This window comes from Massilia sp. KIM (assembly GCF_002007115.1).
Classification (GTDB): domain Bacteria; phylum Pseudomonadota; class Gammaproteobacteria; order Burkholderiales; family Burkholderiaceae_D; genus Telluria.
Genome location: NZ_MVAD01000002.1, coordinates 796,075 through 852,218, shown reverse-complemented (window position 1 = coordinate 852,218; position 56,144 = coordinate 796,075). Strand labels below are relative to the sequence as shown.

The following is a 56,144-nucleotide window of genomic DNA, read 5'->3' as shown; positions in this document are numbered from 1 at the left end:
CAGGCGCGGGAACACCGCATACCACTTCTCGATGTCGGCGGCGATCCCGGCCTGGTCGTCGCGCGTGTAGGCGCCCATCAGGAGGTTCTCGTGGATCGTCATGCGCGTGAACACGCCCCGCCCTTCCGGCACCATGGCCAGCCTGCGCTGGACCAGCTTGAAAGACGGCGTGCCCTTGAGCGATTCGCCCAGGTAGAAAATCGTGCCCTCGACCTTGCACGGCGGGAGGGTGCCGGTGATGGCCTTGAGGGTGGTGGTCTTGCCGGCGCCGTTGGCGCCGATCAGGGTCACCAGTTCGCCGCGATTGACCTCCAGGTCCACGCCCTTGACGGCCTTGATGCCGCCGTAGGCGACCTGCAGGCCGGCCACTTTCAGGATGTTCTCGCTCATGCGTGCGCGCCTCCCAGGTAGGCCTTGATGACGGCCTCATTCTTCTGGATCTCGGCCGGGAGTCCCTCCGCGATCTGCTTGCCGTATTCGAGCACCGTAATGCGGTCGCACAGGCCCATCATCAGCTTGACGTCGTGCTCGATCAGGAGCACGGTGCGGCCCTCCGCCTTGATTTTCACCAGCAGCTCGCGCAGGGCCAGCTTCTCGGTCGCGTTCATGCCGGCGGCCGGCTCGTCCAGCGCGAGCAGTTGCGGATCGGTGGCGAGCGCACGCGCGATCTCCAGGCGGCGCTGGTCGCCGTAGGACAGGTACTTGGCGGTGCGCTGCGCGTACTCGCCGATGCCGACGAAGTCGAGCAGCTCCTGCGCGCGCCGGCGGATCGCCGCCTCTTCCTCGCGCGCCGCCTTGTGGCGGAAGATCGCGCCGAACACGCCCTGGCGGGTGCGCACGTGGCGGCCCACCATCACGTTCTCGAGCGCGCTCATCTCGCCGAACAGGCGGATGTTCTGGAAAGTGCGGGCGATGCCGGCCTTAGCCACCTCGTGCGGCGCCGAGGGCGAATACGGCTTGCCGCCCAGCTCGAAGCTGCCGGAGTCCGGCTGGTACAGGCCGGTGATGACGTTGAAGAAGGTGGTCTTGCCGGCCCCGTTGGGGCCGATCAGGCCGTAGATCTGGCCCTGCATGATCCGGATGCCGACATCGGTCAGGGCCTGCAGGCCGCCGAAACGCTTGTTCACGCCGGCGATGTTCAGGAGTACGCGTTCGCTCATGCTCGATCCTCGTGCTTCATGCCTTGGCGGCTTCCTCGTCCTCGCGCGCCAGCGCCGCGTTGGGACGGTCTTCGCGGTTCGGCGAGGGCCACAGGCCGCTCGGCCGCACCAGCATGATCAGGACCAGGGCCAGGCCGTAGAGCAGCTGGCGCAGCACCTCGGCCTCGATCAGCACCTTGCCGAACAGCGCATGCTGGGCCGGCTCGACCACGTGGCGCAGCACTTCCGGCAGCGCCGCCAGCAACACGCCGCCCAGCACCACGCCCGGGATGTGGCCGATCCCGCCCAGCACCACCATGGCCAGCACCGCGATCGACTCGGTCAGCGAGAAGGATTCCGGCGACACGAAGCCCTGGAAGGCGCCGAACATGGCGCCGGCCACGCCGCCGAAGGAGGCGCCCATGGCGAAAGCCAGCAGCTTGACGTTGCGGGTGTTGATGCCCATCGCCTTGGCCGCGATCTCGTCCTCGCGAATCGCCACCCAGGCGCGGCCCAGGCGTGAATGCTGGAGGCGGGTGGTGACGAAAATGGTGGCGATGGTCAGCGCAAGGAACAGGAAATAGTAGGCGTTCACCGAGGGCATCGTGAAGCCGAACACCTGCACCGTCGCGTTCGACCCTGCCTCGCCCGCCAGCGAGACGCCGAAGATGCGGATCGGATCGATCATGTTGATTCCCTGGGGCCCGTTGGTGAAGTTGATCGGGTCGTTCAGGTTGTTCATGAAGATGCGGATGATCTCGCCGAAGCCCAGGGTCACGATGGCCAGGTAGTCGCCGCGCAGCTTGAGGGTGGGGGCGCCCAGCAGCGCGCCGAACAGGGCCGCGACGATGGCCGCCAGCGGCACGATCGCCCACACCGACAGGTGGATGCCGTTCTGCTGGATCTCGGGGCCGAACCAGGTCACCAGGGCCTCGCCCAGCGCCGGCGAATAGTAGACGACGGACTCCAGCAGGGCCGCGAACTGCGGCGAGGAGAACAGGCCGACCAGGTAGGCGCCGACCGCGAAGAAGGCGATGTAGCCGAGGTCCAGCAGGCCGGCGAAGCCGACCACGATGTTCAGGCCCAGCGCCAGCATGATGTAGAGCAGCGCGATGTCGATGATGCGCACCCAGGAGTTGCCAAACTGGGCGGCGACGAAGGGGAAGGCCAGCATCAGGGCCAGCACCACGGCCATCGAGACGTAAGCCTGCTTGGGCTTGTGCTGCGCGTCGAAGCTCAGGAATGCCATGTCGCTCTCCCTCTTACGCGCGGTCGGCCACGCGCTCGCCCATGATGCCGGACGGGCGCAGGGTGAGCACCAGGATCAGCACCACGAAGGCGAAGATGTCCTGGTAGTGGCTGCCGAGGAAGCCGCCGGTCAGGTCGCCGATGTAGCCGGCGCCCAGGGCTTCGATGATGCCCAGCAGGATGCCGCCGATCATGGCGCCGTAGATATTGCCGATCCCGCCCAGCACAGCGGCGCAGAAGGCCTTCATGCCCGGCAGCACGCCCATGGTGAAGGTGATCGAGGCATAGTTGGCGCCCCACATCACGCCGGCCACGGCGGCCAGGGCGGCGCCGATGGCGAAGGTGGCGACGATCACGCGGTTCGAGTCCACGCCCATCAGGCCGGCCACGCGCGGGTTCTCGGCCACGGCGCGCATCGCGCGGCCCATGCGGGTGCGCTCGACCAGCAGCACCAGGCCGACCATGGCCACGGCCGCCAGCACCAGCAGCAGCACCTGGGTGTGGGTGATCAGGGCGCCGCCAATCTCGATCGGCTCCGACGAGAGCAGCTGGGGGAAGGGAATCGGGCTGCGGCCCCAGATCATCATGGCGAAGGTCTGGAGCAGGATCGAGACGCCGATCGCGGTGATCAGGGGCGCCAGGCGCGGCGCGTTGCGCAGGCGGCGGTAGGCCACGCGCTCGATCAGCACGTTGACCAGCATGGTGACGGGAATGGCGCCGAGGATGGCGGCGGCCAGTTGCACGTAGCCCGGCAGTCCGGGCGCATAGGCTTCCAGCAGCTTGAGGATGGACAGGCCGACCATGGCGCCGATCATCAGGACGTCGCCGTGGGCGAAGTTGATCAGGTTGAGCACCCCATAGACCATGGTGTAGCCCAGCGCCACGAGCGCATACATGCTGCCCAGCACCAGGCCGTTGAGTAACTGTTGGACAAAAGTCTCCATCGTTCCGCTGTCTCTCCAATCTAACAAAAACGGCACTTCGGGTTTCCTCGAAGTGCCGCTCATGGTCTGCCGTCGGGTCGTTGACCTTGTGGCGCAATCCGCCTTTTTAGCTAAACGCAAAACCGTCGTTCCGGCGTAGGCCTCGGCGGCCCCGCCGGAACGACGTGCTGGCGCTAGCTGACCCAAACTGACCTTACCAGCCGCCGATTCCGTACATTCCGAGCGCCGCCATCATAGCTTGGCTGTTGGAAAACTTACACCGGAAAATGGTAACGATGACCGTAGATTGTTGTCCAGATGAAAAATAAAGATCAGGCGGCGTCGCCGCGCACGCCGTCCAGGCCTTTGGGCAACGGGAAGGTCACGTTCTCTTCCACGCCTTCCAGGGCGCGCACGCTGGCCGCGCCGAGCGCCTTCAGGCGGTCGATCACGGCCTGCACCAGCACCTCGGGCGCCGAGGCGCCGGCGGTCACGCCGATGCGCTTCTTGCCTTCGATCCAGGCCGGGTCGATCCTGCTGGCGTTGTCGACCATGTAGGCCGGCGTGCCCTTCTTCTCGGCCACTTCGCGCAGGCGGTTGGAGTTCGAGCTGTTCGGGCTGCCGACCACGATCACCACGTCGACCTGGGGCGCCAGGAACTTGACCGCTTCCTGGCGGTTGGTGGTGGCGTAGCAGATGTCGCCCTTCTTCGGCTCGATGATGTTGGGGAAGCGCGCCTTGATCGCCGCAATGATCTCGGCGGTATCGTCGACCGACAGGGTGGTCTGCGACACGTAGGCGAGCTGGTCGGGATTGCGCACCTGGAGCCTGGCCACGTCTTCGACGGTCTCGACCAGGTGCATGCCCTCTTCTGCCTGGCCCATGGTGCCTTCGACTTCCGGATGGCCGTCGTGGCCGATCATGATGATCTCGCAGCCCTGCTTGCGCATCTTCGCCACTTCCACGTGCACCTTGGTTACCAGCGGGCAGGTGGCGTCGAAGATCGACAGGCCACGCGCTTCGGCTTCGGCGCGCACGGCTTTCGACACGCCGTGGGCCGAGAACACCAGGGTGTTGCCGGCCGGGACGTCGTCCAGCTCCTCGATGAAGATCGCACCCTTGCTGCGCAGGTCTTCGACCACGTAGGCGTTGTGCACGATCTCGTGGCGCACGTAGATCGGCGCGCCGAACTGTTTCAGGGCGCGCTCGACGATCTCGATCGCGCGGTCGACGCCGGCGCAAAAACCGCGCGGCTGGGCAAGCAGGATTTCATTTTCCATGGCTGTTTAGAGAACCGAAATCAGTTGTACTTCGAATTGCAGCGGCTGGCCGGCCAGCGGATGGTTGAAGTCGAACACGGCCGAGGTCTCGCGCAGCTCCAGCAGCACGCCGGCGAAGCGGCCGCCGCTGGGCGCATTGAATTCCACCACTTCGCCCACCGCGTAGTCGGTGCCCGGCACCGAATTCTCGTCCAGCGTGGCCTTGGACACGGCCTGGATCAGCTCCGGGTTGCGGTCGCCGAAAGCCTCCGCCGCGCTCAGCTCGAAGGTCTGGTGCGTACCCTCCGGCAGGCCGATCAGGCGCTGCTCGAGGAAAGGCGCCAGCTGGCCCTGGCCCAGCATCAGCGTTGCCGGAGTGCCATTGAAGGTGGTGACGATATCGGCACCACCGGCGACGGCCAGGCGGTAATGCAGGGTCAGGTAGGACGATTCGTTGACGACGGGGGAAGCGTTGGACATGTTCGTTTGTTGTAACAGGCAACCCGGTGCGGGCAAACCGCTATTGTAAGCCAGCCGCGTGGCTTGCGCCGTTGCGGCCTCACTATTTGGCGAGGATCACACATGGGAATCTGCAACTGGCCGGAAGTCGACCGGCCGCGCGAACGCCTGATGCGCCTGGGCGCCGACAGGCTGAGCGACATCGAATTGCTGGCCATTTTCCTGCGCGTGGGCGTGGCGGGGAAAAGCGCGGTGGCGCTGGCCCAGGACATGCTGGCGCATTTCGGCTCGCTCCACCGCCTGCTGCACGCGGACGCCGACGAGTTCGGCCAGTTGCACGGGCTGGGGCCGGCCAAGTACGCCCAGCTGCAGGCCGCACTGGAGCTGGCGCGCCGCGCCGTGGCCGAGCGCTTCGAGCGCGAGGCGCTATGCTCGCCCGCCGCCGTGCGCGACTACCTGCGCACCCAGTTCGCGCTGCGCACCCACGAATCCTTCGTAGTGCTGTTCCTGGACGTGAAGAACCGTCTTATTAATAGCGAAGAAATGTTTCGCGGGACCCTGACCCATACAAGCGTCTACCCGCGCGAGGTGGTGAAGGCAGCGCTCAGGCGCAATGCCGCCGCCGTGATCCTGGCGCACAACCATCCATCGGGCGTCGCCGAACCGAGCGAAGCCGACCTGCGGCTCACCGCCGCCCTGGTGCAGGCCCTGGCCCTGGTCGACATCCGGGTGCTCGATCACTTCGTGGTGGCGGGCACGCAGGTTCACTCCTTCGCGGAAAACGGACAGTTGTGAGGCCGCCCTCGGGCTGCGCTTTCCCTCGCGTAAACAAGACCTTACATCACTCATCGGCAATTGTTAAATTTTACGACTGATTTAAGAAACAATTTTTTTTCGCAAGTGATTGATTCAGCGTCGTTTTTTGGGCTATACTCTCGTTTTTCCAGATCTGGATATTTTATTAGGAGTGCACTATGGCACGTGTCTGCCAAGTTACTGGCAAGGGAGTGATGGTTGGCAACAACGTCTCCCACGCTAACAACAAAACCAAGCGCCGCTTCCTGCCGAACCTGCAGAACCGTCGCATTTTCGTCGAATCCGAAAACCGCTGGGTCTCCCTGCGCGTCTCGAACGCTGGTCTGCGCGTGATCGACAAGCTCGGCATCGACGCCGTGCTGGCCGACATGCGTGCTCGCGGCGAAAAAGTTTAATTAGGGAGCTATCATGGCAAAAACTGGCCGCGACAAAATCAAGCTGGAATCGACCGCAGGCACTGGTCACTTCTACACCACCACCAAGAACAAGCGCACCATGCCGGCGAAGATGGAAATCACCAAATTCGACCCGAAAGCACGTAAGCACGTTCTGTACAAGGAAACCAAGATCAAGTAATGTGATCTTGCCTTCCAAAGGAGCCGCCCGTTCACACTGGCGGCTCTTTTGTTTTTGGGGGTCCTGGCTTTACCATGCGGGACGATGAGCCCTCCCCTCTCCCCCACCGCCGCCACCGAACGGCTGGCCACCCTCGACGTGCTGCGAGGCTTCGCCCTGATCGGCATCTGCGTCGCCAACGTGGAATTCTTCAACCGCCCCGTGGCCGAAGCGGGCGACGGCATCCCCGCCGGACTGCACGGACTCGACTGGCTCACCGCCTTCCTCGTTCACTACCTCGTAGCCGGCAAGTTCTGGATCATCTTCTCGCTGCTGTTCGGCATGGGCTTCACAATGATGCTGGAACGCGCCGAAGCGGCCGGGCGGCGCTTCCTGCCGCTCTATCTGCGCCGCGTCGCCGCGCTCGGCGTCTTCGGATTGCTCCACCATTGCCTGCTGTGGGAAGGCGATATCCTGATCAGCTATGCGGTGGCCGCGCTGATGCTGGTGCTGACCCTGTTCGCTTCCGCGCGCCTGCTGGGCGCAGCGATTCTGTCGAGCCTGATGTTGGCGGCACTGAGCGCCCTGCCTGCTGCGGGCTTGCTGGCAACCTCGCTGGCGCTGGCCGGGATGCTCGCGCTCTACCTGCGTCCAGTGGCCGGCCGCGCCCTCTTCCCGCTTCTCACGATCCCGACCGGCGCACTGCTGATGCTGGCGGCCCTGGTCCTGGGTGACGACGCCGCACTCGAAGGCGCGGCGACCGGCGCGACGCTCGTGGTGCTGGGCCTGCTGGCATGGCGCTTCGCCGAACCGCTGTCGGCCCGGCCGCTGCGCGCCGGCATCGCCATCTTCGTCGCCGTGTACACCTTGCTCGCCGTGAGCTCGACGCTGGGTGAGCAGGTTCAGGCAACGGTCCCGGTAACGGTCCCGGTAACGACCCCGGTAACGGTCCCGGTAAGGGCCACGCAAACGGTGTCCGCCGACGAGGACTCGGAACGCCGGCAGCGACAGCTCGAGCGCCAACGCCGCGCCGCCGAAGAACGCAGCGTCCTGACGAGCGGCACTTATGCCGACGCCGTCGCAATGCGGGTCGGCCACCTCGGCCAGCGCATGCAGGACGAGCTCGGCTTTTCCGTGCTGGTGGTGGCCGTCTTCCTGATCGGCGTCTGGTTCGTGCGGGCGGGCGTAGTGCGGGAGCCGGCGGCGCACCTGGGCATGCTGCGCCGCCTCGCGCTGCTCGGGATCACGGGTGGGGTGCTGCTGGGACTGGCTAGCGGCCTGATCGCCACCGGGCACGGTCAGGGGCCGGTCGACGACCGCTACGAGTTCGCCCATGCGCTACTGATGCTGGGCAGCCTGCCGGCTTCCCTCGGCTACGTGGCGGCAGTGCTGCTCAGCCTGCATGCCGGCGGCGCCGGGACACCCCTGCGCCTGCTGGCGCCCTTCGGCCGCATGGCGCTGACGCATTACCTGTGCCAGTCGCTGGTGCTGTCGCTGCTGTTCTATGGCTATGGCGCGGGCCTCTGGGGCATGGACCGGACGGCCCAGGTCGGCGTGGCGCTGGCGCTGTGCGCGCTGCAGATCGGGATCAGCCACTGGTGGCTGGCGCGCTTCAGCCAGGGGCCGGCAGAACGGCTTTGGCGAGCACTCACTTACCTCACGCTGCCGGCCTGGCGCCGAGGCGGCACATTCCAGGCCTGAAAAAAATCGCCCCCGCAGAAGCGGGGGCGACGGGTCTTGCTCGAGAAGGCGCTCAGCGCTCAGGCATAGCTGCGCAGGCGCAGAGAGAATTCCTGCAGCGACTTGATGCCCGAGGCTTCGGCGCGTGCGCACCAGTCCTGCAGCTGGTGCAGCAGCTGGTCGCGGGTTGCGCTCGAACGCTCCCAGATCGCACCCAGTTCCACGCGCATCTGGTGCATGGTCTCCAGCGCCTTGCTGTGCTGGAAGAGCTCAACCAGTTGCTGCTTCTGCGAGACTTCCAGCTTGGCCGGCTCGCGCTGCAACAGCTTGCGCGAGCTCTTCAGGAAGCGGTTTTCCAGCTCGGCCTTGTGCTTCAGGTGCTCCAGTTCTTCATGGAAGGCGCGGCGCACCGACTTGGCGTACTTGGCCATCACGTCGTAGCGGTTGGCGATCACCGACTGCAGGGTGTCGAGGTCGGCTTCCTTCTTGTCCTTGGCGAACTTGGGCTCCGGCGCGACCTTCTTCACCTTGGCCAGGCCCACCATCTCCAGCATGCGGATATAGCCCCAGCCCAGGTCGATCTCGTACCACTTGCTCGACAGCTTGGCCGAGGTGGCGAAGGTGTGGTGGTTGTTATGCAGCTCCTCACCGCCGATGATGATGCCGAAGGGGATGATATTGGTCGCCGCGTCGTTGCAGTCGTAGTTACGGTAACCCCACCAGTGGCCCAGGCCGTTGATGATGCCGGCCGCGGTGATCGGGATCCACAGCATCTGGACGGCCCACACGGTCAGGCCCAGCACGCCGAACAGGGCGACGTTCAGCACCAGCAGCAGCGACACGCCGAGCGCGCTGTGACGGGTGTAGAGCTTGCGTTCGATCCAGTCGTCCGGGGTGCCGTGGCCGTACTTCTCCAGGGTTTCCTTGTTCTTGCTTTCCGCGCGATACAGCTCGGCGCCTTCCAGCAGCACCTTGCGGATGCCGCGGGTCTGCGGGCTGTGCGGATCTTCCTCGGTATCGCACTTGGCGTGGTGCTTGCGGTGGATCGAGGCCCACTCCTTGGTCACCTGGCCCGTGGTCAGCCACAGCCAGAAGCGGAAGAAATGGCTGGGGATGGCGTGCAGGTCCAGGGCGCGGTGCGCCTGGTGACGGTGCAGGTAGATCGTCACGCTTGCGATCGTGATGTGGGTGACGACCAGCGTGTACAGCACAATCTGCCAGGCGGTAAGGTCCAGCAGGCCGGTGTCCAGGAAGGACAAGACATTTTGCAGGATATCGCTGCTAAAGAAATTCATTCAGTCTCCAAAGGAATCGTGTCCACTTTGCAATTAACTATGCGTCCACGTAACCCGTTCATTTTACGCGGTTCCAGTGATACACGGCACGCTTAATGCCCTGAATTTGCGCCAGGCTGAGGACCACGCGCGACAACCGAGGCAATATGGGCGTCCAGCAGGCGTGTATCCATGGACGGATGGCCAAGTTTGATCTCGCCCGACTGGACCAGCGCGTAGATCTTTTTGTTCACGTCCGAGATCGGGCCGCCGGCGCCGTTCTCCGGATCGGCGATCCAGAAACCCAGTTCCAGCTCATAGCCGTCGGCGACGAAGGCGTTCAGCAGCACGTTCGGCGCCGGCTCGTCGAGCACCCGCGCCACGCCCTTGGGCTGGGCTTCGAGCAAGGGCATGAGCTGGGACAGATTTGATTCGTAGGACACCACCAGCTTGGTCACCAGGCGCTGGTTGCGGTTGGTGGCCGACTGGTTCAGCACCACACCCGTGATCAGCATCTCGTTCGGCAGCAGGGTCTGGGTGCCGTCGGCGCCGCGCAACACGGTGTAGCGCGTATTGATGCGCGCCACCTTGCCGGAGTATTTATCCAGCGTGATCGGATCGCCGATGGTCAGGCTGCGTTCGAGCAGGATGATGAAGCCCGACACGTAGTTGCTGGCGATGCGCTGCATGCCGAGACCGAGGCCGACGCCGAGCGCGCCGCCGAACACCGACAGCACGGTCAGGTCCAGGCCCGCCAGCGACAGGCTGAACAGCACCGCGACCAGGATCAGCACGGCGCGGCTGACGCGCGCCATCGCCACCCGCAGCGAGCTGTGCACGCGCTCCAGGCCCATCAGGCGCTCTTCCAGCGCGGCGCCGGCCCACAGCGCCAGCATCATCAGCACCACGATCGAGACCGCGCCTTGCAGCAGGTCGGCCAGCGACACCTTGTTTTTGCCGACCGGGAGCACGGTGCGCTCGAGGAAGGCGAGCACGTCCGGCAGCACGCCGGTCAGGTGCATGGCCACGCCCAGCCAGACCACCAGGGCGAACACGCGCTCGAAGGTCTGCAGGGCCGCGCCCAGCGGGCCGCGGCGCGCGAACACGCGGCGCAGCAGGTAGAAGAAGCTGCGGATCACCGCCAGCGAAGTGAACAGCGGCAGCGCCACGCGCAGCAGGTGCACGCTCTGGTAGCGCTCCATCACCAGCTTGGTGACGGCCAGCAGGGCCACGATCAGGAGCGGCGCCAGCACGCGGCCGAAGCCGCTGATGCCCGCGCCCAGCAGGCCGCCCTGCTCCGCCCGCTCGCGCAGGAAGGAGCGGTACATCAGCCGCGCCAGGCCCCAGCCGGCCAGGACGCAGACCACGATGGCCAGCGCCTGCCAGACGATGTCGGGTTTGTGGAGGTCGCCGAGGAGGTCGGCCAGCAAATCCGGAAGCGGCATCCAGGCTCCTTTACGCGTCCTCGCCCGCCTCGGCGGCGGCGCCTTTCACGGGCGCCTTACGTTCCAGCACGGCGGCGAAGAAGCCGTCGGTCTGGTGCTTGTGCGGCAGCAGCTTGAGGTAGTCGTCCATCTCGAGCGGGATCTTCTGCTCGGCCAGCACCTCGCGCATCGGCACCAGGGCGAAGTCGGGATGGGTGGACAGGAAGTGCTCGACCACCATGTCGTTCTCTTCGTTCAGCAGGCTGCAGGTGGCGTACACCAGGCGGCCGCCGTTCTTGACCAGGCGCGCGGCGCCGTCCAGGATCGCCTTCTGCTTTTCCTGCATCTCGGCCACGGCTTCCGGCTTCTGGCGCCATTTCACGTCCGGGTTGCGGCGCAGGGTGCCCAGGCCCGAGCACGGCGCGTCGACCAGCACGCGGTCGATCTTGCCGGCCAGGCGCTTGACCTTGGCGTCGCGCTCGTGCGCGATCAGGACCGGATGCACGTTCGACAGGCCGCTGCGCGCCATGCGCGGCTTGAGCTTGGCCAGGCGCTTCTCGGACACGTCGAAGGCGTACAGGCGGCCGGTGTTGCGCATGATCGCGCCCAGCGCCAGGGTCTTGCCGCCGGCGCCGGCGCAGAAGTCGACCACCATCTCGCCGCGGCGCGCGCCCAGGATCTGGGCCAGCACCTGGCTGCCCTCGTCCTGGACCTCGATCGCGCCCTGCTTGAACAGCTCCAGGTTCTGCAGCGCGGGCTTCTTGTGCACGCGCAGGCCGAGCGGCGCGTAGGTCATCGGCTCGGCCAGGATCGGCGCCTCGGCCAGCTTGGCGATCACGTCCTCGCGGTTGGCCTTGAGCGAGTTCACGCGCAGGTCGAGCGGGGCCGGGGTGTTGAGCACGGCGGCCAGGCGCAGCGCCTCTTCCTCGCCGAACTGGGCCACCAGCTTGTCGTACAGCCACTGCGGCAGGTTGGCGCGCATCTGGGCCGGCAGCAGGTTGCGGTCGACTTCCTTGACGCGGGTCAGGAAGTGGACCTCGTCCTCGGTAAGGCCGCCGAGGGCGTCGAAGCCCACGGTGTCCAGCAGGCCCAGCAGGGCCAGGCGGCGCATCGAAGGCTGGTTGCCGGCGCCGGCGAAGTCGGTATAGAAGGTCTTGTTGCGCAGCACCGCGTACACGGCTTCGGCGATGACGCCGCGCTCGCGGCCGCCGAAGCGTGGGTTGTCCTTGAAGAAGCGCGACAGGGCGACGTCGGCGGGCGAAGTAAAGCGCAGAACCTCGCGCAAGATCTCTTCGGTCTTGGCGAGGATTGCTGGTGGCAATCTCATGGGGTTTTCCTGGTTAGATTCTGGGGGAGCGGCCGCCTCAGGCCGCAGTGCGATCGAGCACGCGCACGTTGTCGCGGTCGACCACCACGCGGTCCTCGACGAACAGGCGCACGGCATGGGGATAAAGCTTGTGTTCCTCGACCAGCACGCGGGCGGCCAGCGTGTCCTCGGTATCGCCCGGCAGCACCGGCACGCGCGCCTGGGCCACGGCCGGACCGTGGTCGAGTTCGGCGGTCACGAAGTGCACGGTGGCGCCGTGTTCCGTCACGCCGGCCTCGAGCGCCTGGCGGTGGGTATGCAGGCCCGGGAACAGCGGCAGCAGCGAGGGATGGATGTTCAGCATGCGGCCGGCGTAATGCTCGACGAAGGGCGCGGTCAGGATGCGCATGAAACCGGCCAGCACGACCAGGTCGGGCGCGTAGCGGTCGATGGTGTCCTGCAGCGCCGCGTCGAACTCGGCGCGGCTGACGAATTCCTTGCTCGGCACGACGGCGGTCGGAATGCCGCGCGCCTGCGCGAACTCCAGGCCCTTGGCGTCCGGTTTGTTGCTGATCACCGCGGCGATGCGGGCCGGCCACTGCTCGGCTTCACAAGCGCGCACGACCGCTTCCATATTGCTTCCGCGGCCGGAAATGAGGATCACGATGTTTTTCATAGCCGGCATTGTACCGTATCGCCATGCGGCAACCGGCATTCCGGCTCGGCCTTAAGGCATGGACTCGCCCAGAGAGAAGGAATAGAAGACGCGGAAAGGGACTTTTTTCTCGGCCCAGAACTCGGCGGCGTCGCGGAACACGTCGAGCAGGTTCTCGCGCGCTTCCTTGTCGAATTTCTGGGCCTGGGGCAGCTGCTCCAGCACGACGAGGAAGCCCGGCTGGGGACCGGCCTCGCTGATGGTCTCGGTCAGGCACTTGCGCAGTGCGTCGAAATTCTTGCTCCAAGGCTTGGGAAAATGGAAACTTTCGCCGATGCGGGCGCAGACCTGCTGTTTGGTCAGGGTGTTGGCACAATGCGCGTACAGAAAATGATGGCCCAATCGAGCCGCTTCCTGCTGCAGCTCGACGACGCGGAAGGCGCGGATCGCCTGCACTACATTGGGCGGCACTCTCATCAACAAACTCATATTTTCCTCAAGTCGACCTGGTGTCATATGGTTTCGCCAAGCGCCATTCGTTGCGGTCTCATACTGCGCCGCGGATTCGTCCCTCGCTATCGTTTCCATGAGCCAATAAACCCCTGATTTGTGTAAGGGTAACGTTTTGTGGTATTGGAAGCAACCCAAAAGTGAGCACGCCCTCTCCGTTTGTAAAAAACGGTATGTCTGCATGTCATCAAAACGGGTGATGGAGCGCCCGGTTTTCATTCTGGCGCGAGGTGGCTTACCGACGAGCTGCTGTTACAATTTGTTGCCACGCGGATTCAGCCGTTTTGGTGCATTAGGATTACCATGAAGCCTGGCGATCCACATTCCGACGATCGCTCACCATAACGAGGTAGAACATGAACTTCCAAGCCAAACTGATCATTTCGGCCCTGGGGATGGCCACCCTGCCGCTGGCCCAGGCGGCGGATTTCGAGGACTTCGGCCGCGTGGTGCGCGTGCAGCCGCGCGTAGAGCAGATCCGCACCCCGCGCCAGGAATGCCGTACCGAATACGTGCAGGTGCCGGTCCAGCAGGAACGCAGCGCGGGCGGTTCGGTCGTGGGCGGCATCGCCGGCGCCCTGCTCGGCAGCCAGATCGGCAGCGGCAACGGCAAGGTCGCCGCAGCGGCGGCCGGCGCCATCGCCGGCGCGGTGGTCGGCGATCGGGTCGACAACAACAACCGCAACCTGGCTGGCGGCGTGCAGGAACAGGCTGTGCGCCAGTGCCGCACCGTCGAGGCCATCGAATCGCGCACCAACGGCTACGACGTGACCTACGAATACCGCGGCCAGACCTATACCGCGCTGATGAACCGCGATCCGGGCAACCGCGTGCGCCTGCGCGTTTCGGTCGAGCCGCTCGACAGCATCGGCCCGAACCAGAGCTACAGCCAGTACTGATACCAGGGGCGGCAAACTTGTCGCCCTGTCCACACCGGGTTCCCGAGCTTGCGCTGCGGGAACCCGTCCATTGATAATAGGGCGATTCCACCAGGCTGCCCTATGCTCATCAAACGCAAATCCATCGAACAGGCCGAATCCTCGCGCCGTCCCGCGCGCAAGCCCAAGTTCGCGCCCGTCACGCTGTCCGAACAGGACGGTGTCCGCTACCTTCATTTCGGCACCGAATGGGTGCAGGGCGCCATGCGCATCCGCAAGCCCGATTGGCCCGAGCTCGAATACGCGCAGCAGATGATGGCCTGGATGCTCTTCATCGACGCGCCCCAGTCCATCGTCCAGCTCGGCCTGGGCGCGGGCACTCTCACCAAGTTCTGCTATCGCCAGTTCCCGGAGGCGAGCGTCACCGCGGTCGAGCTGAACGAAGCGGTGATCGCGATCTGCGCCTCGATGTTCAAGCTGCCGGAGAACGACGAGCGCCTGGAGGTGCTGCAGATGGACGCGCTCGACTTCGTCGGCGACCCGGCGAACCATGGCGCCTTCGACGTGCTGCAATGCGACCTCTACGACGCCACCGCGCGCGGACCGGTGCTCGACACGCCCGAGTTCTACCAGGCTTGCTCCGCCTGCCTGGCCCCGCACGGAATCATGACCGTCAACCTGTTCGGCGACCATCCGAGCTTCGCCAAGAACATCAAGGCAATGAAGTTCGCCTTCGAGCACGTGATCTGCCTGCCCGAGGTGCACGACGGGAACGTGGTCGCACTGTGCTTCAACACCCGGCCCACGATCGACAAGGACGCGCTCAAGGCGCGCGCCGCCGAGATCAAGGCAGCCACCAGACTGCCGGCCGCCTCCTGGGTGAAGGGCATCCTCGCCGCCACCTCCTGACACCTTGACCGCCATGAACGCTGCCCACAAGCCCGTCAGCCTGCGCAAGCTCGACCTGCAATCGATCTTTTCCTGGATGCTGGCGGACGGCATCGTCGGCAAGGACAAGGTCAAGGAGTATTTCGCCCAGGCCCAGGCGATCCTCAAGAACGCCGCCGGCTCGATGCATCCGCTGACCGCGGTGGCCCAGTGCAAGCTGGTGTCGAACCAGCCGCCGCACCGCCTGCTCACCCTCGACGTGCTGACCGAATGGTGCGCGGCCAAGGTGGGCCTGCCCTTCATCCGCATCGACCCGCTCAAGATCGATTTCACCAAGGTGGCGGACGTGATGTCGGCCAGCTATGCGGCGCGCTTCAACATCCTGCCGGTGGAGATGAGCGCCAGCACCCTGGTGGTGGCGACGGCCGACCCGGGCCAGACGGAGTGGGAAGCGGAGATCGCCAAGGTATCGCGGCGCAAGATCGAACTGGTGCTGGCCAACCCGCTCGACATCGCGCAATACATTTCGCAGTTCTTCAGCCTGGCCAAGTCGATCCGCGACGCCAACCGCAGCAATGGCCAGGACCTGGCCATGCGCAACAACTTCGAACAGCTGGTCGAACTGGGCAAGGCCAACAAGCAGGTCGACGCCAACGACCAGCACATCGTCAACATCGTTGACTGGCTGTGGAGCTACGCCTTCGAGCAGCGCGCCTCCGACATCCACCTGGAACCGAAGCGCGAGTTCGGGGTGATCCGTTTCCGCATCGACGGCGTGCTACACCAGGTGTACCAGGTGCCGGCGGTGGTGATGATCGCCATGACGGCGCGCATCAAGCTGCTGGGTCGGATGGACGTGATCGAGAAGCGCCGTCCGCAGGACGGACGCATCAAGACGCGCACCAACGGCGGGCAGGAGGTCGAGCTGCGCCTGTCGACCTTGCCGACGGCCTTCGGCGAAAAGCTGGTGATGCGTATCTTCGACCCGGAGGTGGTGGTCAAAACCTTGCCGGAGCTGGGCTTCCCGCCGGACGACGCGCGGCGCTGGGATGCGCTGACCTCGCGCGCCCACGGGATTATCCTCGTGACCGGGCCGACCGGATCGGGCAAGACGACCACGCTGTACACGACCTTGAAGGCGCTGGCGACCAACGAGGTGAACGTCTGCACGGTGGAAGACCCGATCGAGATGGTGGAGGCTTCGTTCAACCAGATGCAGGTGCAGCCGGGGATCGATCTCTCCTTCGCGGACGGCGTGCGGGCGCTGATGCGCCAGGATCCGGACATCATCATGGTGGGCGAGATTCGCGACCTGGAGACGGCCGAGATGGCGATACAGGCGGCGCTGACCGGCCACCTGGTGTTCTCGACCCTGCATACGAACGACGCGCCGTCGGCGGTGGTGCGCCTGCTGGAGCTGGGGGTGCCGGATTACCTGCTCGAAGCCACCCTGATCGGGGTGATGGCGCAGCGCCTGGTGCGGACCTTGTGCCCGGAATGCAAGGCGCTGGGTGGGGAACTCAGCGACGAGGTATGGCAGAGCATCGTGGGGAGCTGGGATATTCCGAAGCCCTCTAAGGTCTATCGGCCGATCGGGTGTCCGGAATGCCGGCAGACGGGGTATCGGGGCAGGACCGGTATTTATGAACTGCTGACCGTGAGCGACGGCTTCGGGCGACTGGTGCGCGATTCGGGGGATATGCAGGCCTTGCGCAAGCAAAGCATCGCGGATGGCATGAAGCCGCTGCGTATCGCCGGGGCCATGAAAGTGGTCGAAGGGGTCAGTACGGCGGACGAGGTGTTGAAGGTAACCTCGGCTTTGTCTTGATCCGATGTTCAGTTAACTCTGGCGCAATCGGGAAACACCGGCTATAATGCTGCCTCTTTCGGGTCGTTAGCTCAGTTGGTAGAGCAGCGGACTTTTAATCCGTTGGTCGCTGGTTCGAGCCCAGCACGGCCTACCAGAATCAGCGAAGAAGGCGTTGCGAGTGATCGTGACGCCTTTTTTGTTTTGCGCTCCGAAGCGATCCTTGCGCGTACTTGTTCGGTGCGCCCCTCCTCGCTCCTCTTGCGGCTGATCAATTTTCGCTGCCGGCACTCTCGGTAACGCACTACTCTACGTCGAGCGGCAATGGTCCCGAACGAACTGCTATCGCAATTTATTCAAAACGATAGACGAGGCCATCTTGCGTGGAGGAACTAATATGAAGACTGTCCAGCATCCCCGCTCCCTGTCGTCACGGATTCTCAAGAAGCATTGACGGCTCACCACCTCCGTTATCGTCCGAAGAACGTTTGCGCAAGCGGCACTTATCAATCCGGGGTGCTCCGCGTCTGCACCAGCCAGCTGCGTGCACGCGGCCGACCGTCGATCGGTTCAGGAACAAGCAGTTTGCAACTGCGTCGGAAAATGGGTATCGAACGCGTGCAGGAAGACGATTTGACTTCGGGATCATGGCTCAACGAGGTGGGTGCGAGGTACACCGAAAGGAACAATCCGTCGACCAATTTACGCTCGAGCTGATTGTTCTCGATTGCGTCACATCATCGGTATTGCCTCAATTCGTGCAGTAAGAACGGCAACACTCAGCAATACCTGGTTACGGCAAGTCCGCGACTGAGCTGCCTCAGCACACACGCGCTTCATGCGCCCAGAATGGTCCCAGCCACCGCCCCGCCGCGGAGCCGACCATGCGCATCGACCTGGACAAATTCACCTGCCACCTCCGCCAGCACGCCCTGCCCCGCTGGGGCAACGGCCGCTGCGGCGAATTCGTACGCCGGGCCCTGCAGGCGGCCGGAGCCGAGCTGCGGCCGCCCTACCCGCCCTCCGGCAAGCTGTACGGCCCCACCCTGCAGGCCCTCGGCTTCCAGCTGCTCGACGTCCCGAACCCCGACTGCTTCCCCTTCCTCAAGGGCGACATCATGGTCATGGAACCCACCAAACCCCGCGGCCACGGCCATGTGGCCGGCTACGACGGGCGCGACTGGATCTCGGACTTCATCCAGCGCGACTTCTGGGCCGGTCCCGGCTACCGCCGCAAACGCCCGCCCTTTGCGGTCTACCGCTACGTCCCGCCGGCCTGATCCCTTACCTCAGCCGTACACAGTCAAACCCTGGAAAGTGCTAGAGTGCTTGCATATATATCAAGACGAATGCGGCCCGTGAAATTCATCGAAAAATTGTTCACGCTCGGCTACCTGCTCATCGTGGCCCTGTTCTTCATCTCCGGCGTCGGCCTGATCGTGCTCGCCGGAATAGAAACCTGGGGCGCCCTCAGCCCAGGCGCCGAACTGAACGTGCGCCAACGCTTCGAGCTGGTGCTGGAATGCATCGGCCTGCTGACCATCGCCGTGGCTTCCCTCGAACTCGGCCAGACCGTGCTCGAAGAAGAAGTGCAGCGCTCGGTGAACATCAGCGCCCCTACCCGGGTGCGCCGCTTCCTGTCGCGCTTCCTGATCGTGGTCGTGGTCTCGCTGTCGATCGAATGCCTGATCGGCGTGTTCCAGTTCGTGCACGGCAAACCACAATACCTGCCGCACGCCGCCGCCATCGGGCTGGCCGCCGCCGCAATCCTGGCCACCTGGGGCATGTTCATCCGCATGAACGTCGATGCCGAGAAGCTCGAGCCGCACGCCATGCACCGTACCCAGGCCGAAGACGCCCAGGTCGAAGAGAACGACAGCTAGTTTTTGCAAAAATTCCGGTAAGCACTTGGACTTTTCGCTAAGTGCCGCTATAATCTCGGCTTCTTCGGGTCGTTAGCTCAGTTGGTAGAGCAGCGGACTTTTAATCCGTTGGTCGCTGGTTCGAGCCCAGCACGGCCTACCAAAGATTCAGCGACAACGCCAGCCTCCGGGCTGGCGTTGTCGTTTCTACGCCCGCCACCATGGCACAGACCATCGCCAGCGCCGTTCATCACGAACTGATCATCAAGAAAAGCCGCTTTATCGCCTGCGTCCAGCCCATGCCGGACCGCGCCGGCGCCCAGAAGGTGGTGGCCGAGCTGCGTGCCCGGCATCCGGGCGCGGCCCACGTGTGCTGGGCCCTGCTGGCCGGCGGCCAGTCGGCGGCCGTGGACGACGGCGAACCGAGCGGCACCGCCGGCCGCCCGATGCTCGACGTGCTGCGCCACCAGGACCTGGAAGGCGTGCTGGCCACCGTGGTGCGCTATTTCGGCGGCGTCAAGCTGGGCGCCGGCGGCCTGGTGCGGGCCTATACCGACAGCGTGGCCCAGGCCCTCCTTCAAGCGCAGAAAGTGCCGATCATCAAGCTCGCCACCCTGTGCTGCACCGCCCCCTACGCCCTCGAAGGCCTGGTGCGGCGCGAACTCGAGGCCGCCGGCGCCAGCCTGGACGAGGTGCTCCATGCCGACGAGGTCGCCTTCGTATTCAGCCTGCCGGCCGACGCCGCGACGGCCTTGCGCGCCCGCCTCGACGAAGCCGGCCACGGCCGCATCGCCTGGCCGCGCGCGGCCGAAGACGAGGAACACGGCGGATAAGTCAGCGCTATACCCGTCATCACGACTCGAAAGCGGACGCCTTTCCCCCAAGCCGGTATAGTGGCCGGTCCCGCAGCCGGCGCCAGCCGTCCGGCCGCCGTATTGACACCTTCAAAGACCACCCGTGATCAAGAAAAGCCTCGTCCCGCTCGCCCTCGGCGGCTTCGGCATCGGCATGACCGAATTCGTCATGATGGGCATCCTGCCCGACATCGCCACCGGCCTGCAGATCAGCATTCCCGAAGCCGGCTACCTCATCACCGCCTACGCCCTGGGCGTGGTGGTCGGCGCCCCGACCCTGGTCAGCCTGTTCGCCCACCGCCCGCCGCGCAGCGTGCTGGTGCTGTTCATGCTGATGTTCACGGTGTTTAACGCCATGTCGGCCTTCGCGCCCAACTTCCACGTGATGATGCTGTCGCGCTTCCTGGCCGGCCTGCCGCACGGCGCCTTCTTCGGCGTCGGCGCCGTGGTCGCCAGCCGCCTGGCCGATCCCGGCAAGGTGGCGGCAGCGATGGCCACCATGTTCGCCGGCCTGACGGTGGCCAACGTGATCGGGGTGCCGATCGGCACCTGGCTCGGCCACAGCGTCAACTGGCGCCTGGTGTTCCTGATCGTGGCCGCGATCGGCGCCGCCACCGTCTTCACCCTGCGCCAGCTGGTCCCCCACATCGAAGCGAAGCAGCCGACCGGCCTGCTGCAAGACCTGCGCATCTTCAAGAGCGCCGGCCTGTGGCTGGCCCTGGCCATCACCTCGATCGGCACCGGCGGCTTCTTCGCCTGGTTCAGCTACATCACCCCCCTGCTCACCGACGTCACCCAGTTCAAGTCGACCACCATCCCGATGATCATGACTGTGGTCGGCGTCGGCATGACGGTCGGGGTGCTGGTGGGCGGACGCCTGGCCGACCGCTTCCATCCGCTGCCGGCCATCCTGATCCTGCTCGCCTCCATGACCGCCCTGTTGCTCTGCAATGGCCTGCTGGCCACCTCGCAGCCGGTCATGCTGGTGCTGGCCTTCGCCACCGGCGCCAATGCGCTGGCCCTGGGCCCGCCGATCCAGATGCTGCTGATCGACCATTCGCGCGAAGCCGAGATGCTGGGTTCCTCGCTCGGCCAGTCGGGTTTCAACATCGGCAACGCCACCGGCGCCTTCCTGGGCGGGATTCCGCTGACCCTGGGCTATTCCTATGCCTCGCCGCAATGGGTGGCGGCAGCCCTCGCCCTGAGCGGCGTGGGACTGGCGATGTGGATGCTGGCGCGGCACCGCGCGCAGCTGCGCGCGGCCTGAAGAGGGTCAGACGAGGACGGCGTCGCCCATGGCCAAGGCCATCTCGGCGGCTTCGTCCTTGATCTGGGCCAGGGTGTCTTCGTCGAGCACGAGGTCGATCGCGCTTTCGCCATGGGGTGGGAGCGCCGGCTTGTTGCCCAGCGGCGAAGCCACGGGCGCGTACTGGTTGGCGAGCAGCAGGGTATCGAGCAAATTACCGGGCGGCATGTTGAGCCAGCCGCCACGCATGTCCCCGATGGCCTCGGCCACCACCGGCGGGATGGCGAGCTTCTTCATGACTTCGAGGCTGACCACGTCTTCGCACAGCGTGCCCCAGTTCTCGGCGTCGTCTTCGAGCAGGCCGGGGAAATCGTCGGCGCGTGAGAGCAGATAGAAGCCGCCGACTTCATGCACGATGCCGGCGAACATGGCGGTGTCCGGATTGACGTAGGTGACGTGACGCGCCAGCGCATAGGCGAGCGCGGCGACGTGGGTCGAGTGGTCCCACAACTGTTCAGCCTTGGCGCGCAGCACCGGGTCCTTGATGCGGCTGCCGAACTGGCGCACCACCAGGCTGGCGACGAGGGCCTGCAGGCGGCGATAGCCGATGCGGGTCACGGCCGAGCGCACATTGGTGACCGGCACGCCGCTGTTGCCGCCGAAGGCGACCGTATTGGCCATGGCGACAGTGCGCGCGGCCAGTTGCGGCTCGGCCAGCACGAGGCGGATCGCCTCTTCGACATGGCAATCCGGATCGTCGAGGGCAAGCTGCAGGCGCAGCACGGCGTTGACGCTGGTGGGGAAGGTGATTTCACCGCGAACGGCCTGCGCCGCGATGTATCCGAAGGCTTCGAGTTTGTTCACGCGCAGAATTATACCTTGCTGCAGGGCCAACATTTGCAGCCTGCATAGCGAGGGAGCCTACTAATCATCCGGTGTGGCGAGCGCTCCACACCCGCTGGCGGCGCCCGCAACGGAGCAGGCGCCGCCCACCATGCAGCCCGAGGGCGATTACTTGACCTTCAGGTTGTTCTTCACGCTGGTCACGCCCTCGACACCCTTGGCAACCTTCTCGGCCTTGGCAGCCTCGGCCTTGGACGGAACGAAGCCGTTCAGCATCACCACGCCCTTCTCGGTGTCGACATTGATGTCCATGGCGCTCAGGTCCTTGTCGGCCACCAGGCTGGCCTTGACCTTGCCGGTCAGGGCGGCGTCCGAGCCGGCCTTGGCGACGCGCTCGCCGGTGCGCTCGGTCGCGTTCTCGGCGCCGGCGGCGCTGTCCTTGGTGCGTTCGACCATGTTCGAGGTCTTTTCCTTCACCTTGGCCACGGCTTCGCGGGTGCGCTCGCCGACGGTGGCGGCAGCAGCGCCGGTGGCGCCGGCCGTCATCCGGCCGTTCTCGTCCATGACGCAGGCGGTCTTGCGGTCGCCGGTCAGCTTCTCGCACTTGGCGAGCGCGGCTTCCTTCGACATCTCGCGGTCGCCGGCGGCCGCCTGGCTGCCGGCGGCGCTGGCGCCGACCGCGGTGTCGGCCTTGCGGTCACCGTCGAGCTTGGCGAGGGCGGCGCGACGGGTGTCACGCGCGCTGTTCTCGCACTTGTCCTGGGCGTCGCCCTGGAGCGATTCGCACTTCTCTTCCGCCACTTCGTACTCGGCGTCGACCAGGTTGCGCCGGGCCTGGCGCAGTTCGTTCTTGTTGTGGCTCTCGGCCGCGCTCACATGGGCGCGGGCACGCACCAGGTCGGCCTGGGCCTCACACACGTCCTGCTCGTTGCCGGTCAGTTTTTCGCACTTGTCTTCCGCAGCCTCGTGCTGGGCGGCGGCCTTGTCCATGGCCTGGCGGTAAGCGTCCGTGCTCTGGGCGGCCGCCGGGGCCATCGCGAAGCTAGCTCCGACAGCGGTCGCGATCAGGGAAGCGATCAGGGTTTTCATGGTGGTCCCCTTCCATTCGGTTGTTGTGATGGCGTTCATTAAACGCCCCAGCCGGGGGACCATCTGTGCGACAGCGAACGCTGCCATGCGCAAGGATCAAGTTGGCGCTTGCGGATGCGCCTGCGCAACGGAAAACGCTCAGTCGTCCTGCAGTAGGCCGTCGCGCCACAGGCCGGCGGCCGCCTCGAAGGGCGTGCCCGCGCCGCCCAGGGCGCTGCCGTCGCCGGCAAGGCGCACCCAGACGCGGGTGTCGTGGCTGCTGCGCGCCACCGCGACGTGGCCGCGCACCCGGCTCAGCCAGCCGTGCACGCGGGCGTAGTCCTGGGGCTGGCTGCGCTGGATCCAGGCCAGCGCCACCAGGTCGGCGAAACCCTCCTCGCGGCGCGTCTCGCGCATGGCTTTCGAGGCCGCCAGCAGGGCCGGATCCTGGGCCGTTTCCTCGCCGACTTCGACGAAGCCGGCCGGCAAGGCGTGCCAGGCCCCTTCGGCGTAGCGCCAGCAGTGCGCCAGCTCGTGCGCCGTCATGGCTTCGATCAGGCGGTCGCGCTCGGCCTCGGGCACGCCGGCCAGCACGTCCTCGGCCGCCGGGTTGCCGCGCATCGAGAGCACCAGCTTGCAGCGGCCCTGGCCCTTGTCGAAGCCCATGGCGAGCGGCACATCGCCGGCGCGCGCCTGGGGCTGGACGACGATGTCGACCGGAAGCTTGATCGCGCGCGCATAGTTCAGCACCGGCGCGGCGGCCTGCAGCCAGCGCTGTTCCTGGGCGGTGAGGTTGGCGGCCTGGGCGCCGGCGCAATAAGCGGCCAGCGCGGCCGTGAGCAGGAGGGGCTTGAACATGGGATGCTCCCGGGATGGATGAAATGCCTAACGGCAATTTTATCCACGGTTCGAGCCCTGTTTTCAGGAAAATTTTTGTGGCTGGCCAAAACAACAAGGGCTGCCGAGGCAGCCCTTGCATCATCAGCGCGCGGTGAGCGCGGGGCGCGCTGCGCCCGGCGGCGCGGCATGCGCCAACGCCTCGTCAAGGCGGAACACGGCGACCAGGCTGGCCAAGCGCTCCGCTTCTTGCTCCAGCGACATGGCGGCCGCGCCGGCCTGCTGGACCAGGGCCGCGTTCTGGCGGGTTGCCTCGTCCATCTGGCCGATCGCACCGTTCACCTGGCTGATTCCGGCGCTCTGTTCCACGCTGGCGTGGGTGATCTCGGCCATGATGTCGGTCACGCGCTTGACGCTGGTGACGATGTCTTCCATCGTGCTGCCGGCTTCGTCCACCAGGCGGGCGCCGGCGTCGACGCGTTCGACCGAGCTGCCGATCAGTTCCTTGATCTCCCTGGCCGCCGCGGCGGAACGCTGGGCCAGGTTGCGCACCTCGGCGGCGACCACGGCGAAGCCCCTGCCCTGCTCGCCCGCACGGGCGGCCTCGACCGCCGCATTCAGCGCCAGGATATTGGTCTGGAAGGCAATGCCGTCGATCACGCCGATGATGTCCACGATCTTCTTCGAGGACTCATTGATCGAGGCCATGGTCTCGACCACCTGGGACACCACCGCGCCGCCGCGCAGCGCCACTTCCGAGGCCGACTCGGCCAGGGCATTGGCCTGGCGCGCATTGTCGGCGTTCTGGCGCACCGTGCCGGTCAGCTGCTCGACCGAGCTGGCGGTCGCTTCCAGGGTGCCGGCCTGGCGCTCGGTGCGGCCCGAGAGGTCGCGGTTGCCCTGGGCGATCTCGGTCGAGACGTTGGCGATGCTCATGGTGCCGTTGCGCACCTGGGCCACGATGCGCACCAGGCTGTCGCGCATGCCTTTCATCGCGTACAGCAGGCTGGAATGGTCGTTCGGCGCGGTGCGGATCTGCACGCTCAGGTCGCCGGCCGCGATGGCGGCAACGATCGAGGCGGCATAGTCCGGCTGGCCGCCGAGCTGGCGCAGCAGGCCGCGCGAGATGTACCAGGCGCCGGCCGAGCCGGCCGCCACCGCGCAGGCGCACAGCACGGCCATCCAGGCGAAGAAGCCGGTCGCCATGCCGCGCGCGTTCGTCGCGCCTTCGTTGTTGAGCTTTTCCTCGAGGTCGATCAGGCGGTTGATCGCGGCCAGCCAGTCGCTGAAGGCGGGCCCGGCCTGCTGGGCCAGCAAGGCGGTCGCTTCCGCCACCTGGCCGCCGGCGTGCAGGGCGATCACGCGCTCGATCAGGGGCTTGGTGCGCTGCTCCTGGGCCTTGATCGCCGCCAGCGCCTCGCGCTCCTCGGGCAGAATGTCCTTGCGCTGGCCGAACAGGGCGTCGAGCGGCTCGGCCGAGCGCGCATAGTTGTCGTCCAGGGTCTTGATCAGCTTGGCCGGGGTCGCGGCGCCGGAGGCGTCCGCGGCCAGCACCACGTCGCGCAAGGCGATCGCGCGGTCGTGCACGCTGCCGCGGAAATTGATGGCATAGCGCAGCTTGACGTTGTTGACCTCGTTGATGTGGTTGAGGACGCTCTCGATGCGGCCGACGCGGCTCACCGCCAGCGCGGTCAGCAGGATCATCAGCAGGAACACGGCGCCGAAGCCGATGGCCAGCCGGGCGCCGATGGTGAAGTTCTTGGTCATGTGGATGCTCGCTAGGCGACTGCATCCCACTGTTGCGTGAAATGTCAGTCAGTTTCTGGAATGCAACAGAAAATGACTATAGCATAGCTACCGGGTTTATTCCGGGGCCCTCGGCTTTTTAAGGTGTTAATACGGCCCGGCGTTGTATATACGGCATACGCCGGGCGTGTCGTGCGTCCGACTGCTTATTTCTTGGTCAGCGCGTTGGCGGTGACGAAGGACGGACGGATGTCGTTCGGCACCGCCTTGAGCTTGTCCAGCGCCTTGCGCACTTCCGGTCGGATCACGACATACTTGTCCATCATGGCCTTGGCGCGCGCATAGTCGCCGGTGGCCTCGATGGTCAGGAACTCGCGGTCTAGGTCGGCGACGGCTCCCTTGATCTTGCCGAAATCGACCGAGAAGGTCCCGTCCGGATGGGCCACGAAGGCGCCCTTGTCCAGCAGGTAGTTCATCTGGATCGCCATGCCGCGCGCGTGCGAGGAGGTCAGGCCGAAGTGCAGGGTACGGAAGGCGGAGGCCAGGAAGGTGTTGTACAGCTTGCGCTCGGCCGCCTCGCCCTGCCCCAGCGTATCCTTGAGCAGGCCCTTGTCCATCATGTAGCCCAGCGCCCACAGGCCGGTGATGTCGGCCTTGGCTTCCTCGATGGTCGAGTAGGTCTCCTTCAGGTCCTGGCGCGGGGTCGAGCTGCTTCCATCCTTCTTCTTGGTGTGATGCGGACCGAGGCCGTGCATGATCTCGTGCGCCAGGATGTGGGTGAAGAAGGAATCGAAGTCGAGGTCCTTCTGGTCGCGGGCGCGCAGCACCTGCTTGCTGATCGGGGTCAGGGTGGACTGGAACTTGGCCTGCTGTACGTTCTTCAGCATCACGCGCTTGGAACCGCGCTCGCGGATCACGCGCTCGTCGTTGGGCAGGTTGTAGGCGGCGGTCTGCACGCCCATGTTGCCGTCGCCGGCGCCGAACACCTCGTTCACCACCACCATCGGCGCGATCGCGCCCACCTTGGGGTTGCGGTACTGCGGATCGACCGGCAGGTTGTCTTCCAGTTCCTGCAGGTGCTTGCCGAAGAAGGCCAGCTTGGCGGTCTCCTGCGGGTCGCGGATGCTGACATAGGCTTCGAAGGCGGCCTTGTAGCCGAACAGCTCGTCGTTATAGGTCTCGTAGGGGCCGATGGTGACGTCGACCGGCGAGTCGAGGTCCATCCAGGCGAAATCCGAGGCCAGGTAATCGTTCGACAGGAAGGCGTCGGCGCGCAGGTTCAAAAACTTCTTGAGCGAGGCATTGTCGGTGGCGGCCGCGGCGTCGCGCAGCAGCTTGGCCAGTTGCTCGAGCTCGGGGCGGTATTCGTCCGAATACTTCACGGTGCGGAACTTGCCGTCCTTGTCGGTCCGGATGACGGTGAAGAACCACTGGGCCTGCTCCCTGTCCTGGGCCGGCAGCGCGTTCATCCAGCTTTCCAGCGCTTCCTTGCTGGCGCCCTCGGGATAGAAGTTGGCGCCCGCCGGCTTGCGCTCGGGGATGCGGATGCCCGCGTACTCCGCCGGCATGAAGGAGCGATTGTCGTCGAGGGTCGACCACGGACCCTTGTTCAGCCAGAAGGCCTCCAGGCGCGCGCGGCCCAGCGGCGTCGTGTCCTTGCGCAGCGCGGCGTGCAGGGCCTCGTTGCCGGCCCAGCGCTGGCGCAGCTGGATGGTGTCGACGATCTTGGCGGCCTCGATCAGCTTGGCGATGGCGACGCGGTCGCCCTTCGACAGCCTGGAGACGTCGGCGCGCAGTTCGACCGGTGCGAAGCGTTTGCCCATGGCCTGCAGCTGTTCCACGGTGGCGGAGGCTGGCGCCGCTGCCTGTTGGGCATGGGCGTTGAAGGCGGCGCCGATGGCTGCGGCGAGCACGAGAGGAGCGAGGAGATTCTTCATGGTCCCTTGGGTTGTGTTGGCGACCGGGGCATTGTAATCCTCAAGCGTCGGCAGGCAGGCAAATGATCGGATATGCATGCGCCGCCGGCGCAGCGCCGGGGCAGCGCCGACGCTGTGCCGACGCTGTGCCGACGCTGTGCCGACGCGGGGCCGAAACCCCGGCGCCTAGCGCACCGTCGCCAGCGCCGGTCCCTGCTCCCAGCCGCCGCCGATGGCGCGCGCCAGCGCCACCGTCCCCAGCAGGCGCTGGGTCCGGATCTGGGCGGCGGCGCGGCTCGCGGCCAGGGCGCTGCGCTGGGCGTCGGTGACGTCGAGGTAGGTCGAGACGCCGCGCTCGTAGCGCGCCTGGGCCACCAGCAGCGCGCGGTCGGCGGCCTGCTGCGACTGGGCCTGCGCTTCGCCCTGCTTCTGGCGCTGCTCCAGGTCCGACAGCGCATCGGTCACTTCGCGCAGCGCCGTCAGCAGGCGGGTTTCGTGGTTGGCCAGCGCCTCCTCGTAGCGCGCCTTGGACAGCGCCAGGTTGGCGCGGTTGCGGCCCGCGTCGAAGATCGGCAGCGACAGCGCCAGCGGCCCCGCCGAGAACTGGCGCGCGCCGCCACTGGCCAGGTCGCGCAGGTGCTCGGAGGCGAAGCCGAAATTGCCGGTCAGGGAGAGCGATGGATAGAAGGCGCCCTCGGCCACGCCTATCTGGGCGTTGGCGGCCTTGAGCTGGGCCACGCTGGCGGCCAGGTCGGGGCGCTGGCCCACCAGGCTGGCCGGCAGGCCGACCGGGATGCGCGGCGGCGCCGGCAGCGCGGCCTGCGCGCTGTCGGCCAGCAGCGGCGCGTTGGGCGAGGCGCCCACCAGGGTGGCCAGCGCGTGTTCGACCAGGTTGCGCTGGCGCTGCACCTCGTGCAGGTCGGCCTCGGCGTTGGCGCGCTCGATGCGCGCGCGAGAGACGTCCAGCTCGTTCGACAGCCCGCCCTTGAAGCGCGCCTCGACCAGCTCCTGGGCTTCGCGGCGCGCTTCCAGCGCGTCGCGCAGGATCGCCAGTTCGGCGTCCAGTCCGCGCAGCTGCCAGTAGCTGGACGCCACCTGGCTCGAGAGCAGCAGGATCACGCCGTCACGGTCGTCCTGGGCGGCCAGGGCCTGGGCGTCGGCCGCCTCGACCACGCGGCGCACGCGGCCCCACAGGTCGAGTTCCCAGGACAGCGAGGCGCCGATGCTGAAGTTGTTGCCCTCGATCGAGCGCCCGCCCAGGGCCAGGCCCTGCGAGGTCTCGGCCGAGGTGCGCGCGTTCGACACGCCGGCGCCGACCGAGACGTTGGGCAGCTGGCCGGCGCGCACCACGCCCAGCTGGGCCTGGGCCTGCAGCAGGCGCTGCGCGGCGGCGCGCACGCCCGGGTTCTCGCGCAGCGCGCGCGCCTCCAGGCTGTCGAGGGCGGGGTCGCCGAACACGGTCCACCAGCTGGCCGGCAGGCGCGCGCTGTCGCTTTCGCCGGCATGGCGGAAGGCGGTGTCGCCCGGCGCGCCCGGCGCCTGGAAGTCGGGGCCGACGGTGGTGCAGCCGGCCAGCAGGGCGAAGCCGGCGGCGGCGATCAAGGTAGGTGCGAATCGCTTGAACATGTCTTTACTCTTTTCTCTCAATGGGCGCCGGAGGCGCCGCCGGGCGACTTGACCTTGTCGGCCAGCCAGATCGCGGCGATGCAGCCGATCAGGATCAGGCCGATGATCAGGAAGCCGTCGTTGTAGGCCATCACGTAGGACTCGCGCCGCACGATGCGGTCGATGACCGCCAGCGCCTGGTCGGCGGCGGTGGCCGGGTCCATGCCGCGCGCGATCATGCCCTGGGTGAGCTGCTCGAGACGCTCCTGGGTCGGCAGCGCGTAGGTCGAGACCGACTCGCCCAGGCGCGCCGAATGGAAGTGCTCGCGCTTGGTGAGCGAGGTCGCCAGCAGCGCGATGCCGATCGAGCCGCCCAGGTTGCGGGTCATGTTGAACAGGCTCGAGGCCGAGGCCATGTCGCGCGGCGGCAGGCCCGACATCGCGAAGTTCGACAGGGTCAGCATCACGAAGGGCTGGCCGATGGCGCGCACCACCTGGGTCAGCATCAGCTGGTCGTAGCCGGTGGTGGCGTCCATGCTGGCGTTCATCAGGCAGGAGACGCCGAACATGAGCAGGCCGAAGGAGCACAGGATGCGGTTGTCCACCTTCGAGGACAGCGCCGCCGCGAAGGGCATCACGAACAGCTGGGGCAAGCCGACCCAGGCGATCACTTCGCCGATCTGCATCGGCGTGTAGCCGGCGATCTGGCCGAGGTAGAGCGGCAGCAGGAAGGACGAGCCGTACAGGCCCATGCCGATCACCGCCGACAGCGTGGTCGCGACCAGGAAGTTACGCTGGCCGTAGAGGCGCAGGTCGACGAAAGGATCGGGGCGCGAAAAGCTCAGCGCCACCCAGCCCAGGATGCCCACCAGCGACAGCGCCGCGAAGGTGACGATGAAGGAGGACTCGAACCAGTCCTTGGAATTGCCCTCTTCCAGGAAAATGGTGAGGCAGGCCAGGCCCATGGCCATCAGCGCGATGCCGAGCCAGTCGGCGTTCACCAGGGTCTTGAGCTTCGGTTTTTCCGGGTCCAGGCCCCACAGCATGCCGGCGATCAGGAGCACGCCCGGGATCCAGTTGATGTAGAAGATCGAGGGCCAGCCGTACAGCTCGGACAAATAGCCGCCCAGCGTCGGCCCCATGGCCGGCGCCAGGGTCGCGGTCAGGCCGAACACGGCCATGCCGACCGCGCGCTTGTCGGGGGGCAGGCGCGTCATCACCAGGGTCATCGCCATCGGGATCAGGGCGCCGCCGGTGAAGCCCTGCAGCATGCGAAACACGATCATGCTCTCCAGGTTCCACGCGGCGCCGCACAGGGTCGAGAACACCAGGAACAGGGCCGTGGTGCCGACCATGTACCAGCGCGCCCCGAAGGCGCGGGTGAACAGGGCCGTCATCGGAATGACCACGATCTCGGCGCACAGGTAGGCGGTGGAGATCCACGAGCCCTCTTCCTGCGTGGCCGAGAGCGTGCCGAGGATGTCGCGCAGCGAGGAGTTGGTGATCTGGATGTCGAGCACCGCCATGAAGGCGCCCAACATGCCGGCGGCGACCGCGATCCAGGTGCGGGCGTCGACCTTGGCGCCGAGCGGCGGCGCGCCGGGCGCGCCGAGCGCGGCCGGCTTGGCGAGGGAAGTCATGGCCGGTCCTCAGTGCGCCGCGGCGGTCTGGGTGTGCTTGACGGCCTGGCCCAGTTCGACCTCGGCCACCACCGACATGCCGGGCACCAGGCGGCCGGCGTATTTCTTCATGTCGGCCGGATCGAGGGTGATCTTGACCGGCACGCGCTGGACGATCTTGGTGAAGTTGCCGGTGGCGTTATCGGCCGGCAGCAGCGCGAACTGGTTGCCCGAGGCCGGCGAGAAGCTGTGCACGCGCCCGACCAGTTCCTTGCCCGGCAGCGCGTCGACTTCCAGGTGCACCCGCTGGCCCGGCTCCAGGCCGGCGAGCTGGGTTTCCTTGAAGTTGGCGACCACCCAGACATTGTCCTCGACCACCGCCAGCAGTTGCTGGCCCGGCTGCACGCGCGCGCCGACTTCGACGCTGCGCCGGCCGACGCGTCCCGCGACCGGGGCCACGATGCGGTTGTAGGCGAGCTGCTGTTGCGCGTCCTTGAGCTGGGCTTCCAGCACCTTGACCTGGGCCTTGAGGACGTCGCGCGCGGCGCCGGCCGCGGCTACCTGCGCCTGGGCGGCGGCTGCGCTGTCGCGGCGCGCGGCCACGTCGGCCGCGGCACCGGCGCGCGCCGCGGCCGAGGCGTCCACCTCGGCCTTCGACACCGCCTTCATGGTCTCGTTGTACAGCTGGCCGAAACGCTCGGCGTCCTGGCGCGCGCGCACCAGCTGGGCTTCGGCCTGCCGCACCTGGGCGCCGGCCGCGCCGGCCTGGGCGCGCACCTGGGCCAGCTGGGCGTCGGACTGCGCGATCTGCTGCTGCACGCTGGCGATCTGGGCCTCGATCTGCTCGACCCGCACCGCGTGGTCGGCCGGGTCCAGCTCGGCGATCACCTCGCCCGCCTTGACGACCTGGTTGTCGTCCACCAGCACCCGCGTGACCACGCCCGCCACGCGCGAGGACACCGGGTGCACGCGGCCGGTGACGTAGGCGTTCTCGGTTTCCACGTAATGCTGGCTGCGGTACCACATGCGGCCGCCCGCGCCGAGCGCCACCAGGGCGATCAGCGCGACCACCGTCAGGACACGCTTGTTGGGCGGCGCCTTGGCGGGGGCGGCGGCCTGGGTCGGGGCTGCGCCGGGCTTGTGCTCGGCCGGGTTGAACGCTTCTGCCATGAAGAACTCCAGAGGAAAGGGCAAATAATGAAATGGATGCGTTGCATTATTCTCCTGCTTTTCGGCAAAGTCAAGAAATGAAACGGTTGCATTTCATTTTTGTTCGCGTTAAAGTCCTTTTATGAGCACAGCATGTCCCACCCCCGTCCCTCCTCCCGTCGCCGGCAAATCGTCCGGGCGGCCCAAGGCCTCCGAAGTCGAGGCGCGCACCCATGAGCTGGTCCAGGTCGCAGCTTGCCTGTTCATCAAGCAGGGCTATACCAAGGTGAGCCTGGAGATGATCGCCCGCGAGGCGCGGGTGGCGGTGCGTACCATCTACGTGAAGTTCGGCGGCAAGGCCGGCCTGCTCAAGGCCGCGATCGCCCTGCGCCGCGAGCGCTTCTTCCCCGACGGCAGCCTGGAAGCCGACACCCGTCCTCTGCGCGAGGTGCTCGACGGCTTCGCGCGCGCCTTCGACACGATGCTGAGCTCGCCGGATTCGATCTCGATGATGCGCGTGGTGATGGCCGAGTCGGGCAGCAACCCGGAACTGGCCGAGGCCTTTTATGAAGCGGGGCCGCGCCTGACGCGCGCGATGCTGGCGCGCTATTTCGAGCGGCCCGATATCCGCGCTCAGCTCAAGGACGACCTGGCGCTGGACCAGTTGCCGGGCCACCTGATCGCCACCATCCACGGCGACCCGGTGTCCCGCTATTTGTTCCCCGAAAGCCAGCCGGGTGGCGAGGAGGCGCGTCGCCTGCTGGCCGCGCGCATGGAGCTGTTCTACCGCGCCATCCTGAAGCAGGCTTGAGACGGAGGACTCTGTGCGTCATCGCACCGATTCACCTCTGCCGTTTATGGCAACCTGAAGGCCTTTACAGGAGGATGTCATGGACATTATTAAAAAAACAGCGGTTCGCCGCGAGGAGGAAGCATGAGCAAGTCTTCCCGTTACGAATGGCGCGACCAGCAGGCCGCGCTGCAGGAACGAATGAAAGGTTTCCTGGAAAATCCGGGCAACGAACAGCTCGAAGCTGTCGTCGCCGAAATGCGCGCCTACGCCGCCGCGGCGCAGGCTGGTACGATCGACATTCCCCAACGCTTCGTCAGCTTCGGCTGAGAGCAATACCCGACCAACCACGCCGTCCGGTGCAAGCCGGGCGGCGTTTTTTTTGGGCTCCCCTGCCCTGGTTCAGATCGCGGCTGCGGGGATGGATTCCGGCGTGCCCAGGTCTTCGGTGTCGAACACGCGGGTCAGGCAGTAGACCTTGCGCGGCGCGCGATGGCGCTCGTGGATTTCGCGGGTCATCACCTCGACGCGGCGCGGGCGCAGGGCCAGGCGGCGCGGGTCGAGCGCATCCGGCGCGTGGTCGTCGAAACGGGCTGCCAATTGCTGGGAAATGGTGCCGGTTACCGTGTGCGGCGCGCCATGCCACGTGGTCTTCAGCTCGAAACTGCGGGATTCGGGCAAGACGAATACGGTGCCGATGTACTCGTTGCCATGCTCGTTCATCAACATGCCAGCCTCCTGACAAGAAAAACGGCTGCGGCGGGACGCCGCACGCTGCCATGATAGCAAGGTCGGGACCTGGGCAAGGCGCGCACGGGTGTTTTACGGACTATATTTTTCGAGGTGTTTCCGGTCGAAAAATATTGTGGTGGGTGGTTGGGGTTGGGGTAGCGGGCCTGCTGGCAAACTTGGATCCCGGCCTGCGCCGGGATGACGTTGATGAGGTGCGCAGTTGTTCAGGGTTTGAGATTCCTGCTGCTGACCGACGTACGATTTAGCCCCCGCGCATACAGCAAACGTCACTCTTCCGGCCACGTACAGCGGAACGTCATTTCCGGCACTGCCGGAAATGACTCCCGGCGGAGGCCGGGATCCAAGTTCGACGCGCAGCCACCAACAAAAAAAACGGGACCCGACAGGGTCCCGTTCCGTTCCAATCCGCTAAGCCATCAACGCTTGCGCGGCGGCGGCAGGTCGGTGCAGACGCCTTCGTAGGCCTCCGCCGCCATCCCGATCGACTCACCCAGGGTCGGGTGCGGGTGGATGGTCTTGCCGATATCGATCCCATCCGCCCCCATCTCGATCGCCAGGGCGATCTCGCCGATCATGTCGCCGGCATTGGTGCCCACGATGGTGCCGCCGACGATGCGGTGGGTTTCCGCGTCGAACAGCAGCTTGGTGAAGCCCTCGTCGCGGCCGTTGGCCACGGCGCGGCCGCTGGCGTTCCACGGGAAGTGGCCCTTCTCGACCTTGATGCCCTTCTGCTTGGCCTCGTCCTCGGTGAGGCCGACCCACGCCACTTCCGGATCGGTATAGGCCACCGAGGGAATCACCTTGGCGTCGAAGTGGGCCTTCTCGCCGTGCGCGGCTTCGGCCGCCACGTGGGCCTCGTGCACCGCCTTGTGCGCCAGCATCGGCTGGCCCACCAGGTCGCCGATGGCGAAGATGTGCGGCACGTTGGTGCGCATCTGGCTGTCGACCGGGATGAAGCCACGGTCGGTCACCGCCACGCCGGCCTTGTCGGCGGCGATCTTCTTGCCGTTCGGGCTGCGGCCCACGGCCACCAGCACCAGGTCGTAGAGCTGGGCCTCGGGCGCGGCGACGCCGGCTTCGGCCGACTCGAAGCTGACCTTGATCCCTTCAGGCAGCGCTTCCACGCCCACCGTCTTGGTCTTCAACATGATGTTGTCGAAGCGGTGCGCGTTGTACTTCTGCCAGACCTTGACGGCCTCGCGGTCCGCGCCCTGCATCAGGCCGTCCATCATCTCGACCACGTCGATGCGCGCACCCAGGGTCGAGTACACGGTCGCCATTTCCAAGCCGATGATGCCGCCGCCGATGACCAGCATGCGCTTGGGCACCTGGCGTAGCTCCAGCGCGCCGGTCGAGTCGACGATGCGCGGGTCTTCCGGCACGAAGGGCAGCTTCACCACCGAGGAACCGGCGGCGATGATGGCCTTGGCGAACTTGACGACCTTCTTGGCGCCGTCCGGGCCGGTGACTTCGATGTGGTTGGGGCTCAGGAACTGGCCCACGCCCTGCACCACGTTCACCTTGCGCGCCTTGGCCATGAAATTCAGGCCGCCGGTCATCTTCTTGATCACGCCATCCTTGTAGGCGCGCAGCTTGTCGATGTCGACCTGCGGCTTGGCGAAGCTGACGCCGAGGTCGGCCATGTGCGCCGTCTCGTCCATGATGTGGGCCACGTGCAGCAGCGCCTTGGACGGGATGCAGCCCACGTTCAGGCAGACGCCGCCCAGGGTCGCGTACTTCTCGACCAGGACCGTGTTCATGCCGAGGTCGGCGGCGCGGAAGGCGGCCGAGTAGCCGCCCGGGCCCGCGCCCAGCACCATCATCTCGCACTCGATGTCGACCTGGCCGCTGTAGCTGGCCGCGCCAGGCGCCGGGACGGCGGACGGGGCGGCAGCCGGCGCCGGATGGGCCGGGGCGTAGGAATCGGTCGGCGCAGTTGCCGCGGTCGGGGCCACGGCCTGGGCGCCGATCTGCGCGGCCGGCTTGGACTCGGCCGCCGGTGCGGCAGGCGCTGGACCAGCGCCGGCTTCGTCCAGGTCCAGCAGCAGCGAACCTTCGTTAACCTTGTCGCCGACCTTGACCTTGACTTCCTTGACCACGCCGGCATGGGTCGACGGGATCTCCATGCTGGCCTTGTCCGATTCGACGGTGATCAGGGACTGGTCGACCTTGATCGTGTCGCCCGCCTTGACCATCACCTCGATGACTTCGACGTCCTTGAAGTCGCCGATGTTGGGAACCTTCACTTCAACAGTGCTCATACTCGGCGCTCCTTACAGAAGGGTCTTGCGCAGGTCGGCCAGCACGTCGGCCAGGTAGGCCGCGAAGCGGGCCGCGCCGGCGCCGTCGATCACGCGGTGGTCGTAGGACAGCGACAGCGGCAGCACCAGGCGCGGCTGGAATGCCGAACCGTCCCACACCGGCTTCATCGCCGACTTGGACAGGCCCAGGATGGCCACTTCCGGTGCGTTGATGATCGGGGTGAAAGCGGTGCCGCCGATCCCGCCCAGCGAGGAGATGGTGAAGGTTGCGCCCTGCATCGACGCCGGCGAGAGCTTGCCCTCGCGCGCCTGGGCCGACAGTTCGGTCATCTCGGTGGCGATCTGCGAGATCGTCTTCTTGTCGGCATCCTTCACGACCGGAACCACCAGGCCGTTCGGGGTGTCGGCGGCGAAGCCGATGTTGTAGTACTGCTTGACGATCAGGCTGCCGCCGTCTTCCGACAGCGACGAGTTAAATTGCGGGAACTTCTTCAGCGCGGCGACGCTCGCCTTGATGACGAAGGCCAGCATGGTCAGCTTGACGGTCGACTTCTGCTTGGCCAGCGCGGCGTTCGAATCGACGCGGAACTGTTCCAGGTCGGTCACGTCGGCGTCCTCGAAATGCGTGACGTGCGGGATCATGACCCAGTTGCGGTGCAGGTTCGGGCCGGAGATCTTCTTGATGCGCGGCAGGGCTACGATTTCGGTCGGGCCGAACTTCGAGAAGTCCAGCGACGGCCATGGCAGCACGCTCATGCCGCCGCCCGCGCCGCCGCCGGCGGCTGCCGGGGCTGCCGGCTTGCCGGCATTGGCCATCACGCCCTTGACGAAGTTCTGCACGTCCTGCTGGGTGATGCGGCCTTTCGGGCCCGAGCCCGGGACCTTGGACAGGTCCACGCCCAGTTCACGGGCGAACTTGCGGATCGAGGGCGAAGCGTGGGCCTTGGAGCCGGTGACGCCTTGCGCCGGGGCGGCGGCCGGCGCCGGAGCAGCAGCAGCAACAGTAGCGGCCGCGGCAGGCGCAGCGGCAGGTGCGGCAGCCGGCGCGGCTGCTGCCGGCGCAGGAGCGGCGGCCGCCGGAGCGGCTGCCGGTGCGCCGCCGCTGGCTTCCACCAGCAGCACCAGCGAACCCTTGGCGACCTTGTCGCCCACCTTGACCTTCAGTTCCTTGACCACGCCCGCATGGCTGGACGGGATCTCCATGCTGGCCTTGTCCGATTCGACGGTGATCAGCGACTGGTCGACCTTGATCGTGTCGCCCGGCTTGACCATCAGTTCGATGACTTCGACTTCCGCGAAGTCGCCGATGTCCGGCACGGTGACTTCGACGATGCCGCCCGAGGCTGCGGGAGCGGCTGCGGGCGCAGGGGCCGCTGCGGCGGGGGCCGGTGCGGCCGCGGCCGGAGCCGGCGCTGCGGCGGCAGGCGCGGGCGCAGCGGCGCCGGCGGCTTCCTCGAGCAGCAGCACCAGCGCGCCTTCGGCGACCTTGTCACCGACCTTGACCTTGATTTCCTTGACCACGCCCGCATGGCTGGACGGGATCTCCATGCTGGCCTTGTCCGATTCGACCGTGATCAGCGACTGGTCGACCTTGATGGTGTCGCCCGGCTTGACCATCAGCTCGATCACTTCCACTTCCTTGAAGTCGCCGATGTCGGGGACTTTGACTTCCACAATGCTCATAGTGTTAGCTCCAAATTTTTTTATTCGAGTTCGCCACACGTCGTCCCCGCGAAGGCGGGGACCCAAGTTCGCTCGGACGGCCATGAAGGGTGTTCAGGCCGCGCCGGGGAACCTGGGCCCCCGCCTGCGCGGGGGCGACGGAGCATTTACTGGGTCACGGGATTCGGCTTGTTCGGATCGATGCCGTACTTGGCGATCGCCTGGCCCACAACGGCCTTGTCGATCTTGCCTTCGTCAGCCAGCGCGCGCAGCGACGCCACGGTGATGTAGTAGCGGTTCACCTCGAAGAACTCGCGCAGCTTGACGCGCGAATCCGAGCGGCCGAAGCCGTCGGTGCCCAGCACTTTATAGGTGCGGTCCTTCGGCATGTAGGCGCGGATCTGCTCGGCGAACAGGCGCATGTAGTCGGTGGTCGCGACGATCGGGCCCTGGGTGTTCTGCAGCAGCTGGGTCACGTAAGGCACGCGCTGCTCCTGGTCCGGGTTGACCATGTTCCAGCGCTCGGCGTCCTGGCCGTCGCGCGCCACCAGGGTCAGCGACGGGGCCGACCAGATGTCGGCGGCCACGCCCCAGTCGTTCTGCAGCAGCTCGGCGGCGAAGATCGACTCGCGCAGGATGGTGCCGGAACCGATCAGCTGGACGCGGTTGGCCGCTTCCTTGCTGCCTTCCTGCAGCAGGTACATGCCCTTCAGGATGCCCTCCTCCTGGCCGGCCTTCAGGCCCGGGTGGGAGTAGTTCTCGTTCATGATGGTGATGTAGTAGAACACATCCTCCTGCTCCTGCACCATGCGGCGCAGGCCGTCCTGGATGATCACCGCCACTTCGTGCGCGAAGGTCGGGTCGTAGGGCAGGCAGTTCGGCACGGTGGCCGCGATGATGTGGCTGTGGCCGTCCTCGTGCTGCAGGCCTTCGCCGTTCAGCGTGGTGCGGCCGGCGGTGCCGCCCATCAGGAAGCCGCGCGCGCGGATGTCGCCGGCCAGCCAGACCAGGTCGCCCACACGCTGCATGCCGAACATCGAGTAGAAGGTGTAGAACGGGATCATGGTGCGGTTGTTCGACGAGTACGAAGTCGCCGCCGCGATCCACGAGCTCATGCCGCCCGCTTCGTTGATGCCTTCCTGCAGAATCTGGCCCGCCTTGTCTTCGCGGTAGTACATCACCTGGTCCTTGTCGACCGGTTCGTACAGCTGGCCCTGCTGGCTGAAGATGCCGATCTGGCGGAACAGGCCTTCCATGCCGAAGGTGCGCGATTCGTCGACCAGGATCGGGACGATGCGCTGGCCGATGCTCTGGTCCTTCAGCAGCGCGGTGATCACGCGCACATAGGCCTGGGTGGTCGAGATCTCGCGGCCTTCCGCGGTCGGGTCGAGCACGGCCTTGAAGGTTTCCAGCGCCGGCACGGTGAGCTGCTCGTCGGCCTTGGAGCGGCGCTGCGGCAGGTAGCCGCCGAGGGCCTTGCGGCGCTCGTGCAGGTATTGCATCTCGGGCGCGTCGTCGGCCGGCTTGAAGAAGGGGATCTCGGCCAGCTTGTCGTCAGGGATGGGGATGTTGAAGCGGTCGCGCATCTCGCGGATCGCGGCGTCGTCCAGCTTCTTGGTCTGGTGCGCGGTGTTGCGCGCCTCGCCCGACTTGCCCATGCCGAAGCCCTTGACGGTCTTCACCAGCAGGACGGTCGGCGTGCCCTTGTTCTCCTGCGCGTTCTTGAAGGCGGCGTAGATCTTGTGCGGGTCGTGGCCGCCGCGGGTCAGGCGCCAGATGTCGTCGTCGCTCATGTTGGCGACCATTTCCAGCAGCTTCGGATGCTTGCCGAAGAAGTGCTTGCGCACGTAGGCGCCGTCCTTGGCCTTGTAGTTCTGGTATTCGCCGTCCACGGTTTCCATCATCACGCGCTGCAGGATGCCGTCCTTGTCCTTGGCCAGCAGGGCGTCCCACTGCGAGCCCCAGATGACCTTGACCACGTTCCAGCCGGCGCCGCGGAAGTCCGCTTCGAGTTCCTGGATGATCTTGCCGTTGCCGCGCACCGGGCCGTCCAGGCGCTGCAGGTTGCAGTTGACCACCATGACCAGGTTGTCGAGCTGCTCGCGCGCGGCCATGCCGATCGCGCCCATCGATTCCGGCTCGTCCATCTCGCCGTCGCCGCAGAACACCCAGACCTTGCGGTTGTCGGTCTTGGCGATGCCGCGCGCGTGCAGGTACTTCAGGAAGCGCGCCTGGTAGATCGCCATCAGCGGGCCCAGGCCCATCGACACGGTCGGGAACTGCCAGAAGTCCGGCATCAGTTTCGGGTGCGGGTAGGACGACAGGCCCTTGCCGTCGACTTCGCGGCGGAAGTTCAGCATCTGCTCTTCGGTGATGCGGCCTTCGAGGTAGGCGCGGGCGTAGATGCCGGGCGAGGAGTGGCCCTGGATGTACAGCAGGTCGCCGCCGTGCTCTTCGGTCGGGGCGTGCCAGAAGTGGTTGAAGCCGATGCCCAGCATGTTGGCCAGCGAGGCGAAGGACGAGATGTGGCCGCCCAGGTCGCCGTCGGCGCGGTTGGCCTTGACCACCATCGCCATCGCGTTCCAGCGCATCCACGAGCGCAGGCGCTCTTCGTATTCGAGGTTGCCCGGGCAGTTCACGTTGAGGTGGGCCGGGATGGTGTTGACGTAGGCGGTGTTGCTGGAGAACGGGATGTGGGCGCCGCGGCGACGCGCCAGGTCGACCATGCGCTCCATCAGGTAGTGGGCGCGTTCGGTGCCCTCGTGTTCGATCACCGCTTCCAGGGCGTCGAGCCACTCCTGGGTTTCGAGCGAGTCCGGATCGTTGGCGGCTTGGGCCGTCAACTGGTCGAGTTGAGCTGACATTACTGCGTCTCCTTGAGTGTGGCGCCCCGCCCGGATTCCCTAGACAGGCTGGCGGCGGTTTGGTGGAAATTACAAATATCTATACATAAACCATTCGATTCTAACAGCGGATTTTGGCTTTTTCAAATTACGGTATGTCATTCCACAATGTAAAATGCTATGCTGCAAGCGCACATTTTTCCCTGCGCGGTTCACAGGGGATCGTATAACGGGATGAGGGTTGACAGGCGGGAAACGGCTCTCGCCTTGGTGAGAACCCACCCGGAAGGATGACGATGCTTGAGCGGCGGCGGCGCGCGATTCGGGTGCGGGGCCTTATAATCCTGTTTTTGCCCAGTGACGAGCCCTACCATGCCTGCCCAACTGATCGACGGAGTCCTCCTTTCCCAACAACTGCGCGCCGACATCAAGGAACGCGCCGCCCAGCTCACGGCCGCCGGCCGCCAGCCCGGCCTGGCGGTGATCCTGGTCGGCGAAGACCCGGCCAGCCACGTCTACGTGCGAAACAAGGTGAAGGCCTGCGGCGACGTGGGCTTCCACTCGGTGCTGGAGAAGTATGACGCCGACCTCAGCGAGCAGGCCCTGCTCGACCGTATCGCCGCCCTGAACGCCGACCCGGCGATCCACGGCATCCTGGTGCAGATGCCCCTGCCCAAGCACATCGATCCGAGCAAGGTGATCGAGGCGATCGCCACCAGCAAGGACGTGGACGGCTATTCGGTGCTGTCGGCCGGCGAGCTGGTCGCCAACCTGCCGGGCTTCCGCCCCTGCACCCCCTACGGCTGCATGAAGCTGATCGAGACCACCGGCGTCGACCTGCGCGGCAAGCACGCGGTGGTGATCGGCCGCTCGAACACGGTCGGCAAGCCGATGGCCCTGCTGCTCTTGCAAGCCAACGCCACCGTCACCATCTGCCATAGCGCAACGCCGGACCTGGGCTACCATACCCGCCAGGCCGACGTGGTCGTGGCCGCCGTCGGCCGCCGCAACACCCTGACCGCCGACATGGTCAAGCCGGGCGCGATCGTGATCGACGTCGGCATGAACCGCGACGACGCGGGCAAGCTGTGCGGCGACGTCGACTTCGCCGGCGTGTCCGAGGTGGCGTCCCACATCACCCCGGTGCCGGGCGGCGTCGGTCCGATGACGATCACGATGCTGTTGATGAACACCCTCGAGTCCGCGCAGCGCGTGCACGCGAGTGGCCAAGCAACGCCGGGCCAGGCATCGGGCATGGAACCGAAAGCCGGCCTGGCCTGAACCGAACAAGGAGCGCCATGAGTACCGACACCAGCAATCCCCTCCTCGACTTTTCCGGCCTGACCCGCTTCGACCAGGTCAAGCCCGAACACGTCACGCCCGCCATCGACCAGCTGATCAAGGACGCGGCCGCCGTGGTCGCGCAGCTGGAAGCGCCGGGCGACACGGTCAGCTGGAACAGTTTCGTGGTGCCCCTCGAAGAAGCCACCGAGCGCCTGGGCCGCGCCTGGGGCGTGGTCAACCACCTGAACCACGTGGTCGACACGCCCGAGCTGCGCGCGGTCTACAACGAGAACCAGCCCAAGGTCATCGAGTTCTGGACCATGCTGGGCCAGAACGAGGCCCTGTTCGCCAAGTACAAGGCGCTGCGCGCCAGCCCGGAATACGAGGGCCTGAGCGCGGCGCGCAAGCGCACGGTCGAGAATTCGCTGCGCACCTTCCGCCTCAGCGGCGCCGAGCTGCCGGAAGATAAAAAGCGCCGTTTCGCCGAGATCCAGGAGCAGCAGTCGGCCCTGTCGACCCGCTTCTCGGAAAACGTGCTGGACGCGACCAACGACTACAAGCTGGTGGTCGAGGACGAAGCCGAACTGGCCGGCCTGCCCGAGGACGTCAAGCAGGCCGCGCGCGCCGCCGCCGAGAAGGACGGCAAGGCCGGCTGGCAGTTCACCCTGCATTTCCCCTCCTACTTCCCGGTGCTGCAGTTCGCCGACAACCGCGCCCTGCGCGAGACCATCTACCGCGCCAACGCCACCAAGGCCTCGGACACGGGCACGGTGTTCAGCCAGCCCGAGAAATGGGACAACAGCGGCAACATCCTCGAGCTCCTCAGGCTGCGCCACGAGGAAGCCGTGCTGCTCGACTACGCCAACTACGCCGAAGTCTCGCTGGTGCCCAAGATGGCCGAGAGCCCGCAGCACGTGGTCGAGTTCCTGGAAGACCTGGCGCGTCGCGCCCGTCCCTTCGCCGAGAAAGACCTGGAAGAGCTGCGCGCCTTCGCCCGCGCGGAGCTGGGCATCGACGAGCTGCAGAGCTGGGACGTCACCTACGCCTCCGAGAAGCTGCGCGAGAAGCGCTACGCCTTCTCGGCCCAGGAAGTGAAGGAATACTTCCCCGAGCATAAGGTGGTGGCGGGCCTGTTCGGCGTGATCGAGAACCTGTTCAGCGTCCAGATCAAGCCCGATACCGCCCCGGTCTGGCATCCGGACGTGCGCTTCTTCCGCATCGAGCGCGCGGGCCAGCTGGTGGGCCAGTTCTACCTCGACCTGTATGCCCGCGCCGGCAAGGCGCAGGGCGCCTGGATGGACGACGCGCGCGGCCGCCGCCTGACCACGGGCGGCATCGTGCAGACCCCGATCGCCTACCTGACCTGCAACTTCACCCCGCCCGCCACCGTGGACGGCAAGCTGCAGCCTTCGCTGTTCACCCACGACGAGGTGATCACCCTGTTCCACGAGTTCGGCCACGGCCTGCACCACATGCTGACCGAAGTCGAGGAGCTGTCGGTGTCCGGCATCTCGGGCGTGGAATGGGACGCGGTCGAGCTGCCTTCCCAGTTCATGGAGAACTTCTGCTGGGAGTGGGACAAGCTGCAGCAGATGACGGCCCACGTGAAGAGCGGCGAGCCGCTGCCGCGCGCCCTGTACGACAAGATGATGGCGGCCAAGAACTTCCAGTCCGGCCTGCAGACCCTGCGCCAGGTGGAGTTCTCGCTGATCGACATGCACCTGCACTACGACTTCGACCCGAACAGCGAGCGCACCGTGCAGCAGCTGATCGACGACATCAGGAAGCAGTTCGCGGTGGTGATCCCGCCGTCCTTCAACCGCTTCCAGCATTCGTTCAGCCACATCTTCGCGGGCGGCTACGCGGCTGGCTACTACAGCTACAAGTGGGCCGAGGTGCTGTCCGCCGACGCCTACGCGGCCTTCGAGGAAGCGCTCGAGCAGGGCGCCGAGCAGCTGGTCGAGACCGGCCGCCGCTTCCAGCGCGAGATCCTGGCGGTGGGCGGCTCGCGCCCGGCGCTGGAATCCTTCAAGGCCTTCCGCGGCCGCGAGCCGCAGATCGACGCGCTGCTGCGCCACAGCGGCATGCACGCCTGATGTTCCCGGGGAGGGTCCGCCCTCCCCGTTTCGACGACGCCACGCCATGACCCGGATCGACTTTCACACCAATATCGCCGACAAGCTGAGTTACGCCTGCCGCCTGGCGCGCAAGGCCTACGCCTCGCGCGCCCGGGTGGTGGTGCTGGCCGAGAGCGAGGAACAGGCCGCGGCGCTGGACGCCGCGCTGTGGACCCTGTCGGACACCGACTTCATTCCGCACGTGCCGGCGGGCGATCCGCTGGCGCCGCAGACGCCGGTGATCATCACGGCCGACGACGACGCCCCGCTGCCGCACTACGAGATGCTGGTCAACCTGACCCGGCGCACGCCGGGCAACGTGGACCGCTTCGCGCGCGTGTTCGAGATCATCTCCACCGACGAAGCCGACGCCGCCGAAGGGCGCAAGCGCTACGTCGCCTACAAGAAGCAGGATTACCCACTCACCCACTTCGTGGCAGGCCAGTCATGAGCGAACAAGCCGGATTCGATACCAGCATTCCCGTCCTGACGGAAATCGTGGCCGAGCCGGCGCCGCCGGCCCAGGCGGAGGCCGCCGCGCCGCCAGCTCCCCTGGAAGCCGAGCAGCTGGAACGTCGCGCCGTCGAGCGCTGGACGGGCGAGGAATGGAGCGTGCTGGAAAGGCGCGTGACCGAACGCATCTTGCAGCAACTGCAGGGGCGGATCGATTTCGTGATCGAGCAGCGCCTGCGCGAAGGCATCCAGGAAGCCGTGAACGGCGCGCTGGAGGGCTTCACGGCCGAAATCCGGGGCGGACTGCAGCAAGCCATCGGGCAGGTGGTCACCCAGGCCGTGGCGCAGGAGATCGCGCATTTGCAGGCGCTGGGCAAGTAAGTCCCTGTAGGCCCCTCACACTGCGCGCGCGACTCCGGGAATGCCCGCACGTCCGGGAACGCCCGCACTTCATCCCGAAACGCCTGTAGACCCGGAACGCCTGTAGACCCGGAACGCCTGTAGGCCCCGAAAAGCCATCACGCCCCAGAACGCCAGTACGCCCCGGAACGCCAGTACGCCCGGGAACGCCATCGCGCGCCGGAACGCCATCACGCCCCGGAGTACCCGCACGTCACCCCATAGCCCAAACACGTCATCCCCGCGAAGGCGGGGATCCAAGTTCCTCGTGCTGCCCGCGACCTTCTTTGATGCCGCGGCTGCGCGAAGGACTTGGATTCCCGCCTTCGCGGGAATGACGTAGTGGGTGCGGAATGACGGAGTGGGTGCGGAATGACGTAGTGGATGCGGAATGACGTAGTGGGTGCGGAATGACGTAGTGGGTGCGGGAATGACGTGGTGGGTGCGGGAATGACGTGGTGGGTGCGGGAATGACGTGGTGGGTGCGGGAATGACGTGGTAAATCCGGGAATGACGTAGTGGGTCCGGGAATGACGTGGTGGGTGCGGGAATGACGTGGTAAATCCGGGAATGACGTAGTGGGTCCGGGAATGACGTGGTGGGTGCCGGTACGACGTGGTGGCAGCGCAAGCATGGCCGCGAACGACGCATTTCATGCCCATCGGCTAAGATTGCGGCCTGAACTATTCTTCCAGCCGCTCCCGTGAAACGATCCACCCTCCTCGCCGCGCTTGCAGGCGCGGGCGTTCTCGCCCTCGCCACGGTCCTGTACTTCACCGACCGCATCGAACCCCAGCCCGGCGGCGGCCTGGCCGTATTGACGCCGAAGGTGGACAAGACCACGCCCTTCTGGCCGGCGCGCGTGAGCACCCTGGCCGGCAGCGGCCTGCCCGGCGACGCAGACGGCCCGGCCGCCGCCAGCGGTTTCAGCGATCCCTTCGGCGTGGCCCTCGATCCCCAGAGCCGCATCTACGTGGCGGACGGCGGCGACAACAACCGCATCCGCCTGATCGCGCGCGACGGCACGGTTTCGACCCTGGCCGGCGGCAAGGAAGGCTTCGCCGACGGCAAGGGCGCGGCGGCGGCCTTCCACACGCCCTCGGCCGTCGCGCTCGACCATGAAGGCAATCTCTACGTGGCCGACACCGGCAACCACGCGATCCGCAAGGTGGCCCCGGATGGCAGCGTCACCACCCTGGCCGGCAACGGCGCGCCCGGCCACGCCGACGGCGTCGGCCGCGCGGCCCAGTTCAACGGCCCGGTCGGCATCGCGGTGGACGACGCCGGCATCGTCTACGTGGCCGACACCTACAACGACCGCATCCGCCGCATCGCCAAAGACGGCACGGTGAGCACCGTCGCCGGCGCCGACAAGCCCGGCTACGCCGACGGCCCGGCGGCAAGCGCCGCCTTCGACACCCCGAGCGCCATCGCCGCCGCGAGCGACGGCACCCTCTACGTGGCCGACACCGGCAACCACGCGCTGCGCATGATCGACCCCAGCGGCCAGGTCAGCACCATCGCCATCCCGCCCGAAGGGGAGCGCCGCCACGTGCTGCGCCGCCCGGTCGCGCTGGCGCTCACGCGCGACGGCTACCTGTACGTCGCGGCCGGCGCCGGCCGCATCCTGCAGCGCACGCCGGAAGGCGAGCTGCGCGCACTGCAGGACGCCGACCTGCCGGCCGACCCGAACGGCTTCGGCCCGGACGGCACGGTCCAGCTCTTTGCCCCGCGCGGCATCGCCATCGACCGCGACGGCAGCCTGGTGGTGGCCGACGGCGCCGCCCCGCGCGTGCACCGCCTGGCCCAGCCGCGCCCCGGCGAAGCCGCGCCCGCGCGCCCCAAGCCGCCGCTGGTGCGGCGCACCGAGCCCATGCCCTGGCCGGTCGGCCCCCAGGACATGGTGCACGAGGTGGTCGGGGTGATGGGCGAGGTGCGCGGCAGCTACAACGGCGACAGCCGCGACCACTTCCACGCGGGCCTGGACGTGCGCGCCGACGTCGGCGCGAAGGTGCTGGCGGTGCTCCCGTCCAAGGTGGCCGACCCCTACGCCAACTGGGGCTTCAACACCCTCAGCGAAGGCCTGAGCCTGGGCCCGCTGTCCTATATCCACATGCGCGTCGGGCGCGACCCGCAGGGCCGGCCGCTCGACCCGCGCTTCATCATCCTCAAGGACGGCAAGGGCAAGGCCGAGCGCGTGCGGGTGCCGCGCGGCACCCGTTTCGCGGTGGGCGACCCGCTCGGCACCATCAACGCCATGTCCCATGTCCACCTCGATTACTACCAGGGCGGCACCGTGGTCAACCCGCTCACCCTGCCCTTCGTCGGCTTCACCGACACCGTGCAGCCGACCATCCAGCGCATCGCCCTCTACGACAGCGCCAACAAGCGCATCACGGCGAAGAAGGGCCAGCCGCTGCGGGTGGCGCGCAGCCTGGGCGAGGTCAACATCGTGGTCAACGCCTACGACCAGGTGAACGGCAACCTGGCGCGCCGCAAGCTCGGCCTGTACAAGCTGGGCTACCAGCTGCTGCGCGCCGACGGCACGCCCCTCCCCGGCTTCGAGGCGCCCCTGGTCACCCAGGTCTACGACCGCCTGCCGCGTAACCCGGACGCGGTCAAGCTGGTGTACGCTCCTACCAGCGGCATCACGGTTTACGGCAGCAAGTCGACCCAGTTCGACTACGCGCTCAACCACCGGCTGCGCGATGGCGACGTCGAGGCGGGCAGCTGGAAGGTCGGCGCGCTCGAGCCGGGCGGCTACATCCTGCGCATCTACGCGGCCGACTACGCCGGCCAGGTGGCCTCGAGCGGACGCGACCTGCCCGTGATCGTGGAGTAGTCCTCAGCAGGAGGAACATTTCACCCCTGCCGCGCCTCTGACGGAAAGCAGGAGGATGTCATGGAAGATGTCGACGTACTCATCGCAGGCGCCGGCCCGACCGGCATGGTGCTGGCCCTCTGGCTGGCCCACCAGGGAGTGCGCGTGGCCATCGTGGACAAGGCGGCCGCGCCCGGCACGACCTCGCGCGCGATGGCGGTCCAGGCGCGCACCCTGGAACTCTACCGCCAGCTCGGCCTGGCGGACGAAGTGGTCGCCGAGGGCAAGCAGAGCCTGGCGGTCAACCTGTGGGTGAAGGGCAAGCGCAAGGCCCATCTGTCGTTCCGCTCGGCCGGCGCGCGCCTGACGCCCTATCCCTTCGTGCTGATCTATCCGCAGGACCAGCACGAGCTGCTGCTGGAGCGCCACCTGGCGCGCGCCGACGTGCGCATCCTGCGCGAGACCGAACTGCTGGACTTCGAGGACGATGGCGCGCGCGTGGTGGCGCGCCTGCGCACGCCCGGCGGCGAACACCTGCAAGGGGCGCGCTTCCTGGCCGGCTGCGACGGCGCGCGCTCGACGGTGCGCCACAAGCTGGGCGCGGGCTTCGCCGGCGGCACCTACGACCGCATCTTCTACGTGGCCGACGTCCAGGTGCGCGGCCTGGCCGACGACGACGAAGTCCACCTGTCGCTGGAAACGGCCGATTTCGTGATCCTGCTGGCCTATTCCAGCGAGGGGCGCGGACGCCTGATCGGCACCATCCGCGAAGATCGCGAGAACGAGGGCGAGCGCAGCTTCGACGACGTCAGCCAGCGCGCCATGCGCAGCCTGGGCTTGCAGGTCGACCAGGTCTACTGGTTCTCGACCTACCGCGTGCACCACCGCGTCACCGACCACTACCGGCGCGGCAATGTCTTCCTGCTGGGCGACGCCGCCCACGTGCACAGCCCGGCCGGCGGCCAGGGCATGAACACCGGCATAGGCGACGCCATCAACCTGGCCTGGAAGCTGGCCGCCGTGCTCAAGGCGCAAGCGCCCGACGCGCTGCTCGACAGCTACGAGGCAGAACGCCTGGCCTTCGCGCGCAAGCTGGTCGACACCACCGACCGCCTGTTCACCTTCGTCACCGCCGAGGGCAACTTCGCCGACTTCGTGCGCACCCGCATCGCGCCGCTGTTCGCCAGCGTCGCGTACAGCCTCGACCCGGTGCGCGAGCTGATCTTTCGCATCATCTCGCAAACCACCATCAGCTACCGCGACAGCCCGCTGTCGGACGGCGTGGCCGGCGAGGTGCACGGCGGCGACCGCCTGCCCTGGGCGCTCAGCGAGGGACAGGACAACTACGCTCCTCTCAAGCGCATCGGCTGGCAGGCCCAGGTCTTCGGCGCGCCCCGCCCCGCCCTGGCCGACTGGTGCGGGCGCCACGGCCTGCCCCTGCGCAGCTTCCACTGGGGCCGCGCCCACGAGGAAGCCGGCCTGGCCCGCAATGCCCTCTACCTCGTGCGGCCCGACTATTACGTGGGCCTGGTCGACCCGACCGGTTCGCCGGACGCCATCGCCGGCTATCTCGAAGACCGCGGCCTGCGCCTGGCCCCCTAGCCGCGGCGGCCTGCGCTCAGCGGGTCGGCGCCGGGCCGCTGCCGATCTTCACGCGCAGCAGGCGGTAGGGCTTCTGGCGCAGGTCCTTACCGCCGTGGAAGCCCGGCTGGCGGTGCAGCTGGTTGGCCATCACGTAGAGATAACCGTCCTTGCCGACCGAGAGGGTGTCCGGCCACAGCATCTCGGGGTGCTGGGCGATGATGCGCCAGGCACCGTCGCTGCCCAGCGCGCGGATCGCGTTGTGCTCGTAGTCGGTGGCGTAGAGCTTTCCGGCGGCGTCGGTTTCCAGGCCGTCCGAGGCGCCTTTCTCGCCCAGGTCGCGCACCGCCTTCGACAGTTCGGCCTCGCTCACGGCGGGGTCGCGCAGCAGCGCGGTCGGCACCGCGTAGCCGCGGCGGCTCGACAGCGGGCTGAAATACAGGGTCTGTCCGTCCGGCGAGAGCGCGATGCCGTCCGAGGCGACCGCGAAAGGCGCGGTCTTGCCGTCCGCCCCGCGCTGTTGCAGCACCTCGCCCTCGACGCGCGGCACGAAGGTCGGATCGGCGGCGGTGGTCTTGTCGCCGTTCAGGCGGCGCAGCGCCTTGCCGCTGGCCAGGTCGAGCACGATGATGGCGCCCGGACCGCTGAGCGAGGAATCGGTGACGTAGGCCGTGCCTTCGCGGCCCGCGCGAAAGTCGAAGCGCACGTCGTTCACGTAGGTGCTGGGCAGGATCACGTCGGGCGGAAAGACGACGGTCTTGACCACCTTGTCGGTCTTGAGGTCGACCGCGACCAGCTTGGCCCCGCCCGCCTTGGGCGCTGCGAAGCCCGGCGCGGCGGTGTCCAGGATCCAGAGGCGGCCCTGGCCGTCGGCCACCACGCTCTGGACGCTGATCAGGCCCCGCGCCGGGTCGCGCGGGTCTTCGCGGTTGATCGCGGCGTCCGGATACGGGACCGGCTTGCCCTTGCGGATCTCGGCCACGGTGTAGGGAACCTCGTCGCCCCAGCGCGGGAAGTTGACGAAGATGCGGCCGCCCTCGGCCACGGTGACGCCGGTCGGCATCGCGCCGTCGAAGGCGGCGACCCGCTCGACCTTGCCGACCGTCTGCACGGCCGGCGCCGCGGCGTAGGACGCCTGGGCGGCGGCCAGGGCGATGGCAGTGGCCGCGAACAGGCGGCCGATGGTGGTCTTGGCTTGCATGATGTTCTCCTTGGTGAATGGGTGCATGGGATGAAGCTTACGGCCTCGCGCCATGCCGAAACATCCATCTTGCCGAGTAGCACTTTCACAATTCCAGAGAAAATCGCTGCGGCCAGCCCAGCGATGCGCCGCCCGGGATACCCTTGTGTTTTACTGGTCGCGAAAGGAAGGCTTATGGAAACCGAACTGAAACTCAAGGTTCCGCCGGCCGCCCTGGAACGCATGCGCAGCCATCCGGCCCTGGCCGAGCGTGCGACCGGCGCCCCGCGCGAACACCACCTGACCGACACCTATTACGACACCCCCGGGCGCGAGCTGTGGAAGCATGGCCTCACGCTGCGCGTGCGCAGCGACAACGAGGCCTGGATCCAGACCGTGAAGACCAGCGGACGCTTCTCCGGCCTGCACCAGCGCGGCGAATGGGAATGCGCCCTGCCCGATGGCGAACCCCGACCTGCCCTGCTGGCGCGCCAGATCAAGTCGTCGAACCTGGCCGCCTTGCTGGCCGACCCCGGCCTGCCGGAACGCCTGCAGCCCGTGTTCCAGAGCAGCACCCGGCGCACCACCTGGGACATCGCCCTGGCCGACGGCCGCCAGCTCGAGTGCGCGCTCGACGCCGGCGACATCGCGGCCGGCGACCGCCATGCCGAGGTCTCGGAGCTGGAGCTGGAACTCAAGCGCGGCGACCCGGCGGCGCTGTTCGAACTGGCCCTGGCTTTGCACCAGGACATACCGCTGCAATTGGGCAGCGACAGCAAGGCCGCGCGCGGTTTCGCCCTGTTGGAGGGCGATGAGGCGGCGGATACGGGCGTCAAGGCCGAGCCGGTGCGCCTGCATCCGCGTATGACATTGGAAGACGCCTTCCAGTGCATCGGACTGAACTGCCTGCGCCAGATCGAAGCCAACGTGCCCGGTGTGCTGCGCAAGAGTCCCGAGAGCCTGCACCAGATGCGGGTTGGCCTGCGCCGCCTGCGGGCGCTGGTCGACATGTTCGAGGAACTGGCCGCGCCGCCCGACGCCATCCGTGAAGGCCTCGACTGGCTGGCCGGGGAACTCGGCGCCACCCGCGACTGGGACGTGCTGGCCGGCGCCACCCTGGACCACGTCCATGGCATCGACCCGGCGGCCCTGCGCGACGCCGCCCAGGGCAAGGCCAACGCCCTGCACAAGGAGATGCTGCATACCCTGCGCGCGCCGCGCTACACGGTGTTGATGCTGCAGCTGAACGGCTGGCTGCGCGGCCGCCAGTGGCGCCCCGCCGGCGCGCTGCCGAAAGGCTTGCCGAAAGGCTCGCCGAAAGGCTCGCCGAAAGGCTCGCCGCTGGGCGAACGCGCTGCGCGCGGAGCCCTGCCCCTGCTGCGCAAGGCCGAAAAGCGTCTGAGCAAACGCATTCGCGCCCTCGATCCGCAAGATGCGCCCGCCCGCCACCGGGTGCGCATCGCCGCGAAGAAGGCCCGCTATGCGACCGAGTTCTTTGGCGAGCTGCTGCCTGTCAAGCGCGTCAAGCGCTACACACGCTGCCTGTCGGCCCTGCAGGACCGGCTCGGCGTGCTGAACGACTTCGCGGTGGCCGACCACCTGCTGGAGGAACTCGCCAGCGGCCACGGGCAGGTGCCACGCCAGGCGTCCTGGGTGCGCGGCTACCTGTCCGCCCTCGGCGAGGCGGATACGCGTGCGCTGGACAAACCGCTCCGGCAGGTGGCGAAACTGCGCATCACGCGCTGATCGGCGGTCCGCCGGCGGCGCAAACAATAAAAAAGCGCGCTCTGCTCACGCAGGCGCGCTTTTTTACCGTGGTCGCAGGCGCTTACTTGGTCGCCAGGATCCACTTGACCAGGCTGCGTGCTTCCGCTTCGCTCACCTGCGGGTTGGCCGGCATCGGGACCGGACCCCAGACACCCGAGCCGCCCTTCATGACCTTTTGCACCAGTTTGTCTTCCGCGCCCTTCTGGCCTTCGTACTTGGCTGCAACGTCCTTGTAGGAAGGACCGACCAGCTTGTTCGCCACCGCATGGCAAGCCATGCAGTTCTTGGCTTTCGCCAGGTCGGCTTGTGCGAACGCGCTGGTGGACGCGAAGGCCGACAACACAACACACAACAGCAGCGAGCGTTTCATTTGTTTCTCCAGGTTTAACACAGGTGTGATTCTACCGGGTTTCCCGCAGACCTCCACCATCGATACACTCTGTAACGATGGAGCAACGGGAATAGTTGACTTGACAACGGGAAACTAGATAATTTTTCCGCGCGGCATCATTATTTTGTAAGATGGACGGCTGGAAGGAGTTTTCGCATGCCCTTGATTATCCTGATTGCCGTTCTCGTCGCCCTGCGCGGGTTTGAGGTGTGGCGTTTCGCCGACTTGTCCTGGTGGTGGATCGTCGGGCTGATGGTGCTTGCCTTCGTGTGGTTCGAGTTCATCGAAAAGATGCTCGGCCTCGACAAGAAGAAGGAACATGCCGAGCAGGACAAGCTGCGCGAAAAACGCGTGAAGCAGGCTTTCGGCAAGCGCAAGTGAAGCGGGCCTGAGTCCCGCCCTTCAGCGCGGACGGCCGCTCAATCGGTCACCGCGCCGCGGCTGGCGCTCGAAGTCAGGGCCGCGAACTTGGCCAGCACCCCGCGCGTATAGCGCGGCGCCGGCCTGGTCCAGGCCGCGCGCCGGCGCGCCAGTTCTTCCTCCGGCACGTTCAGCTGGATCAGCAGGCGGTGCGCGTCGATCGTCACCGAGTCGCCCTCCTGCACCAGCGCGATGGTCCCGCCCTCGAAGGCCTCGGGCGCCACATGCCCCACCACCATGCCCCAGGTCCCGCCCGAGAAGCGCCCGTCCGTGATCAGGCCCACCGATTCACCCAGGCCCTTGCCGATCAGCGCCGAGGTCGGCGCCAGCATCTCGGGCATGCCCGGTCCGCCCTTCGGCCCCAGGTAGCGCAGCACCAGCACGTCGCCCGGACGGATGCCGTTGGCCAGGATCACATCCATCGCCGACTGCTCGTCGTCGAACACCCGCGCCGGCCCGGTGATCGCTGGGTTCTTCAGGCCGGTAATCTTGGCCACCGCCCCCTCGGGCGCCAGGTTGCCCTTCAGGATCGCCAAATGCCCTTCCTCGTACAGCGCGCGGCTCAAGGGCCGGATCACGTCCTGCCCGGCGGGCGGCTCGGAGGGCACGCCGGACAGCTCCTCGGCCAGGCTGCGGCCGGTGATGGTGAGACAGTCGCCATGCAGCAGCCCGGCGTCGAGCAGCAGCTTCATCACCTGGGGGATGCCGCCCGCCGCGTGCAGGTCGGTCGCCACGTACTGGCCCGAGGGCTTGAGGTTGCAGATCACCGGCACCTTGCGCCGCACGCGCTCGAAGTCGTCGAGCGACCATTCCACCTCGGCCGCGTGGGCGATGGCCAGGTAGTGCAGCACGGCGTTGGTCGAGCCGCCGGTGGCCATGATCACGGCCACCGCGTTCTCGATCGACTTGCGGGTGATGATGTCGCGCGGTTTGAGGTCGCGCTTGACCGCCTCCACCAACACCCGCGCCGACTCGGCGGCGGAGCCGGTCTTCTCGTCGTCCGGATTGGCCATGGTGGAGGAATACAGCAGCGCCATCCCCAGCGCCTCGAAGGACGAGGACATGGTGTTGGCCGTGTACATGCCACCGCAGGAACCGGACGAGGGGCAGGCGTTGCGCTCGATGCCCTCGAAGTCTTCCTCGCTCATGCGCCCCGCCGTGAACTCGCCCACCGCCTCGAAGGCCGAGACGATGGTCAGGTCCTTGCCCTTCCAGTGGCCGGGCCGGATGGTGCCGCCGTAGACGTAGATGCCGGGCACGTTGGTGCGCGCCAGCGCGATCATCCCGCCCGGCATGTTCTTGTCGCAGCCGCCGATCACCACCACGCCGTCCATCCACTGGCCGTTGACGCAGGTTTCAATGCAGTCGGCGATCACCTCGCGCGAGATCAGCGAGAACTTCATGCCCTCGGTGCCCATCGACATGCCGTCCGAGATGGTCGGGGTACCGAACACCTGCGGATTGGCGCCGGCCTCGGCCAGCGCGGCGATGGCGGCGTCGGCCAATTTCTGCAATCCCGAGTTGCAGGGGGTGATGGTGGAGTGGCCGTTGGCCACGCCGATCATGGGCTTGCCGAAGTCGTCCTTGGTATAGCCCATCGCGTAGTACATCGAGCGGTTGGGGCTGCGGGCGACACCTTCGGTGACGTGGCGGGAACGGCGGTTGTAGCGCGCTGCATCGGCCATGGCGGACTCCTCGCGGGACGGGTGTGTCAGCATGCCTTGCCCGCCCCCGGGCGTCAAATGTAAGATGCCCCTCATATGCGGCGCGTATCACCGCCGCCAATCCATACATCCAGCATATGACACCGGAACTGCGCCAGCTGCGTCACTTCGTCACCGTGGCCGAGGAACTCCACTTCGGCCGCGCCGCCGCGCGCCTGCACATGACCCAGCCGCCGCTGTCGCAGAGCATCGCCGCCCTCGAGGAGCAGCTTGGCGCGCCCCTGTTCCTGCGCAACCGGCGCCAGGTCGCGCTGACCCCGAGCGGCAGCGCCCTGCTGCCGGAAGCGCGCCGCATCCTCGAGGAAGCCGCCGCCCTGCCCGAGCTGGTGCGGCGGGTGGCCTCGGGCGAGGCCGGGCGCCTGCTGCTGTCCTTCGTCACCACCGCCGGCCTGAGCCTGCTGCCGGCCGCCCTGCGCCGCTACAGCGCCGCCTACCCGGCGGTGCGCCTGGTGCTGCAGGAGGCGACCTCGGACGTCCAGTTCGAGGAGCTGCTGCAGGGGCGCATCGACGCCGGCTTCGTGATCCCGCCGCTGCCGGGCGGCGCCGACGCCCTGCTCGACTACCTGCCCCTGGTGCAGGAGCCGCTGGTGCTGTGCGCGCCCGCCGGCATGGCCGGGCTGGAAGGCGGCGGCCCGGTGCGCCTGCGCGACTTGCCCAAGCTGCCGCTGGTGATCTTCCCGCGCGCGGTGGCGCCCGCCCTGCACGACGCCATCCTCGGGTGCTTCCGGGCCGCCGGGGTGACGCCGGTGATCGGACAGGAAGCGATCCAGATGCAGACCATCGTCAGCCTGGTGTCCGGCGGCATGGGCTTGGCACTTGTGCCACAATCCGTCTCGTCCCTCTCGCGCCCGGGCGTAGAATACCGTGCCCTGCTCGAGCCGGCCCCGCTGGCCGAGACCGGCCTGGCCTGGCGGCGCGACAATGCCTCGCCGGTGCTGCGGGGCTTCTTGGAATTATTAAGGAAAAACTGACATGCTAGTACACCCCAATCCAGACCCGATCGCCTTCTCGATCGGTCCGGTGGACATCCATTGGTATGGCCTGATGTACGTGGTCGCCTTCGCCCAGTTCCTGCTGCTGGGCCGGGTGCGCATCCGCCAGCCGCACATCGCCGCGCAGGGCTGGACCCGCGACGACCTGGACGACATGCTGTTCTACGGGATGCTGGGCGTGATCGTCGGCGGGCGCCTGGGCGAAGTGCTGTTCTACCAGCCGCTCTACTTCCTCGAGCATCCGCTCGAGATCTTCATGGTCTGGAAAGGCGGCATGTCCTTCCACGGCGGCTTCCTGGGCGTGCTGATCGCGATGGCGGTCTGGGCCCGCCGCCGCAAGCGCAACCTGCTCGACGTCTACGACTTCATCGCGCCCATGGTGCCGCTCGGCTACGCGGCCGGCCGCATCGGCAACTTCATCAACCACGAACTGCCGGGACGCCTGGCCGACCCCAGCCTGCCCTGGGCCATGCTGTGGCCGGGCGTGGAAGGCCCGCGCCATCCTTCGCCGATCTACCAGGCCCTGATCGACGGCGTGCTGGTGTTCCTGATCCTGTGGCCCTACGCGCGCAAGGCCCGTCCGCGCCTGGCGGTGGGCGCCATGTTCACCCTGCTGTATGGCTGCGCGCGCTTCATCACCGAGTACTTCCGGGTGCCGGACTGGGAAGTCACGGTGGCCGGCCTGCCGGTCACCTCGGGCCAGATGCTGTCGCTGCCGATGATCGTGGCGGCCATCGCGATGCTGGTGTGGGCCTACAAACAGCCGCAGCAGCCGGGCCAGCGCCCCGTGCACGCCTGAGCGTACTCGCGCCTCACGCGCGGCGCACCGCCTCCGGCGGTTGCGCCGCTTCTTTTTGCGCGTCGCCCTGGGCGCCGCCGCGCAGGCGCGCTTCGTGGTCGATCACGAAGGCCATCAGCACCACGAAGCCGACGAAGGTGACGCTCAGGTTGCGCATCTCGCCGGTGGCGCAGAACACCAGGAACAGCGGCAGGTTCACCGCGGCGGCGATGGCCACGTGCCGGCGCACCATGCGCGGGGCATGCGGCCAGGCGCGCCACACCACGATGGCGATCGCCGCCAGCGACAGGAAGAAGGCGCGCGAGGGCCCGACCAGGCCATAGGTGGTCTCGGTGCGGAAG

Annotated in this window: 50 protein-coding genes and 2 tRNA genes (2 of these 52 only partly in view); 25 read left to right on the top strand and 27 right to left on the bottom strand. The window is 66.9% G+C overall.

Annotated features, from left to right (window positions below):
• The 6 genes from B0920_RS18470 to B0920_RS18445 form a co-directional block, all read right to left on the bottom strand.
• A protein-coding gene (locus tag B0920_RS18470) for an ABC transporter ATP-binding protein (RefSeq protein ID WP_078034110.1) crosses the window boundary here: on the bottom strand, positions 1–390 show its 5' portion. It extends 333 nt beyond the left edge of the window; only the first 390 of its 723 coding nucleotides appear in the window; its start codon is at positions 388–390; the stop codon falls past the left edge of the window.
• A complete protein-coding gene (locus tag B0920_RS18465) occupies positions 387–1,160 on the bottom strand; it encodes an ABC transporter ATP-binding protein (protein WP_078034109.1) in 774 nt (257 codons plus the stop codon). The genes B0920_RS18470 and B0920_RS18465 overlap by 4 nt, the downstream gene beginning before the upstream one ends.
• A 16-nt stretch (positions 1,161–1,176) precedes the next feature.
• Positions 1,177–2,388 carry an ABC transporter ATP-binding protein gene (locus B0920_RS18460; RefSeq protein WP_078034108.1) on the bottom strand — a complete coding sequence of 404 codons (1,212 nt, stop codon included), beginning with the start codon at positions 2,386–2,388 and terminating at the stop codon, positions 1,177–1,179.
• A 13-nt stretch (positions 2,389–2,401) separates the two neighbouring features.
• The gene (locus B0920_RS18455) at positions 2,402–3,331 is read right to left on the bottom strand and encodes a branched-chain amino acid ABC transporter permease (protein ID WP_078034107.1); all 930 of its coding nucleotides are present in this window, start codon (positions 3,329–3,331) and stop codon (positions 2,402–2,404) included.
• A 311-nt stretch (positions 3,332–3,642) separates the two neighbouring features.
• Positions 3,643–4,590, bottom strand: a complete 948-nt coding sequence (gene ispH, locus B0920_RS18450; protein WP_078034106.1) for a 4-hydroxy-3-methylbut-2-enyl diphosphate reductase — start codon at positions 4,588–4,590, stop codon at positions 3,643–3,645.
• Positions 4,591–4,596: 6 nt separating this feature from the next.
• Entirely contained in the window at positions 4,597–5,049 is a 453-nt protein-coding gene (locus B0920_RS18445; RefSeq protein WP_078034105.1) for a peptidylprolyl isomerase, read from the bottom strand.
• Positions 5,050–5,151: 102 nt separating this feature from the next.
• On the opposite strand from B0920_RS18445, the gene radC reads away from it, so the two are divergent.
• From radC to B0920_RS18425, 4 genes are all read left to right on the top strand, one after another.
• Positions 5,152–5,823, top strand: a complete 672-nt coding sequence (gene radC / locus B0920_RS18440) for a DNA repair protein RadC (protein WP_078034104.1) — start codon at positions 5,152–5,154, stop codon at positions 5,821–5,823.
• Positions 5,824–6,002: 179 nt separating this feature from the next.
• On the top strand, positions 6,003–6,239 hold the full coding sequence (rpmB, locus tag B0920_RS18435) for a 50S ribosomal protein L28 (protein ID WP_078034103.1): 237 nt from the start codon (positions 6,003–6,005) through the stop codon (positions 6,237–6,239).
• A 13-nt stretch (positions 6,240–6,252) separates the two neighbouring features.
• Positions 6,253–6,420, top strand: a complete 168-nt coding sequence (gene rpmG, locus B0920_RS18430; protein ID WP_078034102.1) for a 50S ribosomal protein L33 — start codon at positions 6,253–6,255, stop codon at positions 6,418–6,420.
• A gap of 84 nt (positions 6,421–6,504) precedes the next feature.
• Entirely contained in the window at positions 6,505–8,100 is a 1,596-nt protein-coding gene (locus tag B0920_RS18425) for a DUF418 domain-containing protein (protein ID WP_078034101.1), read from the top strand.
• A gap of 59 nt (positions 8,101–8,159) precedes the next feature.
• On the opposite strand, the gene B0920_RS18420 is transcribed toward B0920_RS18425, so the two are convergent.
• From B0920_RS18420 to B0920_RS18400, 5 genes are all read right to left on the bottom strand, one after another.
• On the bottom strand, positions 8,160–9,374 hold the full coding sequence (locus tag B0920_RS18420; RefSeq protein ID WP_078034100.1) for a fatty acid desaturase: 1,215 nt from the start codon (positions 9,372–9,374) through the stop codon (positions 8,160–8,162).
• A gap of 92 nt (positions 9,375–9,466) precedes the next feature.
• Positions 9,467–10,798, bottom strand: a complete 1,332-nt coding sequence (locus B0920_RS18415) for a mechanosensitive ion channel family protein (protein ID WP_078034099.1) — start codon at positions 10,796–10,798, stop codon at positions 9,467–9,469.
• A gap of 10 nt (positions 10,799–10,808) precedes the next feature.
• Complete coding sequence (locus B0920_RS18410; RefSeq protein WP_078034098.1) at positions 10,809–12,104, bottom strand: RsmB/NOP family class I SAM-dependent RNA methyltransferase; 1,296 nt, start codon at positions 12,102–12,104, stop codon at positions 10,809–10,811.
• Positions 12,105–12,141: 37 nt separating this feature from the next.
• Positions 12,142–12,759, bottom strand: a complete 618-nt coding sequence (purN, locus tag B0920_RS18405; protein WP_078034097.1) for a phosphoribosylglycinamide formyltransferase — start codon at positions 12,757–12,759, stop codon at positions 12,142–12,144.
• 51 nt (positions 12,760–12,810) lie between these two features.
• Entirely contained in the window at positions 12,811–13,227 is a 417-nt protein-coding gene (locus tag B0920_RS18400; RefSeq protein ID WP_078034096.1) for a barstar family protein, read from the bottom strand.
• 377 nt (positions 13,228–13,604) lie between these two features.
• Between B0920_RS18400 and B0920_RS18395 the strand changes: the two genes are divergently transcribed.
• From B0920_RS18395 to B0920_RS18355, 9 genes are all read left to right on the top strand, one after another.
• A complete protein-coding gene (locus B0920_RS18395; protein ID WP_078034095.1) occupies positions 13,605–14,147 on the top strand; it encodes a glycine zipper 2TM domain-containing protein in 543 nt (180 codons plus the stop codon).
• A gap of 102 nt (positions 14,148–14,249) precedes the next feature.
• On the top strand, positions 14,250–15,035 hold the full coding sequence (locus B0920_RS18390; RefSeq protein ID WP_078034094.1) for a methyltransferase domain-containing protein: 786 nt from the start codon (positions 14,250–14,252) through the stop codon (positions 15,033–15,035).
• Between the two features lie 13 nt (positions 15,036–15,048).
• Complete coding sequence (locus B0920_RS18385) at positions 15,049–16,842, top strand: GspE/PulE family protein (RefSeq protein WP_078034093.1); 1,794 nt, start codon at positions 15,049–15,051, stop codon at positions 16,840–16,842.
• Positions 16,843–16,902: 60 nt separating this feature from the next.
• A tRNA-Lys gene (locus B0920_RS18380) sits at positions 16,903–16,978 on the top strand.
• 727 nt (positions 16,979–17,705) lie between these two features.
• Positions 17,706–18,101 (top strand): hypothetical protein, encoded by a 396-nt coding sequence (locus tag B0920_RS18375; protein WP_078034092.1) that lies wholly within the window; start codon positions 17,706–17,708, stop codon positions 18,099–18,101.
• Positions 18,102–18,170: 69 nt separating this feature from the next.
• Positions 18,171–18,704, top strand: coding sequence for a hypothetical protein (locus B0920_RS18370; protein ID WP_078034091.1), 534 nt, complete (start codon positions 18,171–18,173; stop codon positions 18,702–18,704).
• Between the two features lie 66 nt (positions 18,705–18,770).
• Positions 18,771–18,846 (top strand) — tRNA-Lys (locus tag B0920_RS18365).
• Between the two features lie 58 nt (positions 18,847–18,904).
• A complete protein-coding gene (locus tag B0920_RS18360; RefSeq protein WP_078034090.1) occupies positions 18,905–19,516 on the top strand; it encodes a YigZ family protein in 612 nt (203 codons plus the stop codon).
• Between the two features lie 124 nt (positions 19,517–19,640).
• Complete coding sequence (locus tag B0920_RS18355; RefSeq protein WP_078034089.1) at positions 19,641–20,804, top strand: MFS transporter; 1,164 nt, start codon at positions 19,641–19,643, stop codon at positions 20,802–20,804.
• A gap of 6 nt (positions 20,805–20,810) precedes the next feature.
• On the opposite strand, the gene B0920_RS18350 is transcribed toward B0920_RS18355, so the two are convergent.
• The 8 genes from B0920_RS18350 to B0920_RS18315 all read right to left on the bottom strand — a co-directional run bounded on the left by B0920_RS18350 (position 20,811) and on the right by B0920_RS18315 (position 31,587).
• Complete coding sequence (locus tag B0920_RS18350) at positions 20,811–21,647, bottom strand: HDOD domain-containing protein (protein WP_229455744.1); 837 nt, start codon at positions 21,645–21,647, stop codon at positions 20,811–20,813.
• A 147-nt stretch (positions 21,648–21,794) separates the two neighbouring features.
• On the bottom strand, positions 21,795–22,715 hold the full coding sequence (locus B0920_RS18345; protein WP_143745831.1) for a BON domain-containing protein: 921 nt from the start codon (positions 22,713–22,715) through the stop codon (positions 21,795–21,797).
• Between the two features lie 138 nt (positions 22,716–22,853).
• Positions 22,854–23,552: a hypothetical protein gene (locus B0920_RS18340; RefSeq protein ID WP_078034086.1), complete on the bottom strand. Its 699-nt coding sequence runs from the start codon at positions 23,550–23,552 to the stop codon at positions 22,854–22,856.
• 123 nt (positions 23,553–23,675) lie between these two features.
• Positions 23,676–25,298 carry a methyl-accepting chemotaxis protein gene (locus B0920_RS26470; RefSeq protein WP_078034085.1) on the bottom strand — a complete coding sequence of 541 codons (1,623 nt, stop codon included), beginning with the start codon at positions 25,296–25,298 and terminating at the stop codon, positions 23,676–23,678.
• A gap of 185 nt (positions 25,299–25,483) precedes the next feature.
• Positions 25,484–27,214, bottom strand: coding sequence for a hypothetical protein (locus tag B0920_RS18330; protein WP_078034084.1), 1,731 nt, complete (start codon positions 27,212–27,214; stop codon positions 25,484–25,486).
• Between the two features lie 165 nt (positions 27,215–27,379).
• A complete protein-coding gene (locus B0920_RS18325) occupies positions 27,380–28,819 on the bottom strand; it encodes an efflux transporter outer membrane subunit (protein WP_078034083.1) in 1,440 nt (479 codons plus the stop codon).
• 17 nt (positions 28,820–28,836) lie between these two features.
• Complete coding sequence (locus B0920_RS18320; protein ID WP_078034082.1) at positions 28,837–30,438, bottom strand: DHA2 family efflux MFS transporter permease subunit; 1,602 nt, start codon at positions 30,436–30,438, stop codon at positions 28,837–28,839.
• A gap of 9 nt (positions 30,439–30,447) precedes the next feature.
• On the bottom strand, positions 30,448–31,587 hold the full coding sequence (locus B0920_RS18315) for an HlyD family secretion protein (protein ID WP_078034081.1): 1,140 nt from the start codon (positions 31,585–31,587) through the stop codon (positions 30,448–30,450).
• A 121-nt stretch (positions 31,588–31,708) separates the two neighbouring features.
• Between B0920_RS18315 and B0920_RS18310 the strand changes: the two genes are divergently transcribed.
• Both B0920_RS18310 and B0920_RS18305 read left to right on the top strand, forming a co-directional pair.
• The gene (locus B0920_RS18310; RefSeq protein WP_078034080.1) at positions 31,709–32,377 is read left to right on the top strand and encodes a TetR/AcrR family transcriptional regulator; all 669 of its coding nucleotides are present in this window, start codon (positions 31,709–31,711) and stop codon (positions 32,375–32,377) included.
• A gap of 123 nt (positions 32,378–32,500) precedes the next feature.
• A complete protein-coding gene (locus tag B0920_RS18305; RefSeq protein ID WP_078034079.1) occupies positions 32,501–32,686 on the top strand; it encodes a hypothetical protein in 186 nt (61 codons plus the stop codon).
• A gap of 72 nt (positions 32,687–32,758) precedes the next feature.
• Here B0920_RS18305 and B0920_RS18300 read toward each other — a convergent pair whose 3' ends face one another.
• From B0920_RS18300 to aceE, 4 genes are all read right to left on the bottom strand, one after another.
• Complete coding sequence (locus B0920_RS18300; protein WP_229455740.1) at positions 32,759–33,085, bottom strand: hypothetical protein; 327 nt, start codon at positions 33,083–33,085, stop codon at positions 32,759–32,761.
• A gap of 440 nt (positions 33,086–33,525) precedes the next feature.
• Positions 33,526–35,370 (bottom strand): dihydrolipoyl dehydrogenase, encoded by a 1,845-nt coding sequence (gene lpdA / locus B0920_RS18295; RefSeq protein ID WP_078034078.1) that lies wholly within the window; start codon positions 35,368–35,370, stop codon positions 33,526–33,528.
• Between the two features lie 12 nt (positions 35,371–35,382).
• Complete coding sequence (gene aceF, locus B0920_RS18290) at positions 35,383–37,053, bottom strand: dihydrolipoyllysine-residue acetyltransferase (protein ID WP_078034077.1); 1,671 nt, start codon at positions 37,051–37,053, stop codon at positions 35,383–35,385.
• A 146-nt stretch (positions 37,054–37,199) separates the two neighbouring features.
• The gene (aceE, locus tag B0920_RS18285; RefSeq protein ID WP_078034076.1) at positions 37,200–39,896 is read right to left on the bottom strand and encodes a pyruvate dehydrogenase (acetyl-transferring), homodimeric type; all 2,697 of its coding nucleotides are present in this window, start codon (positions 39,894–39,896) and stop codon (positions 37,200–37,202) included.
• Positions 39,897–40,247: 351 nt separating this feature from the next.
• Here aceE and folD point away from each other — a divergent pair, with 351 nt between their 5' ends.
• From folD to B0920_RS18250, 6 genes are all read left to right on the top strand, one after another.
• Positions 40,248–41,156 (top strand): bifunctional methylenetetrahydrofolate dehydrogenase/methenyltetrahydrofolate cyclohydrolase FolD, encoded by a 909-nt coding sequence (folD, locus tag B0920_RS18280; protein ID WP_078034075.1) that lies wholly within the window; start codon positions 40,248–40,250, stop codon positions 41,154–41,156.
• Positions 41,157–41,173: 17 nt separating this feature from the next.
• Positions 41,174–43,255 carry a M3 family metallopeptidase gene (locus B0920_RS18275; protein WP_078034074.1) on the top strand — a complete coding sequence of 694 codons (2,082 nt, stop codon included), beginning with the start codon at positions 41,174–41,176 and terminating at the stop codon, positions 43,253–43,255.
• Between the two features lie 46 nt (positions 43,256–43,301).
• A complete protein-coding gene (locus tag B0920_RS18270) occupies positions 43,302–43,727 on the top strand; it encodes a DNA polymerase III subunit chi (protein WP_078034073.1) in 426 nt (141 codons plus the stop codon).
• On the top strand, positions 43,724–44,110 hold the full coding sequence (locus tag B0920_RS18265) for a hypothetical protein (RefSeq protein ID WP_078034072.1): 387 nt from the start codon (positions 43,724–43,726) through the stop codon (positions 44,108–44,110). Before B0920_RS18270 ends, B0920_RS18265 begins: the two co-directional genes overlap by 4 nt.
• 721 nt (positions 44,111–44,831) lie before the next feature.
• Complete coding sequence (locus B0920_RS18255) at positions 44,832–46,970, top strand: NHL repeat-containing protein (protein ID WP_078034070.1); 2,139 nt, start codon at positions 44,832–44,834, stop codon at positions 46,968–46,970.
• A gap of 60 nt (positions 46,971–47,030) precedes the next feature.
• Positions 47,031–48,551 (top strand): FAD-dependent oxidoreductase, encoded by a 1,521-nt coding sequence (locus B0920_RS18250; RefSeq protein WP_078034069.1) that lies wholly within the window; start codon positions 47,031–47,033, stop codon positions 48,549–48,551.
• Between the two features lie 16 nt (positions 48,552–48,567).
• On the opposite strand, the gene B0920_RS18245 is transcribed toward B0920_RS18250, so the two are convergent.
• On the bottom strand, positions 48,568–49,731 hold the full coding sequence (locus B0920_RS18245) for an L-dopachrome tautomerase-related protein (RefSeq protein WP_078034469.1): 1,164 nt from the start codon (positions 49,729–49,731) through the stop codon (positions 48,568–48,570).
• A 174-nt stretch (positions 49,732–49,905) separates the two neighbouring features.
• Here B0920_RS18245 and B0920_RS18240 point away from each other — a divergent pair, with 174 nt between their 5' ends.
• The gene (locus B0920_RS18240) at positions 49,906–51,456 is read left to right on the top strand and encodes a CYTH and CHAD domain-containing protein (protein WP_179119221.1); all 1,551 of its coding nucleotides are present in this window, start codon (positions 49,906–49,908) and stop codon (positions 51,454–51,456) included.
• 82 nt (positions 51,457–51,538) lie between these two features.
• Here the strand turns inward: B0920_RS18240 and B0920_RS18235 are convergent, their stop codons facing one another.
• Positions 51,539–51,847: a c-type cytochrome gene (locus tag B0920_RS18235; protein WP_078034067.1), complete on the bottom strand. Its 309-nt coding sequence runs from the start codon at positions 51,845–51,847 to the stop codon at positions 51,539–51,541.
• Between the two features lie 177 nt (positions 51,848–52,024).
• Between B0920_RS18235 and B0920_RS18230 the strand changes: the two genes are divergently transcribed.
• Positions 52,025–52,249 (top strand): TIGR04438 family Trp-rich protein, encoded by a 225-nt coding sequence (locus B0920_RS18230; RefSeq protein ID WP_078034066.1) that lies wholly within the window; start codon positions 52,025–52,027, stop codon positions 52,247–52,249.
• A 38-nt stretch (positions 52,250–52,287) separates the two neighbouring features.
• Here B0920_RS18230 and ilvD read toward each other — a convergent pair whose 3' ends face one another.
• Positions 52,288–53,973, bottom strand: a complete 1,686-nt coding sequence (ilvD, locus tag B0920_RS18225) for a dihydroxy-acid dehydratase (RefSeq protein WP_078034065.1) — start codon at positions 53,971–53,973, stop codon at positions 52,288–52,290.
• Positions 53,974–54,089: 116 nt separating this feature from the next.
• Between ilvD and B0920_RS18220 the strand changes: the two genes are divergently transcribed.
• Positions 54,090–54,983 (top strand): LysR family transcriptional regulator, encoded by an 894-nt coding sequence (locus tag B0920_RS18220; RefSeq protein WP_078034064.1) that lies wholly within the window; start codon positions 54,090–54,092, stop codon positions 54,981–54,983.
• Position 54,984: 1 nt separating this feature from the next.
• Positions 54,985–55,803, top strand: a complete 819-nt coding sequence (gene lgt / locus B0920_RS18215; RefSeq protein ID WP_078034063.1) for a prolipoprotein diacylglyceryl transferase — start codon at positions 54,985–54,987, stop codon at positions 55,801–55,803.
• 13 nt (positions 55,804–55,816) lie between these two features.
• Here the strand turns inward: lgt and B0920_RS18210 are convergent, their stop codons facing one another.
• Positions 55,817–56,144, bottom strand: the 3' portion of a protein-coding gene (locus B0920_RS18210; RefSeq protein WP_143745830.1) for a hypothetical protein. 836 nt of this gene lie beyond the right edge of the window; 328 of the gene's 1,164 nt are visible here — the last part of the coding sequence; its start codon lies off the right edge, out of view — the gene reads right to left on this strand; its stop codon occupies positions 55,817–55,819.

Excerpts from the sequence above, each read along its gene's own strand:
- B0920_RS18465 (WP_078034109.1), bottom strand. The coding sequence starts at position 1,160 with ATGAGCGAACGCGTACTCCTGAACATCGCCGGCGTGAACAAGCGTTTC.
- B0920_RS18460 (WP_078034108.1), bottom strand. The coding sequence starts at position 2,388 with ATGGCATTCCTGAGCTTCGACGCGCAGCACAAGCCCAAGCAGGCTTAC.
- B0920_RS18455 (WP_078034107.1), bottom strand. The coding sequence starts at position 3,331 with ATGGAGACTTTTGTCCAACAGTTACTCAACGGCCTGGTGCTGGGCAGC.
- ispH (WP_078034106.1), bottom strand. The coding sequence starts at position 4,590 with ATGGAAAATGAAATCCTGCTTGCCCAGCCGCGCGGTTTTTGCGCCGGC.
- B0920_RS18445 (WP_078034105.1), bottom strand. The coding sequence starts at position 5,049 with ATGTCCAACGCTTCCCCCGTCGTCAACGAATCGTCCTACCTGACCCTG.
- radC (WP_078034104.1), top strand. The coding sequence starts at position 5,152 with ATGGGAATCTGCAACTGGCCGGAAGTCGACCGGCCGCGCGAACGCCTG.
- rpmB (WP_078034103.1), top strand. The coding sequence starts at position 6,003 with ATGGCACGTGTCTGCCAAGTTACTGGCAAGGGAGTGATGGTTGGCAAC.
- rpmG (WP_078034102.1), top strand. The coding sequence starts at position 6,253 with ATGGCAAAAACTGGCCGCGACAAAATCAAGCTGGAATCGACCGCAGGC.
- B0920_RS18425 (WP_078034101.1), top strand. The coding sequence starts at position 6,505 with ATGAGCCCTCCCCTCTCCCCCACCGCCGCCACCGAACGGCTGGCCACC.
- B0920_RS18420 (WP_078034100.1), bottom strand. The coding sequence starts at position 9,374 with ATGAATTTCTTTAGCAGCGATATCCTGCAAAATGTCTTGTCCTTCCTG.
- B0920_RS18415 (WP_078034099.1), bottom strand. The coding sequence starts at position 10,798 with ATGCCGCTTCCGGATTTGCTGGCCGACCTCCTCGGCGACCTCCACAAA.
- B0920_RS18410 (WP_078034098.1), bottom strand. The coding sequence starts at position 12,104 with ATGAGATTGCCACCAGCAATCCTCGCCAAGACCGAAGAGATCTTGCGC.
- purN (WP_078034097.1), bottom strand. The coding sequence starts at position 12,759 with ATGAAAAACATCGTGATCCTCATTTCCGGCCGCGGAAGCAATATGGAA.
- B0920_RS18400 (WP_078034096.1), bottom strand. The coding sequence starts at position 13,227 with ATGAGTTTGTTGATGAGAGTGCCGCCCAATGTAGTGCAGGCGATCCGC.
- B0920_RS18395 (WP_078034095.1), top strand. The coding sequence starts at position 13,605 with ATGAACTTCCAAGCCAAACTGATCATTTCGGCCCTGGGGATGGCCACC.
- B0920_RS18390 (WP_078034094.1), top strand. The coding sequence starts at position 14,250 with ATGCTCATCAAACGCAAATCCATCGAACAGGCCGAATCCTCGCGCCGT.
- B0920_RS18385 (WP_078034093.1), top strand. The coding sequence starts at position 15,049 with ATGAACGCTGCCCACAAGCCCGTCAGCCTGCGCAAGCTCGACCTGCAA.
- B0920_RS18375 (WP_078034092.1), top strand. The coding sequence starts at position 17,706 with ATGCGCATCGACCTGGACAAATTCACCTGCCACCTCCGCCAGCACGCC.
- B0920_RS18370 (WP_078034091.1), top strand. The coding sequence starts at position 18,171 with ATGCGGCCCGTGAAATTCATCGAAAAATTGTTCACGCTCGGCTACCTG.
- B0920_RS18360 (WP_078034090.1), top strand. The coding sequence starts at position 18,905 with ATGGCACAGACCATCGCCAGCGCCGTTCATCACGAACTGATCATCAAG.
- B0920_RS18345 (WP_143745831.1), bottom strand. The coding sequence starts at position 22,715 with ATGAAAACCCTGATCGCTTCCCTGATCGCGACCGCTGTCGGAGCTAGC.
- B0920_RS18340 (WP_078034086.1), bottom strand. The coding sequence starts at position 23,552 with ATGTTCAAGCCCCTCCTGCTCACGGCCGCGCTGGCCGCTTATTGCGCC.
- B0920_RS26470 (WP_078034085.1), bottom strand. The coding sequence starts at position 25,298 with ATGACCAAGAACTTCACCATCGGCGCCCGGCTGGCCATCGGCTTCGGC.
- B0920_RS18330 (WP_078034084.1), bottom strand. The coding sequence starts at position 27,214 with ATGAAGAATCTCCTCGCTCCTCTCGTGCTCGCCGCAGCCATCGGCGCC.
- B0920_RS18325 (WP_078034083.1), bottom strand. The coding sequence starts at position 28,819 with ATGTTCAAGCGATTCGCACCTACCTTGATCGCCGCCGCCGGCTTCGCC.
- B0920_RS18320 (WP_078034082.1), bottom strand. The coding sequence starts at position 30,438 with ATGACTTCCCTCGCCAAGCCGGCCGCGCTCGGCGCGCCCGGCGCGCCG.
- B0920_RS18315 (WP_078034081.1), bottom strand. The coding sequence starts at position 31,587 with ATGGCAGAAGCGTTCAACCCGGCCGAGCACAAGCCCGGCGCAGCCCCG.
- B0920_RS18310 (WP_078034080.1), top strand. The coding sequence starts at position 31,709 with ATGAGCACAGCATGTCCCACCCCCGTCCCTCCTCCCGTCGCCGGCAAA.
- B0920_RS18305 (WP_078034079.1), top strand. The coding sequence starts at position 32,501 with ATGAGCAAGTCTTCCCGTTACGAATGGCGCGACCAGCAGGCCGCGCTG.
- B0920_RS18300 (WP_229455740.1), bottom strand. The coding sequence starts at position 33,085 with ATGTTGATGAACGAGCATGGCAACGAGTACATCGGCACCGTATTCGTC.
- lpdA (WP_078034078.1), bottom strand. The coding sequence starts at position 35,370 with ATGAGCACTGTTGAAGTGAAGGTTCCCAACATCGGCGACTTCAAGGAC.
- aceF (WP_078034077.1), bottom strand. The coding sequence starts at position 37,053 with ATGAGCATTGTGGAAGTCAAAGTCCCCGACATCGGCGACTTCAAGGAA.
- aceE (WP_078034076.1), bottom strand. The coding sequence starts at position 39,896 with ATGTCAGCTCAACTCGACCAGTTGACGGCCCAAGCCGCCAACGATCCG.
- folD (WP_078034075.1), top strand. The coding sequence starts at position 40,248 with ATGCCTGCCCAACTGATCGACGGAGTCCTCCTTTCCCAACAACTGCGC.
- B0920_RS18275 (WP_078034074.1), top strand. The coding sequence starts at position 41,174 with ATGAGTACCGACACCAGCAATCCCCTCCTCGACTTTTCCGGCCTGACC.
- B0920_RS18270 (WP_078034073.1), top strand. The coding sequence starts at position 43,302 with ATGACCCGGATCGACTTTCACACCAATATCGCCGACAAGCTGAGTTAC.
- B0920_RS18265 (WP_078034072.1), top strand. The coding sequence starts at position 43,724 with ATGAGCGAACAAGCCGGATTCGATACCAGCATTCCCGTCCTGACGGAA.
- B0920_RS18250 (WP_078034069.1), top strand. The coding sequence starts at position 47,031 with ATGGAAGATGTCGACGTACTCATCGCAGGCGCCGGCCCGACCGGCATG.
- B0920_RS18245 (WP_078034469.1), bottom strand. The coding sequence starts at position 49,731 with ATGCAAGCCAAGACCACCATCGGCCGCCTGTTCGCGGCCACTGCCATC.
- B0920_RS18240 (WP_179119221.1), top strand. The coding sequence starts at position 49,906 with ATGGAAACCGAACTGAAACTCAAGGTTCCGCCGGCCGCCCTGGAACGC.
- B0920_RS18235 (WP_078034067.1), bottom strand. The coding sequence starts at position 51,847 with ATGAAACGCTCGCTGCTGTTGTGTGTTGTGTTGTCGGCCTTCGCGTCC.
- B0920_RS18230 (WP_078034066.1), top strand. The coding sequence starts at position 52,025 with ATGCCCTTGATTATCCTGATTGCCGTTCTCGTCGCCCTGCGCGGGTTT.
- ilvD (WP_078034065.1), bottom strand. The coding sequence starts at position 53,973 with ATGGCCGATGCAGCGCGCTACAACCGCCGTTCCCGCCACGTCACCGAA.
- B0920_RS18220 (WP_078034064.1), top strand. The coding sequence starts at position 54,090 with ATGACACCGGAACTGCGCCAGCTGCGTCACTTCGTCACCGTGGCCGAG.
- lgt (WP_078034063.1), top strand. The coding sequence starts at position 54,985 with ATGCTAGTACACCCCAATCCAGACCCGATCGCCTTCTCGATCGGTCCG.